Origin of the sequence: Nonomuraea sp. NPDC049714 (genome assembly GCF_044465295.1) — a bacterium.
Taxonomy (GTDB): domain Bacteria; phylum Actinomycetota; class Actinomycetes; order Streptosporangiales; family Streptosporangiaceae; genus Nonomuraea.
Genome location: NZ_JBITLM010000001.1, coordinates 1,176,354 through 1,232,790, shown reverse-complemented (window position 1 = coordinate 1,232,790; position 56,437 = coordinate 1,176,354). Strand labels below are relative to the sequence as shown.

55 protein-coding genes and 2 riboswitches (2 of these 57 only partly in view) are annotated in these 56,437 nt (G+C 71.7%); of the genes, 38 read left to right on the top strand and 17 right to left on the bottom strand.

The window, feature by feature from the left end; genetic code table 11:
* On the bottom strand, window positions 1-971 hold the 5' portion of the coding sequence (locus tag ACIBQX_RS05895; protein ID WP_397001039.1) for a winged helix DNA-binding domain-containing protein. 181 nt of this gene lie to the left of the window's left edge; the window shows 971 of its 1,152 coding nt (coding positions 1-971); it begins with the start codon at window positions 969-971; its stop codon lies beyond the left edge, outside the window.
* 159 nt (window positions 972-1,130) lie between these two features.
* On the opposite strand from ACIBQX_RS05895, the gene ACIBQX_RS05890 reads away from it, so the two are divergent.
* The 3 genes from ACIBQX_RS05890 to alc are packed head-to-tail and all read left to right on the top strand — an operon-like array spanning window position 1,131 to window position 4,588.
* A complete protein-coding gene (locus tag ACIBQX_RS05890) occupies window positions 1,131-2,285 on the top strand; it encodes a glycerate kinase (protein ID WP_397001037.1) in 1,155 nt (384 codons plus the stop codon).
* 50 nt (window positions 2,286-2,335) lie between these two features.
* Window positions 2,336-3,643, top strand: coding sequence for an allantoinase AllB (gene allB / locus ACIBQX_RS05885; protein ID WP_397001035.1), 1,308 nt, complete (start codon window positions 2,336-2,338; stop codon window positions 3,641-3,643).
* The gene (alc, locus tag ACIBQX_RS05880; RefSeq protein ID WP_397001033.1) at window positions 3,644-4,588 is read left to right on the top strand and encodes an allantoicase; all 945 of its coding nucleotides are present in this window, start codon (window positions 3,644-3,646) and stop codon (window positions 4,586-4,588) included.
* 75 nt (window positions 4,589-4,663) lie between these two features.
* On the opposite strand, the gene pknB is transcribed toward alc, so the two are convergent.
* From pknB to ACIBQX_RS05860, 4 genes are all read right to left on the bottom strand, one after another.
* Window positions 4,664-6,574 (bottom strand): Stk1 family PASTA domain-containing Ser/Thr kinase, encoded by a 1,911-nt coding sequence (pknB, locus tag ACIBQX_RS05875; RefSeq protein ID WP_397001031.1) that lies wholly within the window; start codon window positions 6,572-6,574, stop codon window positions 4,664-4,666.
* A 129-nt stretch (window positions 6,575-6,703) separates the two neighbouring features.
* Complete coding sequence (locus ACIBQX_RS05870) at window positions 6,704-7,459, bottom strand: thiazole synthase (protein WP_397001029.1); 756 nt, start codon at window positions 7,457-7,459, stop codon at window positions 6,704-6,706.
* Complete coding sequence (thiS, locus tag ACIBQX_RS05865) at window positions 7,452-7,664, bottom strand: sulfur carrier protein ThiS (RefSeq protein ID WP_397001027.1); 213 nt, start codon at window positions 7,662-7,664, stop codon at window positions 7,452-7,454. Before thiS ends, ACIBQX_RS05870 begins: the two co-directional genes overlap by 8 nt.
* Entirely contained in the window at window positions 7,661-8,968 is a 1,308-nt protein-coding gene (locus ACIBQX_RS05860) for an FAD-dependent oxidoreductase (RefSeq protein ID WP_397001025.1), read from the bottom strand. Before ACIBQX_RS05860 ends, thiS begins: the two co-directional genes overlap by 4 nt.
* Window positions 8,959-9,075, bottom strand: a riboswitch (TPP riboswitch). Its footprint overlaps the gene before it by 10 nt.
* A gap of 59 nt (window positions 9,076-9,134) precedes the next feature.
* Between ACIBQX_RS05860 and ACIBQX_RS05855 the strand changes: the two genes are divergently transcribed.
* The 3 genes from ACIBQX_RS05855 to thiE are packed head-to-tail and all read left to right on the top strand — an operon-like array spanning window position 9,135 to window position 11,334.
* On the top strand, window positions 9,135-10,298 hold the full coding sequence (locus ACIBQX_RS05855; RefSeq protein ID WP_397001023.1) for an NAD(P)/FAD-dependent oxidoreductase: 1,164 nt from the start codon (window positions 9,135-9,137) through the stop codon (window positions 10,296-10,298).
* 30 nt (window positions 10,299-10,328) lie between these two features.
* Window positions 10,329-10,703: an Rv2175c family DNA-binding protein gene (locus ACIBQX_RS05850; RefSeq protein ID WP_397001021.1), complete on the top strand. Its 375-nt coding sequence runs from the start codon at window positions 10,329-10,331 to the stop codon at window positions 10,701-10,703.
* Window positions 10,681-11,334 (top strand): thiamine phosphate synthase, encoded by a 654-nt coding sequence (thiE, locus tag ACIBQX_RS05845; RefSeq protein ID WP_397001019.1) that lies wholly within the window; start codon window positions 10,681-10,683, stop codon window positions 11,332-11,334. Before ACIBQX_RS05850 ends, thiE begins: the two co-directional genes overlap by 23 nt.
* Before the next feature lie 48 nt (window positions 11,335-11,382).
* Here thiE and ACIBQX_RS05840 read toward each other — a convergent pair whose 3' ends face one another.
* Window positions 11,383-12,450 (bottom strand): polyprenyl synthetase family protein, encoded by a 1,068-nt coding sequence (locus ACIBQX_RS05840; RefSeq protein ID WP_397001017.1) that lies wholly within the window; start codon window positions 12,448-12,450, stop codon window positions 11,383-11,385.
* Between the two features lie 103 nt (window positions 12,451-12,553).
* Between ACIBQX_RS05840 and metF the strand changes: the two genes are divergently transcribed.
* Window positions 12,554-13,474 carry a methylenetetrahydrofolate reductase [NAD(P)H] gene (gene metF, locus ACIBQX_RS05835; RefSeq protein WP_397001015.1) on the top strand — a complete coding sequence of 307 codons (921 nt, stop codon included), beginning with the start codon at window positions 12,554-12,556 and terminating at the stop codon, window positions 13,472-13,474.
* 28 nt (window positions 13,475-13,502) lie between these two features.
* Window positions 13,503-14,132, top strand: coding sequence for a disulfide bond formation protein DsbA (locus ACIBQX_RS05830; RefSeq protein WP_397001013.1), 630 nt, complete (start codon window positions 13,503-13,505; stop codon window positions 14,130-14,132).
* A gap of 135 nt (window positions 14,133-14,267) precedes the next feature.
* Here the strand turns inward: ACIBQX_RS05830 and ACIBQX_RS05825 are convergent, their stop codons facing one another.
* The gene (locus ACIBQX_RS05825) at window positions 14,268-14,861 is read right to left on the bottom strand and encodes a GNAT family N-acetyltransferase (protein ID WP_397001011.1); all 594 of its coding nucleotides are present in this window, start codon (window positions 14,859-14,861) and stop codon (window positions 14,268-14,270) included.
* Between the two features lie 29 nt (window positions 14,862-14,890).
* Window positions 14,891-15,367, bottom strand: coding sequence for a YbaK/EbsC family protein (locus tag ACIBQX_RS05820; RefSeq protein WP_397001009.1), 477 nt, complete (start codon window positions 15,365-15,367; stop codon window positions 14,891-14,893).
* A gap of 97 nt (window positions 15,368-15,464) precedes the next feature.
* Here ACIBQX_RS05820 and ACIBQX_RS05815 point away from each other — a divergent pair, with 97 nt between their 5' ends.
* Window positions 15,465-16,262: a peptidoglycan-binding protein gene (locus ACIBQX_RS05815; protein WP_397001007.1), complete on the top strand. Its 798-nt coding sequence runs from the start codon at window positions 15,465-15,467 to the stop codon at window positions 16,260-16,262.
* A gap of 46 nt (window positions 16,263-16,308) precedes the next feature.
* On the opposite strand, the gene ACIBQX_RS05810 is transcribed toward ACIBQX_RS05815, so the two are convergent.
* On the bottom strand, window positions 16,309-16,932 hold the full coding sequence (locus tag ACIBQX_RS05810; protein ID WP_397001005.1) for a TetR/AcrR family transcriptional regulator: 624 nt from the start codon (window positions 16,930-16,932) through the stop codon (window positions 16,309-16,311).
* A 91-nt stretch (window positions 16,933-17,023) separates the two neighbouring features.
* On the opposite strand from ACIBQX_RS05810, the gene ACIBQX_RS05805 reads away from it, so the two are divergent.
* From ACIBQX_RS05805 to ACIBQX_RS05795, 3 genes are all read left to right on the top strand, one after another.
* Complete coding sequence (locus ACIBQX_RS05805; RefSeq protein ID WP_397001552.1) at window positions 17,024-18,223, top strand: cytochrome P450; 1,200 nt, start codon at window positions 17,024-17,026, stop codon at window positions 18,221-18,223.
* 6 nt (window positions 18,224-18,229) lie between these two features.
* Window positions 18,230-18,421 carry a ferredoxin gene (locus tag ACIBQX_RS05800; protein WP_397001003.1) on the top strand — a complete coding sequence of 64 codons (192 nt, stop codon included), beginning with the start codon at window positions 18,230-18,232 and terminating at the stop codon, window positions 18,419-18,421.
* An 893-nt stretch (window positions 18,422-19,314) separates the two neighbouring features.
* Window positions 19,315-19,701 (top strand): SAV_6107 family HEPN domain-containing protein, encoded by a 387-nt coding sequence (locus tag ACIBQX_RS05795; RefSeq protein ID WP_397001001.1) that lies wholly within the window; start codon window positions 19,315-19,317, stop codon window positions 19,699-19,701.
* A gap of 301 nt (window positions 19,702-20,002) precedes the next feature.
* Here the strand turns inward: ACIBQX_RS05795 and ACIBQX_RS05790 are convergent, their stop codons facing one another.
* From ACIBQX_RS05790 to ACIBQX_RS05760, 7 genes are all read right to left on the bottom strand, one after another.
* Complete coding sequence (locus tag ACIBQX_RS05790) at window positions 20,003-20,203, bottom strand: hypothetical protein (RefSeq protein ID WP_397000999.1); 201 nt, start codon at window positions 20,201-20,203, stop codon at window positions 20,003-20,005.
* Between the two features lie 6 nt (window positions 20,204-20,209).
* Window positions 20,210-20,506, bottom strand: a complete 297-nt coding sequence (locus tag ACIBQX_RS05785; protein WP_397000997.1) for a hypothetical protein — start codon at window positions 20,504-20,506, stop codon at window positions 20,210-20,212.
* A gap of 882 nt (window positions 20,507-21,388) precedes the next feature.
* Window positions 21,389-21,883 (bottom strand): transcriptional regulator, encoded by a 495-nt coding sequence (locus ACIBQX_RS05780; RefSeq protein ID WP_138711987.1) that lies wholly within the window; start codon window positions 21,881-21,883, stop codon window positions 21,389-21,391.
* A gap of 303 nt (window positions 21,884-22,186) precedes the next feature.
* The gene (locus ACIBQX_RS05775) at window positions 22,187-23,053 is read right to left on the bottom strand and encodes a universal stress protein (protein ID WP_397000995.1); all 867 of its coding nucleotides are present in this window, start codon (window positions 23,051-23,053) and stop codon (window positions 22,187-22,189) included.
* Window positions 23,053-24,474, bottom strand: a complete 1,422-nt coding sequence (locus tag ACIBQX_RS05770; RefSeq protein WP_397000993.1) for an amino acid permease — start codon at window positions 24,472-24,474, stop codon at window positions 23,053-23,055. Before ACIBQX_RS05770 ends, ACIBQX_RS05775 begins: the two co-directional genes overlap by 1 nt.
* Window positions 24,475-24,492: 18 nt before the next feature.
* Window positions 24,493-25,404 (bottom strand): carbamate kinase, encoded by a 912-nt coding sequence (gene arcC, locus ACIBQX_RS05765; protein ID WP_397000991.1) that lies wholly within the window; start codon window positions 25,402-25,404, stop codon window positions 24,493-24,495.
* Between the two features lie 14 nt (window positions 25,405-25,418).
* Window positions 25,419-26,663 (bottom strand): arginine deiminase, encoded by a 1,245-nt coding sequence (locus ACIBQX_RS05760; RefSeq protein WP_397000989.1) that lies wholly within the window; start codon window positions 26,661-26,663, stop codon window positions 25,419-25,421.
* Between the two features lie 129 nt (window positions 26,664-26,792).
* On the opposite strand from ACIBQX_RS05760, the gene pyrR reads away from it, so the two are divergent.
* From pyrR to ACIBQX_RS05660, 20 genes are all read left to right on the top strand, one after another.
* Window positions 26,793-27,338 (top strand): bifunctional pyr operon transcriptional regulator/uracil phosphoribosyltransferase PyrR, encoded by a 546-nt coding sequence (pyrR, locus tag ACIBQX_RS05755; RefSeq protein ID WP_397000987.1) that lies wholly within the window; start codon window positions 26,793-26,795, stop codon window positions 27,336-27,338.
* On the top strand, window positions 27,335-28,252 hold the full coding sequence (locus ACIBQX_RS05750; protein WP_397000985.1) for an aspartate carbamoyltransferase catalytic subunit: 918 nt from the start codon (window positions 27,335-27,337) through the stop codon (window positions 28,250-28,252). The genes pyrR and ACIBQX_RS05750 overlap by 4 nt, the downstream gene beginning before the upstream one ends.
* Window positions 28,249-29,538, top strand: coding sequence for a dihydroorotase (locus tag ACIBQX_RS05745; RefSeq protein WP_397000983.1), 1,290 nt, complete (start codon window positions 28,249-28,251; stop codon window positions 29,536-29,538). The genes ACIBQX_RS05750 and ACIBQX_RS05745 overlap by 4 nt, the downstream gene beginning before the upstream one ends.
* Window positions 29,535-30,641, top strand: coding sequence for a glutamine-hydrolyzing carbamoyl-phosphate synthase small subunit (gene carA / locus ACIBQX_RS05740; RefSeq protein WP_397000981.1), 1,107 nt, complete (start codon window positions 29,535-29,537; stop codon window positions 30,639-30,641). Before ACIBQX_RS05745 ends, carA begins: the two co-directional genes overlap by 4 nt.
* Window positions 30,628-33,915, top strand: a complete 3,288-nt coding sequence (carB, locus tag ACIBQX_RS05735) for a carbamoyl-phosphate synthase large subunit (protein WP_397000979.1) — start codon at window positions 30,628-30,630, stop codon at window positions 33,913-33,915. Before carA ends, carB begins: the two co-directional genes overlap by 14 nt.
* A 22-nt stretch (window positions 33,916-33,937) precedes the next feature.
* Window positions 33,938-34,804: a dihydroorotate dehydrogenase electron transfer subunit gene (locus ACIBQX_RS05730; RefSeq protein ID WP_397001550.1), complete on the top strand. Its 867-nt coding sequence runs from the start codon at window positions 33,938-33,940 to the stop codon at window positions 34,802-34,804.
* A 15-nt stretch (window positions 34,805-34,819) separates the two neighbouring features.
* Window positions 34,820-35,797 carry a dihydroorotate dehydrogenase gene (locus ACIBQX_RS05725; protein ID WP_397000977.1) on the top strand — a complete coding sequence of 326 codons (978 nt, stop codon included), beginning with the start codon at window positions 34,820-34,822 and terminating at the stop codon, window positions 35,795-35,797.
* Entirely contained in the window at window positions 35,794-36,492 is a 699-nt protein-coding gene (gene pyrF / locus ACIBQX_RS05720; RefSeq protein ID WP_397000975.1) for an orotidine-5'-phosphate decarboxylase, read from the top strand. The genes ACIBQX_RS05725 and pyrF overlap by 4 nt, the downstream gene beginning before the upstream one ends.
* Window positions 36,493-37,351: 859 nt before the next feature.
* Window positions 37,352-37,675 (top strand): integration host factor, actinobacterial type, encoded by a 324-nt coding sequence (mihF, locus tag ACIBQX_RS05715; protein ID WP_397000973.1) that lies wholly within the window; start codon window positions 37,352-37,354, stop codon window positions 37,673-37,675.
* A gap of 100 nt (window positions 37,676-37,775) precedes the next feature.
* Window positions 37,776-38,387, top strand: a complete 612-nt coding sequence (gene gmk / locus ACIBQX_RS05710; protein WP_397000971.1) for a guanylate kinase — start codon at window positions 37,776-37,778, stop codon at window positions 38,385-38,387.
* A gap of 5 nt (window positions 38,388-38,392) precedes the next feature.
* Window positions 38,393-38,662 carry a DNA-directed RNA polymerase subunit omega gene (rpoZ, locus tag ACIBQX_RS05705; protein WP_101783051.1) on the top strand — a complete coding sequence of 90 codons (270 nt, stop codon included), beginning with the start codon at window positions 38,393-38,395 and terminating at the stop codon, window positions 38,660-38,662.
* A gap of 8 nt (window positions 38,663-38,670) precedes the next feature.
* Complete coding sequence (gene coaBC, locus ACIBQX_RS05700) at window positions 38,671-39,870, top strand: bifunctional phosphopantothenoylcysteine decarboxylase/phosphopantothenate--cysteine ligase CoaBC (RefSeq protein ID WP_397000969.1); 1,200 nt, start codon at window positions 38,671-38,673, stop codon at window positions 39,868-39,870.
* A 600-nt stretch (window positions 39,871-40,470) separates the two neighbouring features.
* On the top strand, window positions 40,471-40,839 hold the full coding sequence (locus ACIBQX_RS05695) for a hypothetical protein (RefSeq protein ID WP_397000967.1): 369 nt from the start codon (window positions 40,471-40,473) through the stop codon (window positions 40,837-40,839).
* A gap of 128 nt (window positions 40,840-40,967) precedes the next feature.
* The gene (metK, locus tag ACIBQX_RS05690) at window positions 40,968-42,155 is read left to right on the top strand and encodes a methionine adenosyltransferase (protein ID WP_397000965.1); all 1,188 of its coding nucleotides are present in this window, start codon (window positions 40,968-40,970) and stop codon (window positions 42,153-42,155) included.
* Between the two features lie 357 nt (window positions 42,156-42,512).
* Complete coding sequence (locus ACIBQX_RS05685) at window positions 42,513-45,233, top strand: primosomal protein N' (RefSeq protein ID WP_397000963.1); 2,721 nt, start codon at window positions 42,513-42,515, stop codon at window positions 45,231-45,233.
* Window positions 45,234-45,282: 49 nt separating this feature from the next.
* Window positions 45,283-46,785 carry a hypothetical protein gene (locus ACIBQX_RS05680; RefSeq protein WP_397000961.1) on the top strand — a complete coding sequence of 501 codons (1,503 nt, stop codon included), beginning with the start codon at window positions 45,283-45,285 and terminating at the stop codon, window positions 46,783-46,785.
* Between the two features lie 37 nt (window positions 46,786-46,822).
* The gene (locus tag ACIBQX_RS05675; protein WP_397000959.1) at window positions 46,823-48,157 is read left to right on the top strand and encodes a hypothetical protein; all 1,335 of its coding nucleotides are present in this window, start codon (window positions 46,823-46,825) and stop codon (window positions 48,155-48,157) included.
* Between the two features lie 25 nt (window positions 48,158-48,182).
* Window positions 48,183-48,731 (top strand): peptide deformylase, encoded by a 549-nt coding sequence (def, locus tag ACIBQX_RS05670; protein ID WP_397000957.1) that lies wholly within the window; start codon window positions 48,183-48,185, stop codon window positions 48,729-48,731.
* A 1-nt stretch (window position 48,732) separates the two neighbouring features.
* Complete coding sequence (gene fmt / locus ACIBQX_RS05665; protein ID WP_397000955.1) at window positions 48,733-49,662, top strand: methionyl-tRNA formyltransferase; 930 nt, start codon at window positions 48,733-48,735, stop codon at window positions 49,660-49,662.
* 105 nt (window positions 49,663-49,767) lie between these two features.
* On the top strand, window positions 49,768-51,225 hold the full coding sequence (locus ACIBQX_RS05660) for an RsmB/NOP family class I SAM-dependent RNA methyltransferase (RefSeq protein ID WP_397000953.1): 1,458 nt from the start codon (window positions 49,768-49,770) through the stop codon (window positions 51,223-51,225).
* Between the two features lie 70 nt (window positions 51,226-51,295).
* Here ACIBQX_RS05660 and ACIBQX_RS05655 read toward each other — a convergent pair whose 3' ends face one another.
* A complete protein-coding gene (locus ACIBQX_RS05655; RefSeq protein ID WP_397000951.1) occupies window positions 51,296-51,817 on the bottom strand; it encodes a hypothetical protein in 522 nt (173 codons plus the stop codon).
* A 123-nt stretch (window positions 51,818-51,940) separates the two neighbouring features.
* Here ACIBQX_RS05655 and ACIBQX_RS05650 point away from each other — a divergent pair, with 123 nt between their 5' ends.
* The 6 genes from ACIBQX_RS05650 to pnuC form a co-directional block, all read left to right on the top strand.
* The gene (locus tag ACIBQX_RS05650) at window positions 51,941-52,618 is read left to right on the top strand and encodes a TetR/AcrR family transcriptional regulator (protein WP_397000949.1); all 678 of its coding nucleotides are present in this window, start codon (window positions 51,941-51,943) and stop codon (window positions 52,616-52,618) included.
* Window positions 52,619-52,698: 80 nt separating this feature from the next.
* Complete coding sequence (gene rpe, locus ACIBQX_RS05645) at window positions 52,699-53,358, top strand: ribulose-phosphate 3-epimerase (RefSeq protein WP_397000947.1); 660 nt, start codon at window positions 52,699-52,701, stop codon at window positions 53,356-53,358.
* A gap of 155 nt (window positions 53,359-53,513) precedes the next feature.
* Window positions 53,514-54,323: an oxygenase MpaB family protein gene (locus ACIBQX_RS05640; RefSeq protein WP_397000945.1), complete on the top strand. Its 810-nt coding sequence runs from the start codon at window positions 53,514-53,516 to the stop codon at window positions 54,321-54,323.
* A gap of 88 nt (window positions 54,324-54,411) precedes the next feature.
* A riboswitch (FMN riboswitch) is annotated at window positions 54,412-54,542 on the top strand.
* Between the two features lie 98 nt (window positions 54,543-54,640).
* Entirely contained in the window at window positions 54,641-55,759 is a 1,119-nt protein-coding gene (gene ribD / locus ACIBQX_RS05635) for a bifunctional diaminohydroxyphosphoribosylaminopyrimidine deaminase/5-amino-6-(5-phosphoribosylamino)uracil reductase RibD (RefSeq protein ID WP_397000943.1), read from the top strand.
* The gene (locus ACIBQX_RS05630) at window positions 55,759-56,349 is read left to right on the top strand and encodes a riboflavin synthase (protein ID WP_397000941.1); all 591 of its coding nucleotides are present in this window, start codon (window positions 55,759-55,761) and stop codon (window positions 56,347-56,349) included. Before ribD ends, ACIBQX_RS05630 begins: the two co-directional genes overlap by 1 nt.
* Window positions 56,346-56,437, top strand: partial view of a nicotinamide riboside transporter PnuC gene (gene pnuC, locus ACIBQX_RS05625; protein ID WP_397000939.1) — the 5' portion only. 574 nt of this gene lie beyond the right edge of the window; the window shows 92 of its 666 coding nt (coding positions 1-92); it begins with the start codon at window positions 56,346-56,348; its stop codon lies off the right edge, out of view. The genes ACIBQX_RS05630 and pnuC overlap by 4 nt, the downstream gene beginning before the upstream one ends.

The following is a 56,437-nucleotide window of genomic DNA, read 5'->3' as shown; positions in this document are numbered from 1 at the left end:
TCGCCGTTCCACCACACGGTCGGTCCCACGTTGCCGGTGCGGTCGAACAGCTCGGCCCGGTGCGCCCGCGGCAGATACCAGTCGCGGGCCTGCCAGCCCATCGGCGTCGGGTCGAGCGCGGGCAGCAGCGACGCCCACGGCTCCGGCTCGTCGTCCAGGTCGTCCAGGTCGTCCGGCAGGACGAGGCCGGTGCCCTCCGCCAGCTCGACCTCGACCGCGCCGGTGGCGGCCAGTGCCTGGCGCACCTGGCCCAGCGTCCAGCCGGTCCACCACTGGAGATCGGCCTCCGTACCCGGCCCGAACGCCGTCAGCCACCGCCGCACCAGCTCCGCCCGCGCCGCGTCCGCCGCCGGCTCGGCCATCACGGGGCTGACCCCCCACCGGTGCATGCCGCTGATCCACGTGCCGGCCGGGCGGCCCCGCCGCACCAGCCTGCCCTCCATGGCCATCACGTTCAGCAGGCGGCCGGCCACGCTCTGCGTCGCCTCGTAGGGCTTGCCCACCGCCACCTTGTACTGCTCGCGCAGGCGCGGCTCCAGCTCGCCCAGCTCGTTCGCCGTCGCCTCGCCCACCTCGGCCAGCGCGCGCAGCACCGAGGCGGCCACGTCGTCCAGCCAGGCTTCGTCCCTGCCGTTGTCGGCCAGCAGCTTCACCAGCGATCTGCGTTCCCGAACCGCGATCGCCCGGGTCGAGGACTGCTGCACGACGGGCACCAGGTCCGCCGGGACCACGAACATCGTGCGCCGCATGCCGGTCATCCGGGTCAGCGTGCGCTCCTCGTACAGCGCCCGCTCGACCGGCTCGGGGCCGGGCGCGGTCAGCCGCGCGCCCGCCGACAGGAACACGGTGGCGGGGTCGGTGGCGTGTAACGCCACGACCGCCCGCACCGCCTCCTCGACGCTCGCCGCCTTGCGCGCCAGCCGGTGCCGCATGCCCAGCCGGGCGCGCCGCTGCGCGGTGGAGATACGCACGAGAACCCCTCCTTATGATCCCGTACGGCTCTGGTACGGCTCGGGTACGGCGAAGCCTAGACGAAGTGGGCCGTGGGCGGTTCGGGGCGATCACGGCGGAGGTGTGATGATGGGGCATGGCCGGCCCCGGTCCCGTGTCGTCTCGTGTGGGAGTGCGCAGTGGTTGAGCATGTTCTTGTCGCCCCGGACAAGTTCAAGGGTTCGCTGACGGCCGCCGAGGTGGCCGCCGTCGTGGCCGCGGCCCTTGCGGCGGGCCCGGGCGTCGCGGCGGTCGAGCTGCCCGTCGCCGACGGCGGAGACGGCACCGTCGACGCGGCCGTGGCCTGCGGTTTCACCCGCGTCACCATCAGCGTCACCGGCCCGACGGGTGAGCCGGTAGACGCGTCCTACGCACGGCGCGGCGACACCGCCGTGGTCGAGCTCGCCGAGGCGTCCGGCCTGCGCCGCCTGCCCGGCGGCCCCCAGCCGCTGACCGCCACCAGCCACGGCACCGGCGAGCTCGTCGCCGACGCCGTCAAGCAGGGCGCCACCCGCGTCGTGCTCGGCCTGGGCGGCAGCGCCTGCACCGACGGGGGAGCGGGCCTGGTGCGGGCACTCGGCGCCCGCCTCCTCGACGCCGCCGGCGACGACCTGCCGCCCGGCGGGGCCGCGCTGCGCGACCTGGAGCGGATCGACGTCTCCGGCCTCCTCGACCTGTCCGCCGTGGAGATCGTCGTCGCCTCCGACGTCGACAACCCTCTGCTGGGCCCGCACGGCGCGGCGGCCGTCTACGGCCCGCAGAAGGGCGCCACGCCGGACCAGGTCCGCGTGCTCGAGGCCGCGCTGTCCCGCCTCGCCGCCGTCGCCACCCGTACCCACGGCCTGGTCGGCGCCGTCGAGCACGACGACAGGCCGCGCCCCATGGGCGTCGCCGGCGCCCCGGGCGCCGGCGCGGCGGGCGGCGTCGGCTTCGCCGCGCTGGCGTTCCTGCACGCCGACGTTCAGCCTGGCATCGACTACCTGCTCGACCTGCTCGGCTTCAACGACCTCGTCAAAGGCGCCCGGCTGGTGATCACCGGCGAGGGCTCGCTCGACGAGCAGTCCCTGCGCGGCAAGGCGCCCGTCGGCGTCGCCCAGGCCGCCGCCAAGGCGGGCGTCCCCGTGGTGGCGGTCTGCGGGCGCCGCACGCTCAGCGACGCCGACCTCCAGGCGGCGGGCATCACGGCCGCCTACGCGCTCACCGACCTGGAGCCCGACCCCGACCGCTGCATGGCCGAGGCCGCCGCGCTCCTGCGCGAGGTGACGGCCCGCCTGGCCGCCGACCACCTCGCATGAGCGGCACCCGCGCCCCTTCAGCCGGCGCCCGCGCGGGAGACGGCGCCCCCGTGAGCGGATACGACCTGGTGGTCAGGTCGCGCAGGACCGTGACGGCCGACGGGGAGCGGGCGCTGGCCGTCGCCGTACAGGACGGCCGGATCGCGGCGCTGCACCCCTACGACGCGCCGCCGCCGGCGGCGGAGGAGATCGACCTGCGGGACCTGGCGCTGCTGCCCGGCCTGGTCGACACGCACGTGCACGTCAACGAGCCGGGCCGGACCCACTGGGAGGGGTTCGCCTCCGCCACCAGGGCCGCCGCCGCCGGAGGCGTCACCACCATCGTCGACATGCCGCTCAACTCGCTGCCGCCGACCGTCAGCGTCGAGGCGCTGGAGGCCAAGGTGCGCGCCGCCGAGGGGCAGTGCCACGTGGACGTCGGGTTCTGGGGCGGGGCCGTGCCGGCGAACGTCAAGGAGCTCCGGGCGCTGCACGACCGGGGCGTCTATGGGTTCAAGTGCTTCCTGTCGCCGTCGGGGGTGGAGGAGTTCCCGTCGCTCACGCCGTCGCGGATGCGGGAGGCGATGGCGGAGATCGCCGGATTCGACGGCCTCCTGGTCGTGCACGCGGAGGATCCCGCGCTGCTGACCGACTGCGCGGGCCCGTCGTACCGGCAGTTCCTGGAGTCGCGGCCGGGAGCGGCCGAGCGGAGCGCGATCGAGCAGGTCGTCGAGGCGGCGCGGGAGACCGGCGCGCGGGCGCACATCCTGCACGTCTCCAGCGCCGAGGGTCTGGACGTGCTGGCGCGGGCCCAGGCGGACGGGGTGCGGATCACCGCCGAGACCTGCCCGCACTACCTGACGCTCGACGCCGAGCAGATCCCCGAGGGCGACACGGCCTACAAGTGCTGCCCGCCCATCCGCTCGGCCGCCAACCGCGACCTGCTCTGGGAAGGGCTCGCCCGGGGCGTGCTGAGCTGCGTCGTCTCCGACCACTCGCCCGCGACCCCCGACCTCAAGGTGCCCGACTTCGCCGCCGCCTGGGGCGGCGTCGCCTCCCTCCAGCTCGGCCTGCGGGCGGTCTGGACCGAGGCGTCCCGCAGAGGGCACGGGCTCGGCGCGGTGGTCCGCTGGATGTCGGCCAACCCCGCCGCACTGGCCGGGCTGGCGGGCAAGGGCGGGATCGAGCCCGGGAACGACGCCGACCTCGTCGCCTTCGACCCGGCCGTCACCGAGCCGGTGGACGCCCGGCGGCTGCACCACAAGAACCCGGTCACGCCCTACCACGGCCGTCACCTCAAGGGCGCCGTCCTGACCACCTGGCTCCGGGGCAGGCCGGTCGACGGGACACCGTACGGAAATCTGCGGTTCGGAGATTAGATGCACCCCTTCACCCGCCTGCCCGACCTCGCGCTCCGCAGCCACGGCGGCGCGGTCGTCGCCGCCAGCGACGAGTCCTTCGCCGACAAGGAGTGCCTGATCCGGCCGGAACGTCCCGTCTTCCGGGCGGAGACGTTCGGCAGCAAGGGGCAGGTGTACGACGGCTGGGAGACCCGCCGTCGCCGCGAGCCCGGCCACGACTGGGCGCTGGTACGACTCGGCATCCCGGGAGTGATCCGCGGGGTGGTGATCGACACGGCCTGGTTCAAGGGCAACTATCCGCCGTACGCCTCCGTCGAGGCGGCCGAGGTGACCGGACACCCGTCACCGGCCGAGCTGGCCGAGGCCGCCTGGGAGGAGATCGTGCCCAGGAGCGCGCTCAACGGCGACGCCGAGCACCACTTCGAGGTCGCCGCCGGCGGCCGCCACACCCATGTGCGGCTGAACACGTTCCCCGACGGCGGCATCGCCCGCCTGCGGGTGCACGGCGAGGCGCGGCCCGACCTGTCCGTCTACGACGGGCTCGGCCTCGACCTGGCGGCCCTGGCCAACGGCGGCCTGGTGACCGCCTGCTCCGACGAGTTCTACTCCTCGCCCAACCACGTCCTGGCCCCCGGCCTGGCCCGCCACCAGGGCGAAGGCTGGGAGACCGCGCGCCGCCGCGGCGCGGGCAACGACTGGCTGGTCATCCGCCTCGCCGGGCGCGGCCTCATCCGCCTGGCCGAGATCGACACCACCAACCTGCTGCACAACGCCCCCGGCTGGGTGTCGCTCACCGGGCTCGACGGCGGCCGCGAGACGGAGCTGCTGCCGAAGACCAGGCTCCAGCCCGACACCCCGCACCGCTTCCGGCTCCGGCACGCCGAGCCGGTCGGCCAGGTGCGCGTCGACATCTACCCCGACGGCGGCCTGGCCAGGGTGCGCCTGCACGGCGTGCTGGCCTGAGCGCGCGTCCCTGAGCCAGGTGTCTGTCCCGGAGGAGCGGGCGTCCCTGAGCCAGGTGTCGCGGAGGGGCTGGCGTCACTGCCAGAGGTGGACCTCCGAGCCGGGCGGCCGCTCGCTGCTGGGCGCCGGACGCTGGAAGCGCACCACGCCGCTGTTGCCCAGGTTGCGCACCCGCACCCGGAAGCCCTGCGCCTCCAGCTCGGCCTTGGCGTCGCTGATGCTCTTGCCCATCACCTGCGGCACGATCCGCGAGTCACGGTCGCCGTCATCGTCGTCGCCTTCGCCGTTGTCGCGGCCCCACCACTGCCAGAAGTCCTGCTGGCAGCGGGCCACCGTGATCATGGCCGGCGCGCCCTTGTCGACCTCCGACTTGGCCTTGGGCGACTGCGCGATGACGGTGCACGGCTCGGCGTCGTCGTCGACCTCGGCGACCTGCACCGCGAAGCCCTGCTGGCCCAGGAAGGCGGCGGCCTCGTCCTTCGGCATGCCGCTGACGTCCGGCATCACCATGCCCGCACTCACGTAGATGTCGACCTTGGCGCCTTCCTTGACCTTGTCGCCCACCTGGGGCGAGGTCCGGATCACGGTGTTACGCGCGATCTCGAGGTTCTGCATGCGCCTGACCTTGCCCACGGTGAGGCCCTCGGTGGCGATCGCGCTGCGGGCGTCCTGCTCGGACATGCCCTGGACCTTGGGCACCAGCACGCGCTTCGGCCCCAGCGAGGGGACCAGCGTGATGGTCTGCCCGCTCTCGACCTCGGTGCTGGGCGCCGGATCCATCTCCAGCACCAGCCCCTCGGCCACCTTCTCGCTGTGCTTGCCCGCGACCTTGACGATCCCGAAGCCGAGCCTTCTGGCGTTCTGCTCGGCCACCGTGATGTTCTTGCCGACCAGGTCGGGCACGGTGGCGTAGCTCTTCTGGGAGAAATAGAGCCCGGTCGCCGCGACCGCGACCACCATGACGGCGGCGAGCACCACCAGGAACCAGTTGACCCTGAACCGGTCGCGGCGCGGCGGTGGCGGCGGTGGCGCGCTCTCGGCCCGCGGCTGGATCAGTGTGTGCGCGGGCGCGGCGCGCGGCGGCATCGTGTGCGGCCGGGAGTGCTGCGGCGAGCGTGCCGCCGGCGGCTCCGTCTGCCGGGGCAGCAGCCGGTGCGCCTCCACGGCGGCCACCAGCATCGCGGTCGCGTCCGCCGGGCGGTCCTGCGGGTCGCGGGCCGTGGCGTGGGCCACCAGCGTGTCGATCAGCCGGGGCACGTCGTGCACCACCGACGACGGCGCCGCCACGGTGTCGTGCACATGCCGGTAGGCCACCGACATGGGCGTCTCGCCGTCGTAGGGCTGCTCGCCCGTCACCAGCTCGAACAGCATGATGCCCGCGGCGTAGACGTCGCTGCGCACATCGGCGCCGCCGGTCGTCACCTGCTCGGGCGACATGTAGCCGATCGTGCCGATCATCACGCCGGTGCGGGTCTGGTTGGTCGCCTCGATCGCCCTGGCCAGGCCGAAGTCCACGACCTTGACCCGGCCGTCGTCGGTCATCAGCACGTTCTCGGGCTTGACGTCACGATGGACGAGCCCGGCCTGGTGGGCCGCGCCGAGCGCCGCGAGCACCGGGATCATGATCTCCAGTGCCTCGCGGGCCGGCACCCTGCCGCGCTCGCGCAGGATGTCGCGCAGCGTCTTGCCGGGTACGTACTCCATCGACAGGTAGACGATGTCGTTGTCGGTGCCCTGGTCGAAGACGTGCACCACGTTGGGATGGGAGAGACTGGCCACCGACTTGGCCTCGCCGATGAACCTGCGCACGAACGCCGGGTCCTCGGCGAGCGAGCGATGCATGACCTTCAGCGCGACGGTCCGGTCCAGCCGGATGTCCAGCGCGAGGTAGACGGTCGCCATACCGCCCCGGGCGATCAGTGACTCGATGCGGTAGCGCCCATCGAGCAGCCGGCCGACCAGAGGGTCCGCTGTCGTCGTGTCCACCCCGCCGAGTTTACGGGCGTTTCGCCCCCGGGAGGGCCTGAGCATCCGAAACCGATGCGGACCCGTGCCCGTTCAAGGGTTTCCCGGCGAGTCCGCGGTGACCTGAAGGCCGACGGTGGTTCGCCGGCCTCAGGGCGTCATCGGTGACGACGCCTCAGCGTAGCGCCGGCGCGGGATGCGGCCCGCCTGCCACGCCTGCCGACCGGCCAGCACCGCGCCCTTCATCGCCGTCGCCATCAGATCCGGCCGCTGCGCCCTGGTCACCGCCGTCGCCAGGAGCACGGCGTCGCAGCCCAGCTCCATCGCCAGGGCGGCGTCGCTGGCCGTGCCGATGCCCGCGTCGAGGATCACCGGCACCCCGGCCGCCTCCACGATGAGCTCGATGCTGTGCGGGTTGCGGATGCCGAGCCCGGAGCCGATCGGCGAGCCGAGCGGCATCACCGCCGCGCAGCCGGCCTGCTCCAGGCGGCGGGCGAGCGCCGGGTCGTCGCCGATGTACGGCAGCACCACGAAACCGTCGGCCACCAGCCGCTCGGCCGCGTCGAACGTCTCGATCGGGTCCGGCAGCAGGGTCCGCTCGTCGGCGATGACCTCCAGCTTGACCCAGTCGGTGCCGAGCGCCTCCCTGGCCAGCCGCGCCGTCAGCACGGCGTCGCCGGCGGTGAAGCAGCCCGCCGTGTTGGGCAGCACCCGGATGCCGCGCTCGCGGAGCACGTCCAGCACCGAGCCGCGGGCGCCGGGGTCGAGCCGCCGCATCGCCACCGTGGTCAGCTCCGTGCCGGACGCCGCCAGCGCCGCGTCGAGCACCTCCAGCGAGGGCGCGCCGCCCGTGCCCATGATGAGCCGGGAGGAGAACTTCTCCCCGGCGATGATCAGATCATCCACCTTGCACCGCCGTCAGCACCTCCACGAGGTCGCCCTCGCGCAGCGCCGTGGTCTCCCACGAGCCGCGCGTGACCACCTCACCGTTCACGGCCACCGCCACGCCGGTGGTGGCCCCGCCTGACCGTCCGGTCAGCTTCTGTACGGCCTGCGCCACGGTCATGCTGTCAGGCACCTCGTGCGCGGCCCCGTTGACCATCAGTTTCATGAGATATCCCGGAATCTAGCGGGTGAGCACAATGTCGCGAGATCGCCACCCTCGCCCTGGACGATCGCGGCCGTGACGGGGGTGAGCAGCACCCCACTGCGGAAGTGACCGGTGGCCAGCGTGAGGCCCGGCGTGCCGCTCGGCCCGACGATCGGCAGATTGTCCGGTGTCCCCGGGCGCAGGCCCGCCACCACGTCGGCGACCTCCAGCTCGGTGACGCCCGGCACCAGCTCCCTGGCGTCCCGCAGCAGCTCGTACAGGCCGCCCGCGGTCACCCTGGTGTCGAAGCCCAGCTCCTCCTGCGTGCCGCCGACGACCAGCTCGCCGTCACCGCGCGGCACCAGATAGACCGGCGTCCCGTGCACCATGCCGCGCACGCACCGGCCGAGCAGCGGCCGCTCCGAACGCAGCCGCATGATCTGCCCCTTGACCGGGCGTACCGGCACGTTCGCCAGCTCGCCGCTCCACGCCCCGGCCGCCAGCACCACCCGTTCGGCCAGGATCTCCCCGGGGCTCGCCGGGGGCGCCAGCCGTACACCCGTGACCCGGTCGCCGTCGCGCAGCAGCTCGCTGACGCGCGCCGGCACCAGCGGCACGCCGCGCCGCTCCAGGGCGGCGAGCAGCGCCGCGGTGACGCGGCGCGGGTTCACCCAGGCGTCGGTCCCGGCCAGCAGCCCGCCACGCACGGAGGGCGCCAGCATCGGCTCCAGCCGGCGGCACTCCCGGCCCGTCAGCCGCTCGACCGGCAGGCCCAGCTTCTCCATGAACGCGGCAAGCTCGCCCAGCGCGGCCAGGTCGTCGGCCCCGAACGCCACGTCGAGCGTCCCGTCGGCCCGCAGGTCGAGCCCGGCCCTGGCGGCGGCGGAGATCCCCCCGCCGAAGCCTTCGCCCGAGCCGGACACCCCGTCCGCACCGCCCGCCGCGCCGAGCTCGCCGTCGGAGCCAGGGGCGGCGCCCGGGATGAGCCCGTGACGGGAGCCAGGGGCGTTGTCCGGGACGGGACCGTCGCCGGGGGCGGGCTTCGGGGCGGGCGCGTGGCGGGAGCCGGGGGTGTCGTTCGTCAGGCCCGCGTCGGCGGCGAGTTCGGCGGCGAAGGCGGGCCAGCGGCTCAGGGAGGCGAGGCCGAGCCGGAGCAGCGGCTCCTCGGTGTAGGTGACCTCGCTGACCGGCGCCAGCATGCCCGCCGCGGCGTGGGAGGCGCCCGAGGCCGGGGCCGGATCCACCACGGTGACCGGCCGGCCCTCGCGAGCCAGCCGCCAGGCGATGGACAGCCCGACGATGCCCGCTCCGACGACCACGTCCATGGTCCGCTCCCTTCGCCGGCATGATCCGGATCAGGTGTCTTGCGGTCGAAGGCCCGGTAAAGCCTTCCTCTCAGCCCGGTATCGGCCGGACTCCCGCGCGTCTTACGTCCCCTACCTTACGGCCTCGACGCGACGATCCGGCACGCCCCCCGTTATGGTCATTTACGTGAATCGTGTCGTGGTGGTAGGAGCGGGTCTGGCGGGCGTGCGCAGCGTCGAGGCTCTGCGTGCGCGGGGCTTCGACGGCAAGATCACTTTGATCGGGGAGGAGCGGCATCGGCCGTATGACCGCCCGCCCCTGTCGAAGGCCGTGCTGCTCGGCGACTCCGACTCCAGCTTCGTCGACTCCGACCTGTCCGCGATGGGGATCGACTTCAGGCCCGGCGTCTCGGCCAAGGCGTTGCGGGCCGGCGCCGTGGAGACCACCGAGGGCGAGCTCGCCTATGACGGGCTGGTGATCGCCACCGGGACCGAGCCGATTATGCTGCCCGGCGACGGCCCGCAGCACGCGCTGCGCACCCTGGACGACTCGCTGGAGCTGCGGGCCAGGCTGGTCCCCGGCGCTCGGGTGGCGGTCGTCGGCGCGGGCTGGATCGGCGCGGAGGTGGCCACCGCGGCCCGCCGGGCCGGTTGCGCGGTGACGGTGATCGAGGCCGCCTCCGCACCGCTCGCGCTCGCGGTCGGCGCCGAGATCGGCGCTCGCACGCTGAGCTGGTACGACGGCATCGACCTGCGGCTCGACACCATGGTCGGAGCGGTGGAGGAGGGCGGCGTCGAGCTGGTCGGCGGCGGCTTCGTCGAGGCGCACGTGGTCGTCGCCGGGATCGGCGTGCGCCCGGCCGTCGAGTGGCTCGCCGACGCCGACATCGACCTGCACAACGGCGTCGTCACCGACGAGCACCTGCGCACCTCGATGCCGGGCGTGGTCGCGGTGGGCGACTGCGCCGCCTGGTGGTCGCGCCGCTACCAGGCCAGGCTGCGCGTGGAGCACTGGGACACCGCGCTGGGCGCGCCCGAGGTCGCCGCCGCGACCCTGCTGGGGGAGAAGGCGGTCTACGACCCGGTCCCGTACTTCTGGTCGGAGCAGTTCGGCCACATGATCCAGTACGCGGGCCATCATCCGGCCGGCCGGCGGCTGCTGTACCGGGGCACGCCGGAGGGCAAGTGGTCGGCCTGCTGGCTCACCGACGAGGACGAGCTGGCCGCGGTGCTGTCCGTGGACCGGCCCCGCGACCTCGTCCAGGGACGCCGAATCATCGAGGCGGGCCACCGTCTGGACACGGAACGCCTGGTGGATCCGGACGTCCCCCTACGAGATTGTGTTGTTTGAGCAAGCACGGCGTGTGGTAGTTGTGGTTTCGTGACGCTTTCTGTTGCACAGATCGACCGGGAGACCGACCAGCTCGTTGACGAGTGGCTCACTCTCCCCGAAGTGGCCCAGCGCCTGGGGCTTCCCCTGGGGCGGGCCAAGCAGCTCCTCAAGGATCACAAGCTGCTCGGCGTAAGGCGGGGCAGCGGCGGGCCACAGGTGCCCGCGGTGTTCCTTGAAGGAAAGGACGTGATGAAGGGCCTCCCCGGCACACTCACCGTGCTGCAGGACGCCGGCTACGACGATGTCGAGGCGCTGCGCTGGCTCTTCACCCCCGATGACTCGCTGCCAGGCTCGCCGGTTCAGGCGATCAAGGCCGGTCGTCATACAGAGGTGAAACGGCGTGCCCAGGCCCTCGCTTTCTGACGCACGCCTCTACCTGTGCACCGACGGTCGGCGTGATCGTGGTGACCTGGCCGACTTCCTCGACGCGGTGCTCGCCGCGGGCGTGGACATCGTCCAGTTGCGGGAGAAGGGGCTCGAGGCGCGCGAAGAGCTCGCGCTGCTCGAGGTCTTCCGCGACGCCTGTGACCGGCATGGCCGGCTGCTGGCGGTCAACGACCGGGCCGACATCGCCTACTCCGCCCACCCAGACGTGCTCCACCTGGGGCAGGACGACCTTCCTGTGGCCGTCGCGCGAGAGATACTCGGCGACGACATCGTCATCGGACGGTCCACCCACTCCGCCGCCGAGGCATCCGCCGCGGCCGTGGAGGAGGGCGTCGACTACTTCTGCTGCGGCCCGATCTGGCCCACGCCGACCAAGCCCGGCCGCCACGCGCCCGGCCCGCCGCTGCTCAGGCACGCGGCGTCGCTGGGCGTGGACCGGCCCTGGTTCGGCATCGGCGGCATCGGCCTGTCCAACCTGGACGAGGTCATGTCGTACGGAGTGTCCAGGGTCGTGGTCGTGCGCGCGATCACCGACGCGGAGGATCCGGGCGCGGCCACGGCCGAGTTCGCCAAGCGGCTCACGTCCTCCGGGACGCCGGCCGGGTGAGCTTTCGCGGTCACATCCTGCGGGATGCGGGCTGGGTCAGCTTCGCGGTCACATCCTGCGGGAGGTGGCCGCGACGGCGAGTTCGGCGAGCGCGGCGCGGGCTTCGGGCGTGATCGGCGACTGTTCGAGTGAGGCGAGCGCCTTGCCGAGATAGTCGCCGATCATGTCCTCGCACTCCCGGAGCGCGCCGGTGCCCTCGATGATCTCGCGCAGGGTGGCCACGCCCCGCTCGTCGAGGTCCCGGTCGCCGAGCAGGGCGCGGACCGTGCTCGCCTCCGAGGCGGAGGCGGCGGCCAGCGTGCGGGCCACGAGCATCGTCCGCTTGCCCTCGCGCAGGTCGTCACCCGCCGGCTTGCCGGTCGTGGCGGGGTCGCCGAACACGCCGAGGATGTCGTCACGCAGCTGGAAGGCGATGCCGACCCGGGTGCCGTAGGCGGTGCACAGCTCGTCCATCCACGGCTTCGACTCGCCCGCGCCGAGCACCAGGCCGAGCCTCAGCGGATGCTCGACGGAGTACTTGCCGCTCTTGTAGAGCGCGACGCGCAGGGCCGACTCGAAGGTGTTCTCGCCGCCGGCCTGCTCCAGCAGGTCCAGATACTGCCCGCACATCAGCTCGGTGCGCATGTGGTCGTGCACCGGCTGGGCCGCCGCCAGCGACTCCGGGGGCAGGCCGCTGGTGCGCCACATCTCTCCCGACCAGATCAGCAGCAGGTTGCCCAGCAGGATCGCGGCACCCTCGCCGAACTGCTCCGCCGAGCCGTGCCAGCCGGCCTTCTCGTGCAGCGTCTGGAAGCGGCGGTGCGCGGCCGGCATGCCCCTGCGCAGGTCGCTCTTGTCCATCACGTCGTCGTGCACCAGCGCGCTGGCCTGCAGCAGCTCCAGCGAGGCCGCCGCGGTGAGGACGCCGGGCGCGTCGGTGCCGCCGGCGCCGCGCCAGCCCCAGTAGCAGAAGGCGGGGCGCAGTCGCTTGCCCCCCGACAGCAGCTCCTCCGCGGCCGTGTGGAGCGGCTCGAGTTCGGCCCCGCCGAGGGTGTGCAACTGCCGTTCGACGAACTCCCTCAGGCGACGGTCCACCTGGGCGCGCAGGTCGTCCATGCTCGCGGCGTCTGTGCTCATGCCATGAGACTAGTGGCCGGACGCTGACATTCGCAGAGCGCCTCATATCGGTTGATTCCCCTGCGGCGGGTGGTGCCGGCCGGGCAACGGGTAACCTTGCCGCATGGCGCTTGGTCGACCCTCCGTCCTACCCGATCGTGTCCCCACCGTGCGCGAGCTCCTCGCCTCGGGCGCACGATCGTTCTCGTTCGAGTTCTTCCCTCCCAAGACCGACGAGGGGGAGCGGCAGCTGTGGAAGGCGATCAGGGAGCTGGAGTCGCTGCGGCCGACGTTCGTCTCGGTGACCTACGGCGCCGGTGGGTCCACCCGTGACCGCACGGTCGACATCGTGGAGCGGGTGGCGCACGACACCACGCTCACGCCCGTCGCCCACTTCACCGCCGTCGACCACTCCGTCCGGGAGCTGCGCCACCTGATCGGCCGCTTCGCCGACGCCGGGGTGCGCAACATCCTCGCCGTGCGCGGCGACCCGCCCGGCGACCCGTCGGCGGAGTGGGTCAAGCACCCCGAGGGCGTCCTGTACGCCGAGGAGCTGGTCCGGCTGATCCGCCAGGCCGGCGACTTCTGCGTGGGCGTGGCCGCGTTCCCCTACAAGCACCCCCGCTCGCCGTCCATCGAGTCCGACACCGAGCAGTTCGTGCGCAAGTGCCAGGCCGGCGCCGACTACGCGATCACGCAGATGTTCTTCCAGGCCGACGACTACCTCCGGCTGCGCGACCGGGTGGCGGCCCGCGGCTGTGACACGCCGATCATCCCGTGCATCATGCCGGTGACGCAGCTGAGCACGATCGCGCGGTCGGAGCAGCTGTCCGGCGCGCCGTTCCCGCCGGACGTGGCCGCCCGCTTCGAGGCCGTCGCCGACGATCCGGCGGCGGTGCGCAGCCTGGGCATCGACCACGGCGCCGAGCTGTGCCAGCGGCTGCTCGACGAGGGGGCGCCGGGCATCCACTTCATCACCTTCAACCGCTCCAGCGCCGCCCGTGAGGTCTTCCAGCGCCTGCAGCCCGCGCCGGTGCCGGGCTGAGCCCGGAGCCGGGTGTTGACTGATGGGCATGATCGCTGATTTCTGGTTCGACCCTTCGTGTCCGTACAGCTGGCTCACCTCCCGGTGGCTGCTGGAGGTCGCGAAGGTCCGCCCGGTCGAGATCCGCTGGCACGTGATGAGCCTCTCGGTGCTCAACGAGGGCCGCGACGACGATCCCGAGAACGATCCCGAGGGTTACCTGTGGGTGCCGGCCCGCATCGCCGCCACCGTGGGGCACCGCTTCGGGCATGAGGCGCTCGGGCGCTTCTACACCGAGTTGTGGCGTGGCCGCGGCGACGAGCGGAACGAGCAGGGCGGGGAGACCGAGCAGGACTGGCTGGGGGACTTCCGGCGGGCGCTGTCCGCCGCCGGGCTGCCCGCCGACCTCGCGGAGTCGGGTCTGACCGAGGCCGGCGACGACCTGGTCCGCGCCTCGCACGCCGAGGGGATCTCGCTGCTCGGCGACCACATCGGGACGCCGATCTGCGCGGTCACCGGTGCGGCGGAGGAGCGGATCGTCTTCTTCGGCCCCGTGATCTCCCAGCTGCCCACCGGCGAGCAGGCCGGGCGCCTGTGGGACGGCACGCTGCTGGTGGCGGGCACTCCGCACTTCCACGAGCTCAAAGGCCACGCGCACGAGGAGCCGCGGCTGCCGTGACGGGTCCGGGGGCCGCCACCCGCCCGCAGGGGGACCGGGCGGGTGGCGTTCGGGGAAGGTGGACAGAGAGTAAAGAGCTCGTCGCTCTCTGTCATAGAGGATGCCCGCCGGAGTGCGGGTTCAATCCTCGTCGGGTCATGAGCTGGTCAGGGGGAGCGGCCTGCCGACGATCGCGTACTCCTCGTGGCCGCCCGGGAAGACGAACCTGCTCAGCAGGTCCGTGAAGCCCATGCTGGCGTAGAGGTGGCGGGCGGCCGTGGGCCGGTCGTGGGTGGACAGGATGGCGGAGCGCTCGCGGCGACCGGCGCACAGGGTGCGGACCATCGCCCGGCCGATGCCCTTGCCCTGATAGTCGGGGTGGACGTGGATCTCGGCCAGCTCGAACGCGTGCCCCAGCCAGGCGTCGGCCACCGCGCGGCCCGCGCGCTCCTCCAGCGCCCGGTAGACCACGTCGTGCCACCACTGACCCGGCGCGCCGCGGAACCCGTAGGCGAACCCCACGACCCGGGGCGCCCCCTGGAGCTCCGCCGCCCCCTGAAGCCCGAGCGGCGCATCACGCCATTCTGCGAAATAGCACTGGAAATAGGGATATGTCCCATGATTTCGCATGATGGCCCTACGGCCGGGGATCTGATCCGCGGGCGGGCGCATGGCGGCGCTGTAGACGTCGATCACCGTGTCCAGGCGCTCGCCGAACTCGGTGGGTCCCGCGCCGCGAAACTCGATCACCGTCGAACCCTACTCCCGCCCGGCGCGCGTCACTCGACCTCGACGGGCGTGCCGCCGGTGATGCGGACGAGCTCGTCGAAGGTGGTCGGGAAGACCGTGTGCCGGTGGCCGCCGGCGGCCCACACCTTCTCGTGCTTGCTCAGCCAGGTGTCCACCAGGGTCCGCACCGGCGCCGGGTGCCCGACGGGAGCCACGCCGCCGATCGGCTGCCCGGTGGCCTCCCTGACGAACTCCGGCGTCGCTCGCCGTACCTTCTGAACGCCCGCGGTGCGGGCGATCAGCTCCACGTCGACGCGGTGCGCGCCACTGGTGAGCACCAGCAGCGGCTCGCCGTCCGCTTCGAAGATCAGGCTGTTGGCGATCGCGCCGACCTCACAGCCGACCTGGGCGGCCGCGGTGGCGGCTGTGGGCGCCTTCTCGGGCAGCACCACGATCTCGCCTGCGACTCCCAGAGTCCGGAGCGCTTTTTCCACACGTATCGCGTTAGCGGGCAACTTCTCGGGCATGCGGACACTCTAAACACATTGACCGGCGGTTTACGTTCTTGCTGCTGGTGTGTAGGGTCTTTTGATTCAGTTGGTAAGGGTTTGAGAGGTGGTACTGGTGGGATTTCTACGGCTACCAGGACTGACCGCTCTCCTGACGGCGGGAGTCGTCGCCCTCGCCGGCTGCGGCACCCAGGCGTCGTCGCCGGTGGCGGCGAGCGCGCCGAGCCCGGTGAGCGCCGGGGGTCAGGCGGGATCGGTCGCTCCTGTCATCGCACCGGACAAGAAGCTCAAACTGGGCGCGAAGGGCGAGGCGGTCTCCTGGCTGCAGCGCCGCCTGAAGGAGCTGGGCTACCGCCCCGGCAAGGTCGACGGCCGCTACGGCGGCACCACGCTGGCCGCGGTGTGGGCGTTCCAGAAGGTCAACGGCATCAAGCCGACCAGCACCGTCGGCCGCGCCACCTGGTCGGCCCTGGAGGCCCCCGAGCCGCCCAAGGTGCTGGTCAAGAACGGCAAGCCGACCCGCGCCGAGGTCAACCTCAGCAAACAGATCATGGTCCTGTACGTGCGCGGCGAGGTGAAGCTGATCACCCACGTCTCCTCGGGCAGCAACGTCCCCTACTGCGAGACCGCCACCTGGCAGGGCAAGACGCAGCGCTTCTGCGGCTCGGCCAGCACCCCGACGGGCGACTACCGCACCACCTGGCGCAGGGACGGCTGGCACCGGTCCTACCTCGGGCAGCTCTACAACCCGATCTTCTTCAACGGCGGCATCGCCTTCCACGGCGCGCTGTCGGTGCCGCTCCACCCGGCCTCCCACGGCTGCGTCCGGATGCCGATGAACGTGGCCGAGGAGGTCCCCGGCCTGGTCGGCACGGGTGTCCCGGTGCACGTACGCGGCAAGTTCCGCCGCTGACCGGCTGACGCCCGCGGGCGCCACAGGCGTGCGTGACCGGCTCGGCTCATTCGGACGCCGGGCCCGCCAGGTGGCGCAGGCCGCGGATGCTGATGTCCACGGCGCGAGGCAGCGCCTCCCGCACCTGTTCAGGTGAGTCACCCCTGGTGAGGCTGGCCACGGCGGTGAGCTTGACCGCGCCGACCACTGAGCCCACTGCCGCGGTGCAGCTCACCAGGTCCAGCTCGTCCGGGTACGCCTCGTGGAGCGCCCACGCGAGCCGCAGCTGGTTGTCGAAAAGCATCTGCAGGGCACGGGCCTGAAGCGCGGGCACGGACATGATCAGAGCGAGTCTGACCTGCGGTTCCACGACGTCGTCGAAGTCGTCCTCGGCCCTGGCGTGCTCCAGGCTGCTCTGCACGATCCGGCGCAGCAGGTCACCCGCCGGCTCTCCCGGCCCTCTGGTGTGGATCAAAGCCATGACCTCTTCCATGCGCTGGGGCGCGTCGTAGAGGACCACGTCCTCCTTGCTCGCGAAGTAGCTGAAGAACGTCCGTGTGGACACGTCGGCCTCGGCCGCGATCTCGGCGACCGTGGTCTTTTCGTATCCCTTGTCCTGAAACAGCCGAAGCGCGGCTCGCACCAACGCCTGGCGCGTGCGCTGCTTCTTGCGCTCCCGTAGGGCCACCATGGCCGCACTATACTGCATCGGTTTACCAGTTTCACTCATTGCAATTTTGCACTCGATGTTGTTTTCTGGAGGGGACGCGAGAGGAGACATGATGACCGACCTGACCCTGACCTTCGAGCGCGAACGCCCCCTCGACCCGCCGGAGGTGTACACACGCATCCAGCAACAGGACGCCGTGCATCCCATGACCTACGGCGACGGCCACCTAGGCTGGCTGGTCACCGGCTACACCGTGGGCCGAGCCGTGCTCGCCGACCCGCGCTTCAGCAGCCGGACCGAGCTGGCGCACCCGCCGATCCCGAGCAGGCTCGAACTCGCCCAGCGGGTAGGCGCGGACGAGCTCAAGGTGCCTCCCGGGTTCTTTCTGCGCATGGACGCGCCCGAGCACACCCGCTTCCGCAAACTGCTGACCGGACAGTTCACCGTGCGGCGGATGAAGCAGCTGGAGCCCCGGATTCAGGAGATCACCGAGTCCTGCCTGGACGACATCGAGGCCACGGGGCCACCGGCGGACCTGGTGAGTGCCTTCGCGATGCCCATCCCGTCGCTGGTGATCTGCGAGCTGCTCGGCGTGCCGTACGAGGACAGAGCGCAGTTTCAGGAGAACTCCAAGGTTCTGCTCAGCCTCGAGGGCAGTGGTCAGGACGCGCTGGACGCGATCGCCAGGATCTCCGTCTTCCTGCACGGACTCGTCGATCGCAAGCGCGCCCACCCCGAGGACGACCTCATCAGCGGCCTGGTGGCGAGCGGCGAGCTGAGCGACGCCGAGATCACCGGAGCCGCGGTGCTGATGCTGGTCGCCGGGCATGAGACCACCGCCAACATGCTCGGACTCGGCACCTACGCGCTGCTCACCAACCCCGGCCAGCTCGCCGCCATGCGCGACGACCCGTCACTGCTGGCCAACGGTGTCGAAGAGCTGCTCCGCTACCTCAGCATCCTCCACCTCGGCCCCGTCAGGACCGCCCTGGAGGACCTCGAGCTCGACGGCCGCCTCATCAAGAAGGGCGACTCCGTCACCCTGCACCTGCCGGTGATCAACCGGGACCCGTCCCGTTTCCCGGGCGCGGACCGCCTCGACGTCACCCGCGAAGTACGCGGCCACCTGGCCTTCGGGCACGGCATCCACCAGTGCCTCGGCCAGCAACTCGCCCGCATCGAGATGCGCATCGCCTACGGTGCGCTGCTGCGCCGGCTACCTGGCCTAGGCTTGGCCGTACCGCCTGAGGAGGTGCCCATGCGCTCGGACATGAGCATTTACGGAGTGCACCGCCTCCCCGTCACCTGGTAGGTAAACATGGAGATCAAGGCCAACACCCAGCTGTGCATCGGAGCGGGCATGTGCGCGCTCACGGTTCCGCAGGTGTTCGACCAGAGCGACGATGAGGGCCTGGTCGTGCTCCTGGACCCGGCCCCGCGCGCGGACCTGGAGGAGGCGGTGCGCCGCGCCGTCAACCTCTGCCCGTCGGGGGCCATCTCGGTCGACTGACGCGGCAACCGGCGGCCGCCGTCACCATGCCGAACCGGCGCGGTGACGGCGGCCGTCGGCATCCCCTCACTGCATCCCCTACGGCACCCGCCGTTTCGCACAACGCCCCGGCCCGCCCGGCCTGGCCTCGGCCTGGCCAGGCCTGCGCTCGGCCGGCTCCAGTCCCGGCCTCAACTCTGCCCTGGCCCGGCCGCCACTCTGCTGTACCCGCTTCCGGCCCTGCCGCGCCCCGGCCTTTGCCGGTCCGCCTCGACGTCGGTCTCGGTCTCGGTCTCGGTCTCGGCATCCGTCCTGAACTGGCTCCCGGGCGCCAACCCCGGGTCTGGCTCGCCTCCGCGTCCCGGTGTCCGGGCTGCTCGCGGGGCGTTCGGTTCTCGCGTGCGGTGCCCGGGGAGGTCGACGGTCTGCTTGGTTCGCTGCTCGGGGCATGGGTTGGCGTGCTGCCGTTGTTGTTCGGCTGGAGGTTGTTAGTTGGTCTGGTACGGCTCCGAAGCGGGTATTCGCATCATGGTCATCGAACCTGTGTTCGTGGAACTGGTTGACACCGAGCGTGATCGAAATTATGTTCGACCTAGTGACGTGAGGCTCGCGGCTCACGTCTATGGACCTGATCGCGGGGCATCGCTTCCCCCAAGCGAGACCCGCGATCAGGCTCCACGGGCGAAGGGTGCGTCCTCGTCGTCGGCGGAGACGAGTGGGCGTGCCCTGGCCGGACGGGGAGAGGGGAAGCTCCTCGTCCGGCCAGCCCGGCGGAATTGTCGGTGGGGTCTGCGATTCTGACTTCACCGGTGGCAACGTCGGGAGTCGCCAACGACTCGAAGGAGGCGAGCAAGATGGCACCACGGCTCAGAGAAACGCCCGGGCCCCGGCTGTCGCCTGCGGTTCGGGCCCACTTGACCGATTCTCGTTCCTGCCTGGCCGACGCGGCTGCGGCTCGCACCCCGGCCTCTCGATATGTGGCGGCGCACCTGGCGGCGCTGCGTGCGGCCGCGGCGATCCTCGCCGCTCGCCCGCGTCCCATGGAGGGCCGCAGGCGACGTCTGCGCAGCGCGTGGGATCTGCTCCCCGAGGCTGAGCCCCAGTTGGCCGAATGGGCCGCCTACTTCGCGGTGAGCGCCGGCAAGCGCGCCGCGGCGGAGGCCGGCGTGGTCCGTGGCATCAGCGCCTCGGACGCGGATGAGCTGCTGGCCGAAGCCGACACCTTCGTCTCCACCGTCGAGGACCTCCTCGGCGTCCCCGCCCAGCCCCAACTCCCTGCGGACGTGCCCCTGGCAGGCTGACCCTCGTCCGCTGAGGTTGCCCCGTCGGGTCGGCGTTTCCCCGTGGAGTCGGCGTCCCCGGTCATGTCCCCGGTCGGCGTCGCCGCCTAGCCTCAGCTTCCTGCGGATGTGCCCCTGGCGGGCTGGAGTTCCGCGGTGACCGACGACGTGCTGGCCGCCACCCGGGCCCGCCAGGCGCGCGGCCCAGTCCGTCACGCAGCTCGCCCGCGAGCTCGGCGTCGGCAGGCCGACGCTGTACCGCGCGGGAGACAGCCGACGCCCGAGAGCGGCAAGGACGCCCTGACCCCACCCGTCTACGTGACTAAGCGGACCCGGCAGCGCTGGCATCCAGCGTGCGCTTGAGCGGCGGCACCGCCTCATCCGGCACCGCGCTCTGCGACTGCGCCGCAGTGCGCGTGGCCACCTCACCCAGCAGCTCGCCGGGGAGCATCTGTCCCAGCTCGGTCGACAGCGGCACCGCCGTGGCGTCACCCGCCGAGGGCCCGCTGATCTCGGCTCTCACTGTGCTTCAGTCCTCGTCGTGATAGGCGCGCAGCTCACGGCGCGCCTGGTGACGGCTGCGGCGGCGGTCCTCGCGACGGATGTAGTACGCCTCGCGGTACCCACCCTTGGTCTCGCGGACGAGCACGTGGTAGCCGGGAGTGCCCCAGTAACAGCCGCCCCGGCGCCAGTTCGCACTGTCGGCGGTGATCTCGTCCGGCAGCGTGCACGGCCCGAAACGATGATCATGCACGGGTACGCAGGTCATCGGCGGCGCGTCGGCCATCCGCACCCACCAGGGCCGGGTCTTGTCGGTCTTGCTCATACGGTCACCTTTCGGCTCCGTGACGCCCCGGGCTGGGGCTGTCACTAGATCGGGTGCACCGTGATCACCTCCGACTTCACGAACGACAAAAGGAACCGAAAGCGAGAGAACCTGATTTCGACACTACAGCGAACCCAGCAGTTGGCGGATTTCCGTCCGGACGTGCGGAACGTTCGGAGATGAGTCCGGCGCCCAGCGGCGCGATGACGCTGCCCTGGACGTCTACGCAGGTCGCATTGACCGCCAAGTGTTTTTGCTGCGAGGTCGCTCGTTCGGGCCGTGTGACGCGATTCCTGCCACCAGGCCAGGCAGGGCGCGTGGTCGATCGGTTCTTCGGCCGGCTGGTCGCGCTGTGACCGGCCCCGCGCCGTGTCGCCCGGGGTCGTGGCCAGGGTGATTTCCCCTCGTTTTGTGGGGGGTATGGGGGCTGCGTTCGTCCGCTGAGATTCCCCGTGAGAGCGGGCGTTTCCGTCCAGCTCCAGCTTCCTGCGGATGTGCCCCTCGCAGGTTGACACCCGTCCGCTCTGTTCCCGTGCGGTAGGACGGCAAATGGATCTCGTCGTACTGGGCTGCCCGAAACGGGGTGGCCATGCTCCGGCGGTGAACCACGCGCGGAGCCTCGGTGATGTATCAGTGGTTCGCCCGGCGTAGAACAAGTCCTGTCAGGCCGTCTGCATGGTGACCGTGGACCATAATGCCAAGTTTGTGGAAATTATGGCGAAAGAGGGCAGATATCCCAATTCGGGTGCTCTCGCGAGTGTGGTGCGGGCGGGCTCGGCGTGCGGTGCACGGTGCCGCGTGGGCGTGGTGTCCGGCTTGTGCGAGCGGAACGGGGGCGCGCCTGGGGTGGCGCGCCCCCGTCGGCAAGAGGACGGCCGTGCGTCAGAACGCCTCGACGGCCCGGCGGGCCTCGGCGTCGAGGACGCCCCAGCTGATGAGCTCCTCGGTCAGCTCGCTGGGCGACTTGTCATAGATCACGGCCAAGGAGCGCAGGTCCTCCTGGCGGATGGACAAGACCTTGCCGTTGTAGTCGCCGCGCTGGCTCTGGATCGTGGCGGCGTAGCGGGCCAGGGCGCCCGCCTTCTCCTTCGGCAGGGTGGCAAGCCGCTCCAGGTCGATGACAAGCTTCGGTGTCGGCCCGAGCGGGCTGGGCGCGGCACCGCCGGGCAGCAGCTCGGAGACGGGCACCCCGTAGAAGTCGGCAAGCTCGGCAAGCTTCTGCACCGTGACCGCACGGTCGCCACGCTCGTATGAGCCCACGACGACGGCTTTCCAGCGGCCCCGTGACTTCTCCTCGACTCCGTGCAGGGACAGGCCCTGCTGGGTGCGGATGGCGCGGAGTCGTGCACCCAGCGACTTTGCGTACTCAGACGGCATTTGTGTGGCCCCCCGGCTCTCGTATGTGTAGCTCTCAGTAGATTGTGCTCCCTTGCGGCGAATGCCTGAGCCACCGGGGGTCCGGTGCCGGTTCGGCACCAATCGGTAGCCATGGCCTCAGGTTTGCCCTGGAACGCCGCGCGGTTTTGGTTACGCACAGTGACGGTAAAGGGGTGGACGCCTGAGGTCAAGCTGATTGGAAAAAAGATGTCGAATCCGATCCGGGATAGAAAGCCTCTTAGATCCCTGTTGTCCCGCTGGTAACGATATTTTCGGCACGGTCCAGGCGAATGTCCGGGAGGCTCAGGGAGTGCGCGCCAGGATCATGACAGGGCAGGTCGCGGCCCTTACGATCTTGATACTGGTGTCGCCGAGGAACACGCGCCTGAGCGGTCCCGCGTCGCTGGAGGCGCAGATGACGAGCTCGCCCGGAGCCCAGCGGCCGTGCTGCAGAGCCCCCGCGACGCTCCGGCCCTCCAGGAGCTCCACCTCGACGTCGGTGCGCCGCCGGTGCCCGCGCGCCGCCGAGTTGAGGTCGGCGGTCGCCTGGTCCCGAAGCCGCGCCAGCATGTCGAGCTCCACCTTGACCGGCCTGGCGCTGCTCACCAGCAGCGTCACCAGCCGCAGCGGCAGGTCCATGACGCCCGCGAGCCGGGCCGCCCGCTTGACCGCCGCGTCGGCGCACGGGCCGCGCCGGTAGGCGACGGTGAGGCGGTCGAGCGCCGGAGGCGGATCGTCGGCGTAGCCGCGCGGGGCGAGGATCACCGGCACCGGCGAGGCGTGCAGGAGCTGGTCGGCGGTGCTGCCGAGGACGATGCGGCCGATGTTGCCGCCCGGCGCGGAGCCGATCACGACCGCGCTCGCGCCGCGCTTGCGCGCCAGCTCCACCAGCCCGCGCCCGCTGCCCTTGTGCGTGTGGGTGATGTAGTCGGCGTCCTCGCCGACCAGCTCGCGCGCCTGCGCGAGCGCGGCGGTGGCTTGCTCCTCCAGGTAGGCGGCCCACGCGCTCGCGTCGGCCCTGGCAGGCCCGAGCCCGCCCGGCGCGGGCGGCTTCACGGTCGCCACCGTCAGATGCGCGCCTGCCTGCCTGGCCAGGAGTACGGCCAGCGCCAGCCCGTCGCGGCCCTGGGGCTCCGGGATGAAACCGGTCAGCAGGTTGTCGAACTTCATCAGGGCACCTCGGCGTTCAGCCGCGAGTGGCGGTAGCCGTACAGGAAATAGCAGATCAGACCGGCGAGCATCCACAGCCCGAACGCCGCCCAGGTGACGCCGGCCAGGCCGGCCATCACCAGGAAGCAGAAGATGACACCGAGCACCGGCGTGACCGGGAACAGCGGGGTCCGGAAGCTGCGTGGCAGGTCGGGGCGGCGGTAGCGGAGGATGAGCACGCCGGCGTTCACGATCGCGAACGCGAACAGGGTGCCGATGCTGGTCGCCTCGGCGAGCTGGCCGAGCGGGATCAGCCCGGCCAGCACCGAGATGAACGCGGTGACGATGAGCGTGTTGGCGACCGGCACCTGGCGGCGCGGGTTCACCCGCTGGAAGACGCGCGGGATGAGCCCGTCGCGGGACATGGCGAACAGGATGCGGGTCTGGCCGTACATGACCGTGAGCACCACGCTGGCGATGGCGATCACCGCGCCGAAGGACACGATCAGGCCCGCCCAGGTGGAGCCGGTGGCGAGGTCGGCGATGAGCGACAGGCTGGCCTCGGTGCCCTCGGGGTCGAAGTCGGTCCACGGCATGGCGCCGATGGCGGTCACCGCGACCAGCACGTAGATCGCCGTCACGATGGCCAGCGACAGGACGATGGCCAGGGGCAGGTCGCGTACGGGGTTCTTGGCCTCCTCACCGGCGGTGGAGGCGGCGTCGAAGCCGATGTAGGAGAAGAACACCTGGGACGCGGCGGCCGTCACGCCCGCGATGCCCATCGGCGCGAAGGGGGTGAAGTTTCCCGCGGTGAAGCCGGTGAACGCCACCAGGCAGAAGAACAGCAGCACAGCGATCTTGATGAGCACGAACACGGCGTTGGCCGTGGCGCTCTCCGACGCCCCGCGCAGCAGCAGCCAGGTGGCCAGCAGCACGATCAGGATCGCGGTGACGTTGACCACACCGCCGTCCTGGCCGGGGGAGCGGGTGATCGCATCCGGCAGGCTCCAGCCGAACAGGCTCTCCAGGAAGGCGTTGAGATACTCGCCCCAGCCCACGGAGACGGCCGCGACGGAGACGGCGTACTCCAGCATGAGGCACCAGCCGCAGATCCAGGCGACGAGCTCGCCCATGGTCGCGTAGGCGTAGGAGTAGGAGGAACCGGACACCGGGATGGTACCGGCGAGCTCGGCGTAGGACAGGGCGGAGAACAGCGCCGTGATGGCGGCCAGCACGAACGCCAGCACCACCGCCGGGCCGGCCTTGGGCACGGCCTGGCCGAGGATGACGAAGATGCCGGTGCCGAGCGTGGCGCCGACGCTGAACAGCGTGAGCTGCCACAGCGACATGGTGCGGCGCAGATCGCCGCCCTCGCCGTGGCCGCCCTCGGCGACGATGCGCTCGGTCGGCTTGGTGCGGAGCAGCTGCCTCGCCAGGGACACCTTGGACCTCCTTGACGCCTAGAGCGTGCTGGTCAGCGGCCATCTGGCGTTCGGTGTCACGATCGTTCCCGCGTCGCCGCCGAGTATGCGTTCGGCCTGGTCGAGCCGGCCGATGGCGGCCATGTCGCCGGTGGTCTCGACGAACCGGCAGACGGCGTCCACCTTCGGCCCCATCGATCCGGCGGGGAAGTCCATGGCGCGGAGTTCGTACGGGGTGGTGTGGGCGATCTCGCTCTGCCGCGGCGTGCCGAAGTCCCGCATGACGCGCGGTACGTCGGTGAGGATCAGGAACGCGTCGCAGTCGAGCGCCTCGGCCAGCATGGACGCGGTGAGGTCCTTGTCGATGACCGCCTCCACGCCCGCCAGACGGCCCTGTTCGTCCCGGACGACCGGGATACCGCCGCCGCCCGCGCAGATGACCACGACCCCCTCCCGGACCATCTGGCGCACCAGCCGGGTCTCCACGACCCGCTGCGGCGCGGGGGAGGGGACGACGCGCCGCCAGTGGCACCCGTCGGGCTTGACGGTCCAGCCGTGCTCGCCGGCCAGCTTCTCGGCCTCCTCGCGCTCGTACACCTGGCCGACGAACTTGCTCGGGTCGTCGAAGGCCGGGTCCACGGCCGACACCAGGGTCTGCGTGACCATGGCCAGCACCTGCCGGCCCGGCAGGGCGTTCTGCAGGGCCTGGAGCATCCAGTAGCCGATCATGCCCTGGGTCTGCGCGCCGAGGGTGTCGAAGGGGTACGGATTCTCCAGGGCCAGCATGCCGACCTGGGGGCCGTTGCCGTGGGTGATGATGAGCTCGTGCTTCCTGGCCAGGTCGGCCAGCGTCTTGACGACGCCGCGCACGTTGTCCATCTGGGTGTGCGCGTTCGTGCTCTGGCCCCTGCGCAGCAGCGCGTTGCCGCCGAGCGCGACGATGACCCGCATCCTGTCAGCCCCCGTCAGATGCCGTCGCGGACGAGCGGGCAGCTCATGCAGCGCGGCCCGCCGCGTCCCCTGCCGAGCTCGCTGCCGCGGATGGTGATGACCTCGATGCCGTTGTCGCGCAGGTAGTTGTTGGTCGTGGTGTTGCGCTCGTAGGCGACGACCACGCCGGGCTCGATGGCGAGCCCGTTGCAGCCGTCGTCCCACTGCTCCCGCGCGGCGGCGTAGACGTCCTGGGTGGGCGTGAGCACCGTGATCTCGGGCAGGTCCAGTGCGTGGGCGATGGCTTTGTGCATGTCCTGCGGCGGGTGGTCGGTGACCTCGAGCTCCTTGTCGGTACGGCCCGGCTCGATGGTGTAAGCGGGCAGCATGCCGAGCCCGGCGTACTGCGTGAAGACGCCCACGTCCAGCATGGTCATGACGGTGTCGAGGTGCATGAACGCGCGGGCCTTGGGCATGTTGAGCGCCACGATCCGGGTGGCGGAGCCGGCCCTGAACAGGCTGCGGGCGAACATCTCGACGGTCTGCGGCTGGGTGCGCTCGCTCATCCCGACCAGCACCGCGCCCCGGCCGATCACCAGCACGTCCCCGCCCTCCAGGGTGGCCGGCGCGACCGCCTGGCCGGGCATCCAGACGTGGTACCCGCCCTCCCCGGGCCTGCCGTACCCGCCGGCGAAGGACGGGTGGAACCGGTAGATCGCCTCCATGTTCACCGTCTCGCGCATCCGCGCCTTCTTCTTCATGGTGTTGACGGCCACGCCGTCGTACACCCAGCAGGACGTGTCACGGGTGAACAGGTGGTTGGGCAGCGGCGGCAGGATGAAGTCCTCCTCGCGCAGCGTGTGCATGAGCACCGACTTGGGGGCGCAGCCCAGCGCCGCCAGCTCGCCCTTGGTGATGCCCCCGGTCAGGTAGGTGCCGAGGGTCTCCGAGTCCATCGCGTCCAGGGTGTTGCGGATGTCGTCGACGGCGACCGGGCCGAGCCAGCGCTCGTCCACGACCGCGTCCAGGATGTGCTTGCGCGCCTCCGGGATGTCGACGGTCTGCCGCAGCAGGTCCGAGAGCAGGTGGATGCGGACGCCGCGGTCGCGGAGCACCTGCTGGAACTCCTCGTGCTCTTCCATCGCGCGCTGCACCCACAGCACGTCGTCGAAGAGGAACGCGTCCTTGTTGGCCGGGGTGAGCCGCTTGAGCGCCAGCTCCGGCTTGTGCAGCAGGACCTGGTGGAGCCGGCCCACTTCGGAATCGACATGAAACCTCATCCCTGCTCTATCCCCGCGAGCCCGGACGTCACGCCCGCCGAGTTGTGGCTGGTAGCGCCTGGTACTGTGTGTCGCGACCAACGCCCTTTAAGACCCGTCCCGTGAGGCGGGAAAGGTGGTGAATCCTTCATGTCCGAATCCAGGGCCGTCCTCGAAGGCCCGGACATCCATCGGGCGCTGACCCGGATCGCGCACGAGATCCTCGAACGGACCAAGGGCGCCGACGAAGTCGTCCTCCTGGGCATCCCCACGCGTGGCGCGCCGCTGGCCCGCCGGCTCGGCGACCGCATCGAGGAGTTCGAAGGGGTCAAGATCCCCGTCGGCTCGATCGACATCACGATGTACCGCGACGACCTGCGGCTCAAGCCGGCCCGCCCGCTCGGCCGCACCGAGCTCCCGGCCGACGGCATCGACGGCAAGATCGTCGTGCTCGTCGACGACGTCCTCTACTCCGGCCGCACGGTCCGCGCCGCCCTCGACGCGCTCAACGACCTCGGCCGCCCCGTCGCCGTGCAGCTCGCCACCCTCGTCGACCGCGGCCACCGGGAGCTGCCCATCCGCGCCGACTACGTCGGCAAGAACCTGCCCACCGCCAAGAGCGAGAAGGTCAGGGTCTTCCTGCGGGAGACCGACGGGCGCGACGCCGTGATCCTCATGAAGGAGGTCGCCAAGTGAACCGGCACCTGATCTCCGCGGGCGACCTGACGAAGGACGACGCCCTGCTCATCCTCGACACCGCCGAGGAGCTGGCCAGGGTCTCGGAACGGTCCATCAAGAAGCTGCCCACGCTGCGCGGCCGCACGGTGGTCAACCTGTTCTTCGAGGACTCCACCCGCACCCGCATCAGCTTCGAGGCCGCCGCCAAGCGGCTGTCGGCCGATGTGATCAACTTCTCCGCCAAGGGCTCCAGCGTCTCCAAGGGCGAGTCGCTCAAGGACACCGCGCTGACCCTGGAGGCGATGGGCGCCGACGCCGTCGTCATCCGCCACGGCTCCTCCGGCGCGCCGCACCGGCTGGCCACCTGGGTCCACGGCAGCGTGGTCAACGCCGGCGACGGCACCCACGAGCACCCCACGCAGGCGCTGCTCGACGCCTTCTCGATGCGCCGCCGGCTGGGCGCGCTCGACGGGCGCAGGATCACCATCGTCGGCGACGTGCTGCACAGCCGGGTGGCCCGCTCCAACGTGCTGCTGCTGCACACGCTCGGCGCCGAGGTCACGCTCGTCGCGCCGCCCACGCTGCTGCCGGTCTCGGTGCACACCTGGCCGTGCGAGGTCTCCTACGACCTCGACACGGTGCTGGCCAAGTCGGACGTGGTGATGATGCTGCGGGTGCAGAAGGAGCGGATGAACGCCGCCTACTTCCCCAGCGAGCGCGAGTACTCCCGCCGCTACGGCCTGGACCGGGCCCGCTTCGCCAAGATGCCCGACGACGCCATCGTGATGCACCCCGGGCCGATGAACCGGGGCATGGAGATCGCCGCCGAGGTGGCCGACTCGCCGCGCTCGACCATCGTCGAGCAGGTCGCCAACGGGGTGACCATCCGCATGGCCGTGCTGTACCTGCTGCTCGGGGGAGAGATCGCGTGATCATTCGAAATATCCGGATTCTGGGCGGCGAACCGGCCGACATCCGCGTTCAGGACGGGATCATCGCCGAGATCGGCCCCGCACTCCAGGGCGACGACGAGGTCGTCGACGGCGGCGGCGCCATCGCGCTGCCCGGCCTCGTCGACCTGCACACCCACCTGCGCGAGCCCGGCCGCGAGGACGCCGAGACCGTGCGGACCGGCACCCAGTCGGCCGCCCGCGGCGGCTACACCGCCGTGCACGCCATGGCCAACACCTCGCCCGTGGCCGACACCGCCGGCGTGGTCGAGCAGGTCTGGCGGCTCGGCCGCGAGTCCGCCCACTGCGACGTGCAGCCCGTCGGCGCCGTCACCGTCGGCCTGGACGGCAGGCAGCTCGCCGAGCTCGGCGCGATGGCCGACTCCGCGGCCCGGGTCCGCGTCTTCTCCGACGACGGCAAGTGCGTCTCCGACGCGGTGCTCATGCGCCGCGCCCTGGAGTACGTCAAGGCGTTCGACGGCGTCATCGCCCAGCACGCCCAGGAGCCCAGGCTCACCGAGGGCGCGCAGATGAACGAGGGCGTGATCTCCGGCAGGCTCGGCCTGACCGGCTGGCCGGCCGTCGCCGAGGAGGCGATCATCGCCCGCGACTGCCTGCTGGCCGCGCACGTCGGCTCCCGGCTGCACGTCTGCCACGTCTCCACGGCCGGCTCGGTGGAGATCCTGCGCTGGGCCAAGTCCCACGGCTGGAACGTCACCGCCGAGGTGACCCCGCACCACCTGCTGCTCACCGACGACCTCGTCGAGGAGTCGCCGGCCGGCGCCTACAACCCCATCTACAAGGTCAACCCGCCGCTGCGCACCCGCGCCGACGTGGCCGCGCTGCGCGCCGCGCTCGCCGACGGCACCATCGACGTCGTCGCCACCGACCACGCCCCCCACCCGGTCGAGGACAAGGAGACCGAGTGGTCGGCCGCGGCCATGGGCATGATCGGCCTGGAGACAGCGCTCAGCGTGGTGCAGGAGGCCATGGTGGAGACCGGGCTGCTCGACTGGGCGGCCGTCGCCGACCGGATGTCCACCGCGCCCGCGCGGATCGGCCGCCTGTCCGGCCACGGCCGGCCGCTCGAGGTCGGCGCGCCCGCCAACCTCACCCTGTACGACCCGGCGCCCCGCACCGAGGTGGACCCCTCCGCCTTCGCGTCCAAGAGCCGCAACACCCCCTACACCGGCATGACGCTGCCGGGCCGGGTAGTGGCGACGTTCCTGCGGGGCAGGCCCACCGTTCTTGAAGGGAAGCTGGTGTGACAAACGCGGTGCTCGTCCTGGAAGACGGACGTGTCTTCCACGGAACCCCGTACGGAGCCGAAGGCGAGACCTTCGGCGAGATGGTCTTCAACACCGGCATGACCGGCTATCAGGAGACCCTCACCGACCCCTCCTACCATCGCCAGATCGTCGCGATGACCGCCCCGCACATCGGCAACACCGGCGTGAACGACGAGGACCCCGAGTCGGGCCGCGTCTGGGTCGCCGGCTACGTGGTCCGCGAGCCGTCCCGGGTGGTGTCGAGCTGGCGGGCCGACCGCTCGCTCGACGACTACCTCAAGGAGCAGGGCGTCGTCGGCATCGCCATGCCCGGCACCCGCGCCCTTACCCGTCACCTGCGCGAGCGCGGCGCCATGCGGGCCGGCATCTTCAGCGCCCCGGCCGCGCCGGTGGAGGAGCTCGTCGAGCGCGTACGCCAGGCCCCCGGCATGGCGGGCGCGAACCTGGCCGCCGAGGTGGCCACCACCGAGCCGTACGTCGTCCCCGCGATCGGCGACAGGCGGCACACCGTCGCCGCCGTCGACCTCGGGATCAAGGGCATGACGCCGCACCGGATGGCCGAACGCGGCTGCGAGGTGCACGTGCTGCCCGCCACCGCCACGTTCGAGCAGATCATGGCGGTGCGGCCGGACGGCGTGTTCTTCTCCAACGGCCCCGGCGACCCGGCGACCGCGGACGTCACCGCGCTGCGCGCCGTGCTGGAGGCCAGGGTGCCGTTCTTCGGCATCTGCTTCGGCAACCAGCTCTTCGGCCGCGCGCTCGGCCTGTCCACCTACAAGCTGCGCTACGGCCACCGCGGCGTCAACCAGCCGGTCCAGGACGTGCGCACCGGCAAGGTGGAGATCTCCGCGCACAACCACGGCTTCGCCGTCCAGGCGCCGCTCGACGGGCCGTTCGACACCCCCTTCGGGCAGGCCGAGGTCAGCCACGTCAATCTCAACGACCGGTGCGTCGAAGGCCTGCGCCTGCTCGACGGGCGCGCCTTCAGCGTCCAGTACCACCCCGAGGCGGCCGCGGGCCCGCACGACGCCGCCTACCTGTTCGACGAGTTCTGTGAGGTCATGACCCGTGCCCAAGCGTGAGGACATCAGGTCCGTGCTGGTGATCGGCTCCGGGCCGATCGTGATCGGGCAGGCGTGCGAGTTCGACTACTCCGGCACCCAGGCCTGCCGCGTGCTGCGGGACGAGGGGTTCCGCGTGATCCTCGTCAACAGCAACCCGGCGACGATCATGACCGACCCCGAGTTCGCCGACGCCACCTACGTCGAGCCCATCACCCCCGAGTTCGTCGAGAAGATCATCGCCAAGGAGCGGCCCGACGCGCTGCTGCCGACGCTCGGCGGCCAGACCGCGCTCAACACCGCGGTCGCGCTGCACGAGGCCGGCGTGCTCGAGACGTACGACGTGGAGCTCATCGGCGCCGACTTCGACGCCATCCAGGCGGGCGAGAACCGCGAGCTGTTCAAGGGGATCGTCGCCAAGGTCGCCCGCGAGCACGGCCTGAACGCCGAGTCGGCCCGTTCGGTCGTCTGCCACACCATGGACGAGTGCCTGGCCGCCGTCCCCGAGCTGGGCTACCCGCTGGTGGTCCGGCCGTCGTTCACCATGGGCGGCGTCGGCTCCGGGTTCGCCTACGACGAGTCCGACCTGCGGCGCATCGCGGGCGCCGGGCTCGACGCCTCGCCGACCACCGAGGTGCTCCTGGAGGAGTCCATCCTCGGCTGGAAGGAGTACGAGCTCGAGGTCATGCGCGACAGGCGCGACAACGTGGTCATCGTGTGCTCCATCGAGAACATCGACCCGATGGGCGTGCACACCGGCGACAGCGTCACCGTCGCCCCGGCGCTGACCCTGACCGACCGCGAGTACCAGAACATGCGCGACGTCGCCATCGCGGTCATCCGCGAGGTCGGCGTCGACACCGGCGGCTGCAACATCCAGTTCGCGGTGGAGCCGCGCACCGGCCGCATGATCGTCATCGAGATGAACCCGCGGGTGTCCCGCTCGTCGGCGCTGGCGTCGAAGGCCACCGGCTTCCCGATCGCCAAGATCGCCGCCAAGCTGGCCATCGGCTACACCCTCGACGAGATCCCCAACGACATCACCCGCGAGACCCCGGCCTCCTTCGAGCCGACCCTCGACTACATCGTGGTCAAGGTGCCGCGCTTCGCCTTCGAGAAGTTCAAGGGCGCCGACCCCACCCTCACCACGCACATGAAGTCCGTGGGCGAGGCCATGGCCATCGGCCGCTCCTTCGCCGAGGCGCTGCAGAAGGCGCTGCGGTCGCTGGAGAAGAAGGGCTCCTCGTTCACCTGGGCGGGCGAGCTCGCCGGCAAGGCCGAGCTGCTGGCCGCGTGCCGTACCCCTCATGACGGCCGGCTGGTCACCATGCAGCAGGCCATCAGGGCGGGCGCCACCGCCGAGGAGCTGTACGACGCCACCAGCGTCGACCCGTGGTTCCTCGACCAGCTCTTCCTGCTGCACGAGGAGGCGCAGGCGCTGGCCGACGCGCCGGAGCTGACCCCCGAGGTGCTCCAGCGGGTCAAGCGGCACGGCTTCAGCGACGTGCAGATCGGCGAGATCCGCGGCATCGACGAGGCCCGGGTGCGCGACCTGCGCCACGCCCTCGGCCTGCGGCCCGTCTACAACACCGTGGACACCTGCGCCGCCGAGTTCGCCGCCAAGACCCCCTACCTCTACTCGGCCTACGACGAGGAGAGCGAGGTCCCGTACGGCACGAGGCAGAAGGTCATCATCCTCGGCTCCGGGCCCAACCGCATCGGGCAGGGGATCGAGTTCGACTACGCGTGCGTGCACGCCTCCTTCGAGCTGTCCAGGGCCGGTTACGAGACCGTCATGGTCAACTGCAACCCGGAGACCGTCTCGACCGACTACGACACCTCCGACCGGCTCTACTTCGAGCCGCTCACGCTGGAGGACGTCCTGGAGGTCGTGCACGCCGAGCAGGAGACCGGCCCGGTCGCGGGCGTCATCGTGCAGCTCGGCGGGCAGACGCCGCTCGGGCTCGCGCAGGCGCTGAAGGACGCGGGGGTGCCCGTCGTCGGCACCTCGCCCGAGTCCATCCACCTGGCGGAGGAGCGGGGCGCGTTCGGCCAGGTGCTGGCCGAGGCCGGCCTGCCCGCGCCCAAGCACGGCACGGCCACCACGGTCGCCGAGGCGCTGACCGTGGCCGAGGACGTCGGCTACCCGGTGCTCGTGCGCCCGTCCTACGTGCTGGGCGGCGCCGGCATGGCCATCGTCTACGACGAGGAGACCCTCGCCACCTACATGGCGGCCGAGGAGGGCGGCCACCCGGTGCTCATCGACAAGTTCCTCGACGAGTCCATCGAGATCGACGTGGACGCCCTCTACGACGGCACCGAGCTCTACCTCGGCGGCGTCATGGAGCACATCGAGGAGGCCGGCATCCACTCCGGCGACTCGGCGTGCACGCTGCCGCCCATCACGCTCGGCAGCCTCGACATCAAGCGCATCCGCGCCGCCACCGAGGCCATCGCCGACGGCGTCGGGGTGCGCGGGCTGCTGAACGTCCAGTACGCGATGTCGGCCGGCGTCCTTTACGTCCTGGAGGCCAACCCCCGGGCGAGCCGTACGGTGCCGTTCGTGTCCAAGGCGACGGCGGTGCCGCTGGCCAAGGCGGCGGCCCGGGTGATGCTCGGCGCGAGCCTCGCGGAGCTGCGCGCCGAGGGCATGCTGCCCGCCACCGGCGACGGCGGCACGCTGCCGATGGAGGCCTCGATCGCGGTCAAGGAGGCGGTGCTGCCGTTCAACCGCTTCCGCGGCGTCGACATCGTGCTGGGCCCCGAGATGCGCTCGACCGGCGAGGTCATGGGCATCGACGAGTCCTTCGGCATCGCCTTCGCCAAGTCGCAGGCCGGCGCCTACGGCCCGCTTCCGACCAAGGGACGCGCGTTCGTATCCGTGGCCAACCGGGACAAGCGTGCGATGATCTTCCCTGTGAAGGCGCTCGCCGATCTCGGATTCGAGATCCTCGCCACCGAGGGCACGGCAGAGGTGCTGCGCCGCAACGGCGTACGTGCCAAGATCGTGCGAAAGCAGAGTGAGGGGACCGGTCCCGGAGGTGAGCCCACGAGTGTGCAGTGCATTCTCGACGGCGAGATCGACCTGATCGTCAACACGCCGTTCGGCAGCCCCGGCCAGTCGGGGCCGAGGCTCGACGGCTACGACATCCGCACGGCCGCGGTCCTGCGCGGCATCCCGTGCATCACCACCGTCGCGGGGCTCGCCGCCGCCGCGGCGGGCATTCAGGCGATCGTGCGGGGCGATGTCGGCGTACGGTCCCTCCAGGAGCACGCGCAGGTACTACGGGGCTAGCTCCCCCAGGAGGTGAAGCAGACTGGCCGGCACTCCGGTGCAGGTGACGGGCACGGTGCTGACGACGCGCCGGGTCGACGCGTACCATGCGCTGACCGTGGTGGCGCCTGGCATCACCGAGCGCTACCGTCCCGGCCACTTCGTCTCCGTCGCGGTCGGGGGCGCGCGGACGTCCATGGTGACCAGGCGCGCCCTGTCCATCCACGACGTCAAGTCCGACTACGGCGGCACGGTGGAGCTCGTCTTCACCGTGCGCGGCTCCGGCACCGCCTGGCTCGCCGAGCGCCGCGCCCGCGACACGCTCGACCTGGTCGGGCCGCTCGGCCGGCCGTTCCCGCTGCCGCGCGACCCGGTCCACTGCGTGCTGGTCGGCTCGGAGTACGGCTCCGCGGTGCTGTTCCCGCTGGCCGACGCGCTGCTGGAGCGCGGCTGCCGGGTCGACTTCGTGCTCGGCGGGGCCAGTGCCGACCGGGTGTTCGGCGCGATGCGGGCCCGCCGCATGGCCGAGACCACCACCCTCACCACCGAGGACGGCTCGCTCGGCGTGCGGGGGAAGGTCACCGACGCGCTGCCGTCGGTGATCGCCGACACCCGGGCCGACGCCGTCTACGCCTGCGGCCCGATGGAGACGCTGCGCTCGGTCACGGCGGTGGCGATGGAGTTCGACATCCCGGTGCAGGTGGCGGTGGAGGAGTCGATGGCGTGCGGCATCGGGGTCTGCATGACGTGCGTGCTGCCGATCATCGGCGACGACGGCGCCACCAGGATGGTCAGGGCGTGCGCCGAGGGGCCGGTGTTCCGGGGGGAGCGGGTGCGCTTCGAGGACGTGGGAACGATCCCGTTCGACGCCCTCGGCGCGCCGGGAGGCGGTGCCCGCCATGCCAGTTGAGCGGGGGTGAGGGCCATGTCGGTTGATATGCGTACATTCCTGGCGCATGTAGAGCTGGCCAACCCCGTCACCACGGCCGCCGGATGCGCCGCCTCGGGGCGCGAGCTGGCCCAGTTCTTCGACCTCCACCGGCTGGGCGCGCTCACCACCCGGTCCATCACCATGGCGCCACGCGCCGGACGGCCTACGCCCCGCATGGCCGAGACGCCCTCCGGCCTGCTCAACGCCGTCGGCCTGCAGGGGCCTGGCATCGACGCCTTCCTGGAGCGGGAGCTGCCCTGGCTCGCCCAGCGGGGCATCAAGACCATTGTGTCCATCGGCGGCGGCACCGTCGCCGAATACTCCGAGCTGGCCCGCCGGCTCGCCGACGCGCCCGGTGTCACCGCCCTGGAGGTGAACCTGTCCTGCCCCAACATGGAGGACCGGGGCCGGGTCTTCGCCCGCGAGGGCAGCACCGGGGCGGAGGTGATCGCCTCCGTACGCTCCATCATGCGCTACGACGTGCCCGTCGTCGCCAAGCTGGCCCCCGACGTGGCCGACATCGTCTCTGTCGCCAGAGCCTGCGTCGACGCCGGAGCGGACGCGCTGTCCATGATCAACAATCCGCTGGGCATGGCCATCGACACCGAGGCGCTGCGGCCCTCGCTGGCCGCCGTGACCGGCGGGCTGTCCGGCCCCGCCATCCTGCCGCTCGCCGTCCGCTGCGTGTGGCAGGTGCACGCCGCGCTGCCCGGCGTGCCGCTCATCGGCGTCGGCGGCGTGATGAGCGGCCAGGACGCCTTCCAGCTCATTCTGGCGGGCGCCTGCGCCGTCGGCGTCGGCACCGCGCTGTTCCACGACCCGTACGCGTGTCTGCGCATCGAGCGAGAGCTCGAAGACCTGCTGCAGGCCCGCGGCTTCCACCGCCTCGCCGACGCCGTCGGCCTGGCCCACCGCCCGCCGGGCAGCGCCCCACGGCACCTGCTCGTCGACACCGAGGAGAGCACCCCGTGACGCCCGCACCCATCGCCGTCGCCCTCGACGCCCCCGACCTGGAGACCGCCGCCAGGTGGGCCGGGCTGGTGACACCGCACGTCAGCACGGTGAAGGTGGGCCTGGAGCTCTACCTGCGCTACGGGCCCGACGTCATCGCCTCCGTCCGCGGCGCCAGCGGCGTCCAGGTCTTCCTCGACCTCAAGCTGCACGACATCCCCAACACCGTCTCCGGGGCCGCCAAGGCCGTCGCACGGCTGCGCCCCGCCATCCTGACCGTGCACGCCACCGGCGGCCCGGCGATGATCAGGGCGGCCGTACAGGCCGCGCCGCACACCAAGATCGCCGCCGTCACCGTGCTGACCTCCCTGGCGGAGGAGGACCTCGGCCGCATCGGCCTGGCCGGGCCCGCCGATGAGGCGGTCCGCCGCCTGGCCGCCATGTCCGTCGAAGCCGGCGCCACCGCGCTGGTCTGCTCTCCCCACGAGGTGTCCGCCGTCCGGGCGGAGGTGGGGACGGGCATCATGCTCATCACCCCCGGAGTGCGGCCCACCGGCGCCGCCAGCCAGGACCAGGCCCGGGTGGCCACCCCCGAGCAGGCGCTGGCCGACGGCGCCGACCTGCTGGTCATCGGACGGCCCATCACGGGCTCCCCGGACCCGGGCGCGGCGGCGGCCGCCATCGCGGCGTCACTACGCCGCACCACCCAGCCCTGACGAAGCCCCCGCCGCCCCCACCCCCGACCCCGCCCGTCCGTCAGCGGGCGGCGCGCCGTACGGACACTTCGACCGTACGGCGGCCACGGCCTTCGCCCGCAGTCGCCTGTCCCGGATGGTCAGGGCGGGCCCGCGCCGGCGCGGGCCGAAGGCGGCGCACCTCCGGCACCGACGAGGCTCAGCGCCGAAGGAGGCCGCGTTGGGGCCCCCGGCGGCGCAGGGTGCGGCCGGCGCAGGGCCGCGTCCAGGGCCGTCGCCGCTTCGACGCGTGAGGCCGAGGGCTTACGACGCAGGGACGCTCACGGCGTCAGCGTGGGCACGGCGAGAGCGCGTACGGCTGAGCGTGGGCACGGCGAGAGCGCGTACGGCATGAGCGTGCTCACGGCGTCAGGGCGCTTGCTTGCGGCTTCGGCGTTCGAGTTCTTGTGGCGGTTCGCGGGTCGAAGCCGTCGCGGTCGTCGTGGTGCTCGTGCCAGGAGCCTCGGGGTGGTGCCGGGTTCGTCTGCGGGGTGGTTTCCGGGGTGTGCTGAAATCGCCCATGAAGGGGCGTATTGGGGCGTGCCGGACTCGGCCGCCGGGGTGCGGTGCGGAGGTTACGGACACAGGTCAGCCCTGCTTTCGGACATGCGGCGCGTGCCCTCACATGATCATCGTAGCGCCCTCCGGCGGTGCGACGCGCACGGCCGAGAAGTGGGAAGTGAGGGCGATTTGATCAGCTGAAAGTGATTTTACCATTACGCACAGTGATGAAGTGGACTTTGTGGCGAGAGAAACCGCTCTTGACGTTGCTTAGGGGCCGATGACCAGCTAGTTTCCCTTCCCGTCCGAGTACATCGACAGAAATTCGAGGTGACCCGGCGTGGCTCTTCCTCCCCTGACCCCTGAGCAGCGCGCCGCAGCCCTGGAGAAGGCTGCCAAGGCCCGTAAAGAGCGTGCCGAGGTCAAGAACCGGCTCAAGCATGGCGCGGTTTCTCTGGCTGAGGTGCTCAAGTCCGGGCAGACCGACGACGTCATCGGCAAGATGAAGGTGTCGGCTCTGTTGGAATCGCTCCCTGGCGTGGGCAAGGTCCGCGCCAAGCAGCTTATGGAGCGTCTTGCCATCGCCGAGTCCCGCCGCGTGCGGGGTCTCGGTGCGAACCAGAGGGCTTCCCTCGAGCGTGAGTTCGGTGGCAACGAGAGCTAATCTCGGTTCCACACGAAAACGCGGGTTCAACGGGGGGTAGGAAGTGACCGACAGGTCCCGGTCCGGCAGTGTTAGGGCCCATGAGGCAGTCGGAGTGGGCATGCGAGTCGGCGGCTTCCTCCCCTCGAGCGACAGGCGGCTGACGGTCCTCTCAGGGCCGTCAGGCGTCGGCAAGTCCACGGTCGTCGCCGAGCTCCGGCGGGCACACCCTGAGGTGTGGCTGTCGGTCTCGGTGACCACCAGAAGGCCCCGGCCCGGCGAGGTGCACGGGGTCCACTACTTCTTCGTCGACGGCGAGGAGTTCGACCGGCTCGTGGAGCGGAACGAGCTGCTCGAGTGGGCGGAGTTCGCGGGCAACCGCTACGGCACGCCCCGGCGGGCCGTGCTGGACAGGCTCGCGGTCGGCGTGCCGACGCTGCTGGAGATCGACCTCGAAGGCGCCAGGCAGGTGCGGCGCAGCATGCCGGAGGCCCTGCTGGTGTTCCTGGCCCCGCCCAGCTGGGAAGAGCTGGAGAAACGGCTGCGCGGTCGCGGGACCGAGCCGGAGGACGTCATCGCCAGGCGGCTGGCGGCCGGGCGGGTCGAGATGGCGGCCGAGCGGGAGTTCGACCTCACGCTGGTGAACACGGATGTCAAAGACGTGTGCCGCCGGCTGATAGCCTTGATGACTGACCCTCAGGGGGTCACGACATCCACCAACCGAGAGGTCTGACAATCGTGGCAGGAATTGCCCCGGTCGCTGAGGGGATCACCAACCCGCCGATCGACGCGCTGCTCGACATCGTCGACAGCAAATACTCCCTGGTGATCATGGGCGCCAAGCGGGCCCGTCAGATCAACGCCTACTACTCCCAGCTCGGCGAGGGCCTGCTGGAGTACGTCGGGCCGCTGGTCGAGACGCACGCCCAGGAGAAGCCCCTGTCCATCGCACTGCGCGAGGTCTCCGAGGGCCTGCTCAACGCCGAGCCCATCGAAGGCGCGGTCTGACCTCCTCGATGAAGGTCGTCCTCGGTGTCAGCGGCGGCATCGCCGCTTACAAGGCGTGTGAGCTGCTGCGCCTGTTCACCGAGTCCGGGCATCAGGTGCGGGTCGTGCCGACCCGTGAGGCCCTGCGTTTCGTGGGCGAGCCCACCTGGGCCGCCCTGTCGGGCAACCCGGTGGCGACCGATGTGTGGGACGACGTTCACGAGGTTCCCCACGTGCGGATCGGCCAGACGGCCGACCTCGTCGTGGTGGCTCCGGCCACGGCCGACCTGCTGGCCAAGGCGGCCCACGGCCTCGCCGGAGACCTGCTCACCAACACACTGCTGACCGCGCGCTGCCCGGTGGTGTTCGCGCCCGCGATGCACACCGAGATGTGGCAGCACCCCGCCACCCGCGCCAACGTCGCGACGTTGCGCGAGCGCGGCTCCCTGGTGATCGACCCGGCCGTCGGCCGGCTCACCGGAGCCGACACGGGTCCCGGGCGGCTGCCCGATCCCGCCGAAATCTTCCGCGTCTGCCTGCGCGTGCTGCGCGACCGGCCGCTCGACCTGACCGGCCAGAAGGTCGTCGTCTCCGCCGGGGGCACCCGCGAGGCCATCGACCCGGTCCGATTCATCGGCAACCGCTCGTCCGGCCTGCAGGGCTACGCGCTGGCCCGCACCGCCGCCGCCCGTGGCGCCGAGGTGACGCTGATCGCCGCCAACGTCGCGCTGCCCGATCCCGCCGGCGCCACCGTGGTCCGGGTCGAGTCCACGGCCGAGCTGCGCGAGGCGGTGCTCGCCGCCTCCGGCCACGCCGACGTGGTGGTCATGGCCGCCGCCGTGGCCGACTTCCGGCCCGCCGCCCGGCACGATGCCAAGATCAAGAAGACGGATGGCGAGCCTGAGCCCATCCACCTGACGAAGAATCCCGACATCCTGGCGGAGCTGGGCGAGCGGCGCAGGGCCGCCGTGCCGGGCGCGCTGCCGAAGGTGATCGTCGGGTTCGCCGCCGAGACCCACGACGTGCTCGCCAACGGCCAGGCCAAGCTCGCCCGCAAGGGATGCGACCTGCTCGTGGTCAACCAGGTCGGCGAGCACCTCGCCTTCGGCACCCCCGACAACGCCGCCACCGTGCTCGTCGCGGGCGGCGAGCCGATCGAGGTGCCCCGGGGGCCCAAGGAGGACGTGGCCGACGCCGTCTGGGACGCGGTCGCGGCCCGCCTGCGCTGAGGCGCCCGCCGCCACCGCGCTCGTCGCGGGTGGCGGGCCGATCGAGGTGCCCCAGGGCCACCGATCGAGGTGCCCCGGGGGCAGGGGTGACGTGGCCGTCGCCCGTCTGGGCCGCTGTCGCCGCCCCTCTCCGCTGAGTCGCCCGCTGTCTCCACGCCGGCGCCTTGCCAAGGGATCGCGCCGTTGTTCTCCAGAATCGTGTTGCTCCGACTTCCAGAGAGCGCGTCGCGTCCCGTGTCAGTAGGTTTCCATACGGCGTGTTGCTTCCCGCGTCGGTGATTTCGTACGGGGCGTAGCTTCTCATGTGGGTGGTTTTCGTAGGGCGCGTCTTTTTCTAAGTCGGTGGATTTGTCGTACGGGGCATGCCGCCGTGTGCCTGCCGGCTGGGCTCGGGTTCGCGCTCGATCCGTTGTGGCCGTACGCCTGAGTTGTTTGTGGCTTATTTTCTGACCTGTTGTGCCCGTACACCTGGCGTGCCGGGGTGGCGTGCGGGCGGTTCATCGGGGGGCGTACAGGAGGCTAACCAGGCAGGTGGATTACCGGATCAGCTGTTGCGGCATATCCCTACCCCTACGGATACTTAAGGGCAAAGGGGGCGGGATGCCAGTGAATGCTGCTGTCAGGGACCGTTGCAGGACCGTACTCGGCCATCAGGGGGCGATCCGGTACGTCTTTCCCGCACTGTCCATCGGGCCGCCGGGGGCGGCCAACTTCCTGATCGTGGTCACGGACACGGCGATCTCGGTGCTCGCCACCAGGATGCTCAGGAGCGACCGGCCGGTGTCGGTGTACGCGAGCTTCCCGCGGCAGACCAGGCTCGGGCCCATCATGCAGGCCCCCGGGCCGGTCATCGAGCTGGGGAGCATGGTGTTCGAGTTCGACGACGAGTACGCGGCCGTGGTGGCCGCGGCCGACGCGGAGGTGTTCGCGCCGGAGACGCTGCCTCCCGATCCACTGCCTCACCTGTGACGAGTGTCGAATCGCGGACGGTTTCGCGCCCTGGCACCTGGTAGGGCTAGACTTCGGCGAGGCTCTGGCGTGTCTACTCGCCCCGAGCCTTAAATCCGTCAGCAGCCGCTGCATGAGGAGCCACTGAGTTGTCACGTCGCCTGTTCACCTCCGAGTCGGTCACCGAAGGCCACCCGGACAAGATCGCCGACCAGATCAGTGACGCGATTCTCGACGCCATGCTCAAGGACGACCCCACGAGCCGGGTCGCCGTCGAGACGATGATCACTACCGGCCAGGTCCACGTAGCAGGCGAGGTCACGACCGAGACCTACGTCGACCTTCCCGGCGTCATCCGGGAGAAGATCCTGGAGATCGGCTACGACGCCTCCCACAAGGGCTTCGACGGCGCCTCGTGTGGCGTGTCGGTGTCCATCGGGGCGCAGTCGCCCGACATCGCCCAGGGTGTCGACGACGCCTACGAGCACCGGGTCGGCGGCGACGTCGACGAGCTCGACCGTCAGGGCGCGGGCGACCAGGGCCTGATGTTCGGCTACGCCTGCCGCGAGACGCCCGAGCTGATGCCGCTGCCGATCATGCTCGCGCACCGGCTGGCCCAGCGCCTGTCCGAGGTCCGCAAGTCCGGCACCGTCCCCTACCTGCGGCCCGACGGCAAGACCCAGGTCACCATCGAGTACGACGGTGACCGCCCGGTGCGCCTCGACACCGTGGTCGTCTCCACGCAGCACGCCGCGGAGATCGACCTCAAGGAGATGCTGACGCCCGACATCAAGGAGCACGTGGTCGACCCCGTGCTCGCGGGCCTCGACATCGAGACCGAGGGCTACCGCCTGCTGGTCAACCCGACCGGCCGCTTCGAGATCGGCGGCCCGATGGGCGACGCCGGCCTCACCGGCCGCAAGATCATCATCGACACCTACGGCGGCATGGCCCGCCACGGTGGCGGCGCCTTCTCCGGCAAGGACCCGTCCAAGGTCGACCGCTCAGCGGCCTACGCGATGCGCTGGGTGGCCAAGAACGTCGTGGCCGCCGGTCTCGCCGACCGCTGCGAGGTCCAGGTCGCCTACGCCATCGGCAAGGCGCAGCCCGTCGGCCTGTTCGTCGAGTGCTTCGGCACCGAGAAGGTGACGGTGGAGAAGATCCAGGCCGCCGTCCTCCAGGTCTTCGACCTGCGCCCGGCCGCGATCATCCGCGACCTCGACCTGCTGCGGCCCATCTACTCCGAGACGGCCGCCTACGGCCACTTCGGCCGCGAGGGCTTCTCCTGGGAGTCCACGGACCGCGCCGAGACCCTCAGGTCCGCCGCCGGTCTGTGACGTTGAACTGACGGATGCCGCATCCCCGGCGTGGGGTGCGGCATTCAGCGTGCGCCGGGTTCCTGGCGTGGGGTGCGGCATTGGAGCGTGCGCCCGGGTCTCCGGCGTCCTCACAGGCCCGGAGCGGGGCCGGGGCCGTGACTCGGTTGCTCGGGTCCGTTGTCCTTGATGTGCTGATCAGGGCCGTGCCCGGGGGTGGCGTTCTTCGTCCGCGGTGTCCTGCTCATGCCTCTGGCTTTGACCGCACCGATGGCGGCGTCACGGTGCGCGGGCGCGGGTGGTGCCGGGGCGGTGGGTGGGGGAGTCCTGGCAGGCAGGGTGGGCGTTTCCGGCTTGCGGGTCTGGTAGACGTAATGCGTGACCCACTCCGACGACGCACTCCTGCCGCTCGACGCGGTGCGGCCCCCGATGTCGTCGAAGAACACCAAGGGGGCCGTGGTCCCGGCCGCCGAGTTGCCGGTGGCCAGGGTGGCGGTGGACAACCCGCTGCCTCACCTCGACCGGCCCTTCGACTATCTCGTGCCCGCCTCGATGCAGGACAGCGCCTGGCCGGGGGTCAGGGTGCGGGTGCGGTTCGCGGGCAAGCTGGTCGACGGGTTCGTGCTGGAGCGGGTGGAGCACAGCGACCACACCGGCAAGCTGACCCCGCTCGAACGGGTCGTGTCACCCGAGCGGGTGCTCACCCCCGAGGTCGCCGAGCTGGCCAGGGCGGTGGCGGACCGCTACGCGGGCACCCTCGCCGACGTGCTGCGCCTGGCCGTCCCGCCACGTCACGCCAGGACCGAGTCGGCCGCCCGCCCCACGAACGACGCCGACTCCGCGCCGGTGCCGCAGTCCTCGCCGGAGACGGACCGCCAGGGAGTCCCCGATTCAGGGCGGCGGACCGTACAGGGCGTTGAGGATCCACGGCGGCCCGCCGTCGCGAGCGACGATGATGACCCAGCACAGTCCGCTACCCCGAAGGACGCGCCGAAGGACACGGCGCGTGAACCGGGCGGCCTCGGGCGGGAGGATGCGCTCGGGAGGGCGTCGGAGAGCGCCGCTGGGCCGTTGAGGGTCGAGGGTGCGGTGCGAGGCGCGCGGCGGGAGGGTGAGCTCGAGAGGGTGGCGGAAGGCGCCGTCACGCCCTTGGGCGGTGAGGGGGCGCATGATCCTGGGCGGGAAGGTGTGTCCGGGGCGGCGGCGGGAAGCGCTGCCGTGCCGTTGAGCGGGGACGATGCGGCCTGGGCGGACTATCCGATGGGGCCTTCGTTTCTGGACGCGCTGCGCAATGGCAGGACGCCCCGGGCGGTGTGGTCGGCGCTGCCCGGTGGCCAGGGGTGGGCGGTGGCGCTCGCGGCGGCGGTGCGGGCGACGCTGGACGGCGGCAGGGGGGCGCTCGTCGTCGTGCCCGACGGGAAGGACGTGGCGCTGCTCGACGCGGAGCTGAGCCGGGTGCTGGGGAGCGGGAGGCATGTCGCGCTGACCGCGAACCTCGGTCCGGCCGAGCGCTACCGGCGGTGGCTGAGCGTCCTGAGAGGTCAGGTGCGGGCCGTCGCCGGCACCCGGGCGGCGATGTTCGCGCCGGTGGCGGAACTCGGCCTGGTGGCCATCTGGGACGACGGGGACGACCTCCATGCCGAACGGCTGGCCCCCTACCCGCACGCACGCGAGGTGCTCGGCATCAGGGCGCACCGGTCGGGTGCGGCCATGCTGATCGGCGGGTACGCGCGGACCGCGGAGGCCACCCAGCTCATCGCCTCCCGCTGGGCCAGGCCCATCGTGGCGGCCCGGGAGACGATCAGGAACCGCGCGCCGCGCGTACGGCCGGCCGGCGAGGACGCGGAGCTGGCCAAGGACCAGGCGGCGCGGGCGGCGAGGCTGCCCAGCCTGGCGTGGCGGGCGCTGCGCCAAGGGCTGGACGAGGGCCCGGTGCTGGTCCAGGTTCCCAGGCGGGGCTACCTGCCCGCCCTGGCCTGCCAGCACTGCCGTACCCCCGCCCGCTGCGCGCAGCCCCCCACCCGCACGAGCCCCGGCACGCCGGACGCGACACCCGATCGGGAGGGTGAGCTGGCCTTCGGCCTGGGCGGTGCGGGCGAGATCTCCAGCGGTGCGGGCGGGCGGTCCTCCGGCGCGGGCGGAAGTTCCGACAGTGCGGGTGGGCCGTCCTACGGTGCGAGCGGGGTGTCCCATGGTGCGGGAGGTCCGGCCTACGGCGGGGCGTCCAGCGGGGGTCCGGCCTACGGCGGGGTGTCCAGCGGGGCGGACGACGCGCCCGACCAGGCCGGGCGTCAGCGGCCGGCCGATGACGTCCCTCATCGGCCGGAGCTGTTGTGTCACGGTCCGCTGGCGCTCCGGGGCGGGCACGCCGCGCCCTACTGCCGGTGGTGCGGCCGGGTGGACGCCGCCTGGAAGTGCCGGCACTGCGGCAGCCCCCGGCTGCGGGCCGTGGTGGTGGGCGCCCGCCGTACCGCCGAGGAGCTCGGCCGGGCCTTCCCCTCCGTGCAGGTGCGTACGTCGGGGCGGGACGGGGTGCTGGCCACGGTGCCCGCCGGCAGGGCGCTCGTCGTCGCCACGCCGGGGGCCGAGCCCGTGGTCGAAGGCGGGTACGCGGCGGCGGTGCTGCTCGACGGCTGGGCGCTGCTCGGGCGGGCCGACCTCAGGTCCGGCGAGGAGGCGGTGCGTCGCTGGATGAACGCCGCCGCCCTGCTCAGGCCGGGAGGCGAGCTGGTGGTGCTCGCCGATGCCGGGTTGCCGGCCGTACAGGCTCTGCTGCGGTGGGATCCCGTCACGCACGCCGAGCGTGAGCTGGCCGATCGGGCGGAGCTGGGGTTCCCGCCCGCGGTGCGGATGGCCACGCTGACCGGGTCGGGGGCGGCGGTGCGGCAGATGCTGGGGGAGACGCGGTTGCCGGCGGAGGCGCAGGTTCTCGGGCCGGTGCCGGTGGACGACTCGGGGCAGGAGCGGGCCATGATCCGGACTCCGCGAGGAGGAGGGGCGGCGCTGGCGGCCGCGCTCAAGGGGGCCAGTGGGGTGCGTGCGGCCAGAAAGTCGCCTGATGTCGTCAAGGTATGTGTCGACCCGCTCGACCTGATTTAGACCTTATCCCCGATTCGCTCATCTGGTAGTGAGCCGTTAGCGTGCCCCTGTGTCGATCGAATGGGTAAACCTGGTCATCGACGACCTGCGTGCGTGGGGGCGCGCGCGGGACGTCGAGGTGGACGCCGACGAGGTCCGCCTGCTCTGTGACTACGCCAGCGACTACCTGAACGTCAACGAACTCGGCGACTTCACCCCCGCCACCTTCGACGAGCTGCTGCTCTCGCTCTACCCGCGCAAGGTCATCGCGCCGCCGGAGAGCGCCCAGGAGACGGTGGCGGCGGCGCACACGCTGGTCGACTACCTGCAGGACTCCGGCACGGTCGCCCTGGGCACGGCCTCGCGGATGCGCGACAGGCTCGCCGACATCGCGACGCGGATGCCCGAGGCGCTCGCCGACACCGCCAACTTCGGCATGGCCAAGAGCCTGTTCAGCTCGATCGGGCCGGAGTCGCTGGAGCAGTCGATCGCGATCCCCTCGGGCGAGGTGCCCGATCTGGAGGACGCGCCCTGCGACTGCCCCGGCTGCACGCCGCGCCCCGCCGTGCGGCTGGCCCCGCCGGAGGAGCTGGTCGCGGGGCTGGCCGACGTGCCGCTGCTGGCCGAGCTCGACCGTGGCGGCCTGCCGTACCTGAGCGAGCTGCGGCTGCTCGGCGGCGGTGAGCCGCTGCGCAGGTGGGCGGCGATCGTCGCGCACCTGGTGGAGCGTGACACCGGCGGCGAGGTCACCGGCTCGGCCGAGGTGGACGAGGAGCTCTACGACCTGTTCGACATGCTCTACCGCCTCCAGGTGCCGGTGTCGATCGGCGTGATCGGCGACTACCTGGCCCAGCTCGTGGACGACGGCGACATCGACGTGGAGGCCGTGCTGGACCGGCTGGCCTGGTGCGGCCTGGTCCGGGTCACCGGCGACACGGCCGGCCTGACGCCGGCGGCCGCGTGGGCGCTGCGCGAGCACTACCTCGCGCTGGGCCTCGACGCGCCGCAGGCCCCCGACCTGGCCGAGACCGACGCGCGCGGGCTCATCGAAGGGCTGCTCGACGGTGTCCCGACCGAGCTGGCCGAGGACGACATCAGCCGCTGGCTCGCCGCCAGGACCGCCGGAGAGGCCGCGGCGGAGCTGCTGGCCGCGGCCTCGGGCGCGCCCGCCGTCGCGCGCGGCATCGCCGTCACCATCGTCGACCGGCTGGGCGCCGAAGCCGAGGCCGAGGTGCGGGCCTGCCTGGACGACGAGGAGCTGCGCCCGCACGCCATTCACTGGCTCGCCGCCAGGAGCCTGCCCGCCCCGGCGCTCAGCGAGAAGGAGCTGATGTGGGTCAGCGTGGACATGCTCGCGCTGGCGATGCCGGCCGCCGAGGACGACCCCGACGTGTTCGCCGAGAACATGTCCGCCTCCGGCCCGCCCGCCCACCTGATCGAGGAGATGTGGCGGGTCGACCACCCCGACCTCGTCGAGGTCCTGGAACTGCTCGGACGCTCGCTGCCTGACGGCACGGCGGCCAAGGCGGCCCGCAAGGCGGCCTTCAAAGCACGCTCCCGAGGCATCCGATGAGTACGCCTCTGTGACTCCTGTGCAGTAAGTTTCGTGGGTGGCAAACAACGTCTTCGACCTCGCCGAGCTGCGCAAGCTGATCGATGAGCAGGCCGTCGTGCCTCCCCGGCCGCCTGAGGAGACCCCCGTCGAGCACGAGGCGCTCACCTTCCCGCCCGTCATGCTCGCCGAGGACGCGGAGCTGGCCCGGACGATCCCCATGGTGCCGCTGGTCGCCGACGCCGTCCGGCTCGCCGCCTGGACCGGCACCCGCCAGGTGACGCCCGAGGGGATGCTCCCGGAGGCCGCCGCGCGAGCCGCGGTGAGCGAGCTCGGCCTGGACGCCTCGCGGCTGCGCCTCATCTGGATCGTGGCCGTCAACACCGGCCTGCTCCAGATCCTGGCCGGCCAGGTCTCCCGGGGGCCGCTGCCTCCCCAGCTCACGGTCGAGGCCACCCTGGAGTTCTGGGACGGCGTGGTGATGGACGTGCTCGACCGGGCCGACGAGGGGCTGACCGGCTCGGTCGTCGTCGACGGGCACCTGGCCGAGATGCTCGCGACGATCTATTCCGTACGGTCGGGCGTCGCGATCGCCAACCTGGCCCGGGGCATCCTGCAGTCCCACGAGGTGGCCTGCGCTCCCGGCCAGGTGGAGATGCGCAGGCTCGCCGCCGCGCTGCCCGCCGAGCTGCTGGAGGCGCTGGCGCTGCTCGCCTACTGCGGCCTGGTGGAGCAGACCGCCGCCGGCCGCACCGCGCTCACCCCGCTCGGCGTCTGGGCCATCCGGCGGGACCTGCTGCGCGAGGGCCACGACGCGCCCACCGCCGCCGAGGTCGAGGTCTTCGCCGACCTGTCCGCGATCGAGCTCGTCGATGCCCTGGTGAAGGGCTCGGCCACGCAGAGCGCGGTCGCTGGATGGCTGGAGCGCCGCCCGCCGGAGGAGGCCGCGCGCGACCTGATCGCCATCGCCGCCGACGGCACGGCGGGCCGGCGCGGCGCCGTGGGCGCCATCCTGGAGGAGCTCGGCCCCGAGGCCGAGGCGCCCGTGCGCGAGGCGCTCGACCGGCCGCTCATGCGCCGTTACGCCGCCTCCTGGCTGCACATCCGCGACCTCGACGCCCCCACGCTCAGCCCCCAGGACCACACCTGGATCGCCGTCGACTCGCTCGCGGCGCTGATGCACCTGTCGGGGCACGCCGCGGGCCGGCTCGACACCCCCGAGCCCGGCGAGGAGCTCATCAAGCTCATCGCCGAGATGCCGGCGGTCGGCCACCCCGACACGATCGCCGTGCTCGACATGATCGCCGGAGCCCACGACGACCAGGCCGTCGTGAAGGCCGCGCGCAAAGCGGCGATGAAAGTTCGCTCCCTTGCGCACACTAAACTGGATTGATCCACCTACGAACGGAGTGACCCCCTTGGCGATCCAGGCGATCCGGCTGTTCGGAGACCCGGTGTTGCGCACCCCGGCGGCTCCGGTGGTCGACTTCGACAAGGAGCTCCGCAAGCTGGTCAAAGACCTCACCGACACGATGATGGACGCCCCCGGCGCCGGCCTGGCGGCCCCGCAGATCGGGGTCGGCCTGCGCGTGTTCACCTACTACGTCGACGACCAGCTCGGCCACCTCATCAACCCCGATCTCGACCTGTCCGAGGACCTCGACGAGGAGGGTGAGGAGGGCTGCCTGTCGTTCCCCGGGCTGTCGTTCCCGACCCCGCGCGCCATCCGCGCCGTCGCCAAGGGCCTCAACATGTACGGCGAGCCCGTCACGCTGGAGGGCACCGACCTGATGGCGCGCTGCTTCCAGCACGAGACCGATCATCTCGACGGCATCCTGTTCATCGACCGGATGGACATCAAGCAGCGCAAGCTCGCGATGAAGGCCATCCGTGAGGCCGAGTGGAGCGGCATGGAGGCTCCGCAGGTCAGGTTCTCCCCGCACAGCACCGGCGGAAAGGCCCTATGAGATGCGCCTGGTCTTCGCGGGCACGCCCGAGACGGCGCTGCCGTCGCTCCGCACCCTGATCGACTCGCCGCGGCACGAGGTGGTCGCGGTCGTCACCCGGCCTGACGCCCAGTCCGGCCGGGGGCGCAAGGTGCACCCGTCGCCGGTGGCGGAGCTGGCCGAGGAGACGGGCATCGAGGTGCTCCGCCCGGCCAAGGCCGGCGATCCGGAGTTCCTGGAGCGGCTGCGCGCCCTGGAGCCCGACTGCTGTCCCGTCGTCGCCTACGGCGCGCTGCTGCCCCAGTCGGCGCTCGACGTGCCCCGCCACGGGTGGATCAACCTGCACTTCTCGATCCTGCCCGCCTGGCGCGGGGCCGCTCCCGTGCAGCACGCCGTCCTGCACGGGGACGAGATCACCGGCGCCACGACGTTCCGGATCGTCAAGGAGCTCGACGCGGGGCCCGTCTACGGTGTGGTCACCGAGGAGGTGCGCTCCGGCGACACCAGCGGCTCGCTGCTCGAACGACTGTCGATCTCCGGCGCGGGGCTGCTCGCCGCCACGCTCGACGGCGTCGAGGACGGCACGCTGGAGGCGCGGCCGCAGCCGGCCGACGGGGTGAGCGTCGCCCCCAAGATCAACGTCGCGGACGCCCGCGTCGACTGGACCGGTCCCGCCCTGCGCGTCGACCGGCTCGTCCGGGCCTGCACCCCCAACCCGGGCGCCTGGAGCGAGTTCCGGGGGCAGCGGTTGAAGCTCGGGCCGGTGCGGATCGCGGCCGGGCAGGAGCGGCTGGCGCCCGGCGAGATCGCGGCCGGCAAGCACGGCGTGCTGGTCGGCACGGCCACCGAGCCGGTGGAGCTGGGCGAGGTCCAGCCGCAGGGCAAGCGGCTGATGAGCGCCGTCGAGTGGGCCCGGGGCATCCGTGCGGGGAGCGTCGAGACGTTCGGGTGAGCCGCGCCCGAGGCGGGCGTACGGGTTCTCGGAGCGGGACAGGGTCGATGCTGGGCGAGCGTGCTCGGTGGGTGTGGCCGGTGAGCATGAGGAAAGTCGGAGGCAATGAAGGCACGGGGGGATCGGGCGTCCGGAGGCGGGGGCGCGAGTCGTACGGGAAGGCCGCGCAGGCCCGCGCGTGACCAGCCGCGCAACGCGGCCTTCGACGTCATGCGCGCCGTCGACGAGCGTGACGCGTACGCCAACCTGCTCATGCCGGGCATCCTGCGCGAGCGCGGCATCAAGGGGCGGGACGCGGCGCTCGCGACCGAGCTGGCCTACGGGACGTTGCGCGGGCTCGGCACCTATGACGCGATCATCGAGATGTGCAGCGACCGCGCGCCCGACCCCGCCGTCCTCGACGCGCTGCGGCTGGGCGCCCATCAGCTCCTCAAGATGCGCGTCCCGCCGCACGCGGCGGTCGGCACCACCGTGGACCTGGTACGGCTGCGTATCGGCGCGGGGGCGGCCAAGTTCGTCAACGCCGTGCTGCGCAAGATCGCTTCCAGGACGATCGACGAGTGGGTGCCGATCGTGGCGCCCGACCCCGCCCACGACCCCGCGGGTCATCTGGCCGTGGCGCACAGCCATCCCCGGTGGATCGTCAGCGCCTTCCGTGACGCGCTCGGCGGCGCCGCCGATGAGACGGCCGACCTGCTGGCGGCGGACAACGAGCGGCCCCTGGTGACGCTGGTGGCGCGGCCGGGGCGCAGCTCGGTGGAGGAGCTCGCGGAGACCGGCGCGGAGCCGGGCCGTTACTCGCCGTACGCCGCCTATCTGCAGGAGGGCGACCCGGGGCGGATCAGGGCGGTCGCCGAGACGCGCGCCGCCGTGCAGGACGAGGCCAGCCAGCTCGTCGCGCTCGCGCTGACCAGGGTGCCGCTCGACGGGCCGGACGAGCTCTGGCTGGACCTGTGCGCGGGGCCGGGCGGCAAGGCGGGGCTGCTGGACGCCATCGCCGCCTACGGCGACGTCGAAGGGCTGAAGGACTCCGGGGCGCGGGGGCGCGACGTGGGCCCCGAGGCGTTTCCCGGTGGCGCCCGGCTGCTGGCCAGTGACGTGCAGTATCACCGGGCGCGGCTCGTCTGGCAGACGACCAGGGAGGCCGCGGTGATCACCGCTGACGGCACGGAGCCCGCGTGGCGGCCCGGGGTGTTCGACCGGGTGATGCTCGACGCGCCCTGCACCGGGCTCGGGGCCCTGCGCCGGCGGCCCGAGGCGCGCTGGCGGCGGGATCCGTCGAGCATCGCGGAGCTGGGCAGGCTGCAGCGCCGGCTGCTCGCGGGGGCGCTCGACGCCGTGCGTCCCGGTGGGGTGGTCGCGTACGTCACCTGCTCGCCGCACCTGGCCGAGACCCGGGTCGTGGTGGGCGACGTGGCCGGGCGCAGGGAGGACGTGGAGCAGCTCGACGCGCGTCACTACCTGCCGGAGGTGGACGGGCTGGGAGAAGGCCCGCACGCGCAGTTCTGGCCGCACCGGCACGGCACCGACGCGATGTTCCTGGCGCTGCTGCGCAAGGCGTGACGTCCCGCTGAACACGTGCGGACCGGCTCGTGGGGAGGCCGGTCCGAGTCGTGCCGTCCACGCGGTCTCGTCAGGCGATGATCGCCGCGATCAGGGCGAGGGCCGAGCCGGCGAACACCACGGTGTGCCGGATGTTCTGCAAGGTCGGCAGCACCCACCGGGGAAAGCCGCTCTCGGCCGCCTTGAGCAGGGCCGTCACGTCGATGCGCTGGAGCATCGGGTCGCCCTTGCGGGCGAAGGCGGACTCCACCGACCGCACGGCGGTGAGCTGGCTGTAGAGGATCAGCGCGTTGCCGAGCAGGACGAGCGGCTGGAAGATCCAGGTCAGGGTCTGACCCCACGGCTCGCCGAGCAGGTTGAGCGTGGCCAGGATCACCATGATCACCGCGACCGTGACGGGGGCCGCCGTCTCGTGGCCGCTGGCGTCGAAGCTCAGCTTGTTCTCCTCCAGGACGGTGACCGGCACGCCCTGGCGGGTGAGCTCCGCCTCCGCGTTCTGCTTCGCGCCGGTGCCGTAGCGGTGGCGCACCAGCGGGATGCTGACGAAGGCCAGGGCGATGAGCACTTGCATGACAGCGGCCAGGACGATCATGGGGTTCTCCTCAGGAGGGCGACTTGCACTTTGTTCAAGTGAAACGTAGACCAGAACTTGAACACTGTGCAAGTCATCGCTTGAACTTTGTGCAAGTCGGCTTGGGTGCCCTATCGTGAGCGCATGCCGCGTGACACGCTGACCCGGGACCAGATCGTCCAGACCGCCATCGAGCTGCTCGACGCCGACGGCCTGGAAGGCCTCAACATGCGCAGTCTGGGCAAGCGGCTCGACTCCGCCGCGACGGCCGTCTACTGGCACGTCAAGAGCAAGGACAACCTCGTCGTGCTCGCCGGCGACCAGGTGTGGGACGAGATCAAGCTGCCCGACCCCGCGGCGGTCGGCTGGCGGGCCGCGGCCGCGTCGATGGCCGCCGACCTGTACGCGATGCTGACCCGGCACCCCTGGCTGGTGCAGGCGCTGGCCTCCCACCTGTTCCACGGCCCCGGCAAATCCCGCCATGACGACCACAGCCTCGCCGTCTACGAAGCGGCCGGATTCGCCGGGGCGGAGGCGGACCAGGCGGCGGCGGCCGTCTTCATGTTCGTGCTCGGCAATGCCCTGGGGGAGTCGGCCACGGCCGCGCTGACCAGGCGGCTGAGCCGGGACGGCGGCGACGCGGAGGAAGCGGTCCGCGAGACCATGGCGCGGGCGACCGAGATCGCGATGGAGTTTCCCCGGCTGCGTGCCAGGCTTGAGGCCGCACCGGTCGCCGACTACGGCGCGGCGCCCGACGACAGCTTCGAGTTCGGGCTGCGGGCCATCCTCGACGGCCTCGAAGCCCGGCTCGCCGCGCGCTGACCGGCCCGCGTGGGGCCGGTGCGGGGCCCGTGCGGGGCCCGTGCGGAGGAGACCGAGCCGTTCAATAGACTCTCAGAATCATGGCCGTACAGATCTCGCCCAGCATCCTGTCCGCCGACTTCGCCCGGCTCGCCGACGAGGTCGCCGCGGTGCCGAACGCCGACTGGCTCCACGTGGACGTCATGGACAACCACTTCGTGCCCAACCTGACCCTGGGGCTGCCCGTGGTCGAGGCGCTGCTCAAGGCGGCCACGCTGCCGATCGACTGCCACCTCATGATCACAGATCCCGACCGCTGGGCCCCCGCCTACGCCGAGGCGGGCGCGGGCAGCGTCACCATCCACGCCGAGGCGTCCTCGGCGCCGGTGCGCACGCTGCGCGAGATCCGCTCGCTCGGCTCCAGGGCCGGGCTCGCGCTCAACCCGGCGACCGCCGTGGAGCCGTACGACGATCTGATCGGTGAGATCGACATGCTGCTGCTGATGACGGTCGAGCCCGGGTTCGGCGGGCAGAAGTTCCTGGACATGGTGCTGCCCAAGATCCGGCGGGCTCGCGGGCTCATCGAACGGCACGGCGGCGAGGTGTGGCTGCAGGTGGACGGCGGCGTGTCCGCCGACACCATCGAGCGCTGCGCCGAGGCGGGGGCCGACGTGTTCGTGGCGGGCAGCGCGGTGTACGGCGCCGACGACCGGGAGGCGGCGGTCGCCTCGCTGCGGTCACTGGCCGAAGGCGCGGTCTGAGCCGAGGGTGTGGCGTGAGCTGAGGGTGTGGCGTGAGCCGAGGGTGTGACGTGAGCCGACGGCGTGACCCGAATGAACGCGCGGCCTGGGTTGACGGCGTGCGAGTCCGACAAATCCTGACATAGAGCCCCGTCTTCCTGGGTAACCAGTTACTTATGGAGGACCTTGGACTGTTCGGGCCGGACTCCGTCACGTGGCGGGTGATGGGGGAGCCGATCCTGCTGGTCGGCGGGTTCCGGGCGCTCCTCATGCAGGGCCTGCACCCGAGGACGATGCGCGGCGTCCTGCAGAACTCCGCGCTCATGGACCCCGCCGAGGCCTGGTCCCGTTTCATGCGAACCACCGAGTTCGTCCGGGTGCGCACGTACGGCACCCTGCCCGAGGTGGAGAAGGCGGGACGGCGGGTCCGCAGGATCCACGCCAAGCTGACCGGCCTCGACCCCGACACCGGCGAGCGCTACCGGCTGGACGAGCCCGACGGCCTGCGCTGGGTCCACGTGGGCGAGGTCGACTCGTACCTCACGGTGGCCCGCAGGGCGGGCGTCCGGCTCAGCGACGCCGACGCCGACACCTTCGTCGGCGAGTGGCGGCGCGCCGCCGAGGTGGTGGGCCTGGACCCGGCCGACGTGCCCGGCACGGTCGCCGAGATGCGCGACTACATCGAGGCGGAGCGTCCCGGGCTCGGGTTCGTGCCGGAGGCGGCCCATCCGCTGCTGCTGTCGCTCAAGGCGCCGCTGCCACGCCTGCTCACCCCGTTCAAGCCGGCGCTCCCCGCCGTGACCCTGCTGGCCTTCGCCACGCTGCCGCGCTGGGCGAGAAGGATGTACGGCCTGCCCGCCACCCCCGTCGGCGACCTGTGGGCGACCGCCACGCTGCGCACCCTGCACACCGGCCTGCACTTCGTCCCCGCCAACGTCCGCTACGCCCCGGACGCCCGCCGCGCCCGCCGGCTCATGGCAGCTTGAGCGGCTGTCTTATCGGGCGCTTGGTTGATAAAGTGAGGGCGGTCGCATGCGCTTGCATGCGCATGGCACACTGTGAGAACGAAAGAGCTAGCGTGCTCCGGGGTCGGTGAAAGTCCGAACCGGCGGTGACAGTCCGCGACCCGGCCGATGCCATCGGCCGGTTGACTCGGTGAAATTCCGGGACCGACGGTTAAAGTCCGGATGGGAGGAAGCGCGCGGGTGTCCGGCTTCAGGCCGGGCGCCACTGTGATGCGTTCGCGCACCACATCCCCCCGGGGCCCGCCATGGCTGAGAGCTACTGGCGTAGGAGGCCCGGGGTGCAGGACACCACGCACATGGCGCGCGCCGTCGAGCTGGCCGCGCGCGGACACGGCGGCACCAGCCCCAATCCGGTCGTCGGCTGCGTGGTGCTCGACGCCGCCGGCCAGGTCGCCGGCGAGGGGTTCCACGCTTACGCGGGCGGCCCGCACGCCGAGGTCGTCGCCCTGCGCGAAGCGGGCGAGCGCGCCCGTGGCGGGACCGCGTACGTGACCCTGGAGCCCTGCGACCACACCGGCAGGACCGGTCCCTGCAGCCGCGCGCTGCTCGACGCGGGCGTCGCGCGGGTGGTCATCGCGGTGCCGGACCCCACGCCCCAGGCCGCCGGAGGAGCCGCGCGGCTGCGGGCGGGCGGCGTCGCGGTGACGTCCGGACTGCTCGCCGAGGAGGCCGAGCGAGTCAACGCCGAATGGCTCACCTACGCCCGCCTCGGCCGGCCGCACGTCACCTGGAAGCTCGCCGCCACCATCGACGGCAGGTCCGCCGCCGCCGACGGCACCAGCCGGTGGATCACGTCCGCCGAGGCCAGGGCCGACGTTCACCGCCTGCGCGCCCGCTGCGACGCGATCGTGGCCGGGGTCGGCACCGTCCTGGCCGACGACCCCCGCCTGACCGCCCGCCCCGCCCGCACCCCCGGCCGCCCGCTCCGGGTCGTGGTCGACACCGACGCGAGGACCCCGCCGCACGCCAGGGTGCTGGACGGTGAGGCCCCCACGCTGGTCGCCATCGCCGAGGACGCCGTCCTCGAAGGCACGGGCATCGAGGGCATCGAGGGCATCGAGGGCGCCGGCGCCGACCTGGTGCGGCTGCCGCGTCACGACAGCGGCCTGGACCTGGGCGCCCTGCTCAAGGAGCTGGCCGCGCGCCAGGTCGTCAGCGTGTTCCTGGAGGGAGGCCCCACGCTCGCGGGCTCCTTCGTCCGGGCCGGGCTCGTCGACCGCGTCGTCGCCTACGTCGCGCCGGCCCTCCTCGGCGCCGGGCCCGCCGCGCTGGGCGAGGCCGGGGTGCGCGGCATCGGCCAGGCCCACCGACTGATCTTCGACGAGGTTTCCCTCATCGGGCCGGATGTGAGGCTCACCGCCCGGCCCGCGACCCCACCACACAGCAGGGAGAAGTGATGTTCACCGGAATCATCGAGGAGAAGGGCGAGGTCGTCGCCGTCGAGCCGGCCGGCGACTCGGCCAGGCTGTCCGTGCGCGGCCCGATCGTCACCTCCGACGCGCGGCACGGCGACTCGATCGCCGTCAACGGCGTCTGCCTCACGGTCGTGGAGGTGCGCGGCGACGTGTTCACCGTCGATGTGATCAAGGAGTCGCTGGACCGCAGCTCGCTCGGCGCCCTGGCCGAGGGCTCCGCCGTCAACCTCGAACGTGCCGTACGGGCGGACCAGCGCCTCGGCGGCCACATCGTGCAGGGCCACGTGGACGGCACCGCCGTGCTGCTGTCCAGGGAGCCCGGCGACAACTGGGACAACCTGCGCTTCTCCCTGCCGGCGGAGCTGAGCCGTTACGTGGCCGAGAAGGGTTCGATCGCCATCGACGGAATCAGTCTCACCGTGACGACTGTTGACGATGGAAGCTTCGGCGTGAGCCTCATCCCCACCACGCTGAAACTGACCACCATGGGCGAGCGCCAGGTGGACGACCTGGTGAACATCGAGGTCGACGTGATCGCGAAGTATGTGGAAAGGCTGGTGGTCGGGCAGTGAACTGGGCCAACGCCGGATTCGAGGTGTTCGGCACACACGTGCTCTGGACGGACCTGATCGGCAACATCGCCGCTCTGGCCACGGTCCT

What these genes read in the sequence shown, in the direction of transcription:
- ACIBQX_RS05805 (WP_397001552.1), top strand. Translation starts at nt 17,024, where the DNA reads ATGACCGACCTGACCCTGACCTTCGAGCGCGAACGCCCCCTCGACCCG.
- ACIBQX_RS05810 (WP_397001005.1), bottom strand. Translation starts at nt 16,932, where the DNA reads ATGGTGGCCCTACGGGAGCGCAAGAAGCAGCGCACGCGCCAGGCGTTG.
- coaBC (WP_397000969.1), top strand. Translation starts at nt 38,671, where the DNA reads ATGAAGGTCGTCCTCGGTGTCAGCGGCGGCATCGCCGCTTACAAGGCG.
- ACIBQX_RS05800 (WP_397001003.1), top strand. Translation starts at nt 18,230, where the DNA reads ATGGAGATCAAGGCCAACACCCAGCTGTGCATCGGAGCGGGCATGTGC.
- gmk (WP_397000971.1), top strand. Translation starts at nt 37,776, where the DNA reads ATGCGAGTCGGCGGCTTCCTCCCCTCGAGCGACAGGCGGCTGACGGTC.
- pyrR (WP_397000987.1), top strand. Translation starts at nt 26,793, where the DNA reads ATGTCCGAATCCAGGGCCGTCCTCGAAGGCCCGGACATCCATCGGGCG.
- ACIBQX_RS05630 (WP_397000941.1), top strand. Translation starts at nt 55,759, where the DNA reads ATGTTCACCGGAATCATCGAGGAGAAGGGCGAGGTCGTCGCCGTCGAG.
- ACIBQX_RS05655 (WP_397000951.1), bottom strand. Translation starts at nt 51,817, where the DNA reads ATGATCGTCCTGGCCGCTGTCATGCAAGTGCTCATCGCCCTGGCCTTC.
- ACIBQX_RS05650 (WP_397000949.1), top strand. Translation starts at nt 51,941, where the DNA reads ATGCCGCGTGACACGCTGACCCGGGACCAGATCGTCCAGACCGCCATC.
- ACIBQX_RS05725 (WP_397000977.1), top strand. Translation starts at nt 34,820, where the DNA reads ATGTCGGTTGATATGCGTACATTCCTGGCGCATGTAGAGCTGGCCAAC.
- ACIBQX_RS05775 (WP_397000995.1), bottom strand. Translation starts at nt 23,053, where the DNA reads ATGAAGTTCGACAACCTGCTGACCGGTTTCATCCCGGAGCCCCAGGGC.
- ACIBQX_RS05695 (WP_397000967.1), top strand. Translation starts at nt 40,471, where the DNA reads ATGCCAGTGAATGCTGCTGTCAGGGACCGTTGCAGGACCGTACTCGGC.
- ACIBQX_RS05660 (WP_397000953.1), top strand. Translation starts at nt 49,768, where the DNA reads ATGAAGGCACGGGGGGATCGGGCGTCCGGAGGCGGGGGCGCGAGTCGT.
- metF (WP_397001015.1), top strand. Translation starts at nt 12,554, where the DNA reads ATGGCGCTTGGTCGACCCTCCGTCCTACCCGATCGTGTCCCCACCGTG.
- rpe (WP_397000947.1), top strand. Translation starts at nt 52,699, where the DNA reads ATGGCCGTACAGATCTCGCCCAGCATCCTGTCCGCCGACTTCGCCCGG.
- ACIBQX_RS05830 (WP_397001013.1), top strand. Translation starts at nt 13,503, where the DNA reads ATGATCGCTGATTTCTGGTTCGACCCTTCGTGTCCGTACAGCTGGCTC.
- ACIBQX_RS05640 (WP_397000945.1), top strand. Translation starts at nt 53,514, where the DNA reads ATGGAGGACCTTGGACTGTTCGGGCCGGACTCCGTCACGTGGCGGGTG.
- fmt (WP_397000955.1), top strand. Translation starts at nt 48,733, where the DNA reads ATGCGCCTGGTCTTCGCGGGCACGCCCGAGACGGCGCTGCCGTCGCTC.
- thiS (WP_397001027.1), bottom strand. Translation starts at nt 7,664, where the DNA reads ATGAAACTGATGGTCAACGGGGCCGCGCACGAGGTGCCTGACAGCATG.
- ACIBQX_RS05820 (WP_397001009.1), bottom strand. Translation starts at nt 15,367, where the DNA reads ATGCCCGAGAAGTTGCCCGCTAACGCGATACGTGTGGAAAAAGCGCTC.
- ACIBQX_RS05780 (WP_138711987.1), bottom strand. Translation starts at nt 21,883, where the DNA reads ATGCCGTCTGAGTACGCAAAGTCGCTGGGTGCACGACTCCGCGCCATC.
- ACIBQX_RS05785 (WP_397000997.1), bottom strand. Translation starts at nt 20,506, where the DNA reads ATGAGCAAGACCGACAAGACCCGGCCCTGGTGGGTGCGGATGGCCGAC.
- alc (WP_397001033.1), top strand. Translation starts at nt 3,644, where the DNA reads ATGCACCCCTTCACCCGCCTGCCCGACCTCGCGCTCCGCAGCCACGGC.
- ACIBQX_RS05860 (WP_397001025.1), bottom strand. Translation starts at nt 8,968, where the DNA reads ATGGACGTGGTCGTCGGAGCGGGCATCGTCGGGCTGTCCATCGCCTGG.
- arcC (WP_397000991.1), bottom strand. Translation starts at nt 25,404, where the DNA reads ATGCGGGTCATCGTCGCGCTCGGCGGCAACGCGCTGCTGCGCAGGGGC.
- ACIBQX_RS05760 (WP_397000989.1), bottom strand. Translation starts at nt 26,663, where the DNA reads ATGAGGTTTCATGTCGATTCCGAAGTGGGCCGGCTCCACCAGGTCCTG.
- ACIBQX_RS05840 (WP_397001017.1), bottom strand. Translation starts at nt 12,450, where the DNA reads ATGAGCACAGACGCCGCGAGCATGGACGACCTGCGCGCCCAGGTGGAC.